The organism is Streptomyces sp. NPDC089424 (assembly GCF_044749345.1).
Lineage (GTDB): Bacteria > Actinomycetota > Actinomycetes > Streptomycetales > Streptomycetaceae > Streptomyces.
In genome coordinates, this window is sequence record NZ_JBIVHU010000005.1 from 434,249 (window position 1) to 490,653 (window position 56,405).

Sequence of the window (56,405 nt, forward strand, 5' to 3'; positions counted from 1 at the left end):
CCGAAACCCCCCGGCCGGACGACGCGGCAGCACCGGACGCGGACGCCGAACATGCACCAGAGGCAGACGGGCCGCAGGCCCAGGCTCCCGGCGAAGCGCAATCTGCCGAGCCCACGGAAGCGCCGGCCCCGGACGCGGATGAGTCGCAGGCCCAGGAGGCGGGTCACGGGCCGGTCGCCGAGGGCCGCTTTCGGTTCGGTCGTCGTCGCTCCCCCGCCGTCGTCGCCTCCGTCGCCGCCGCCGTTCTGCTGGCGGGGGGTGGCGGTGCCTACCTCGCGGCGTCGGCCGCCGGGGGCTCCGGTTCGGGCGCCCCGGCGCGGAGCGCGACGCCCCCGCCGCTGGCCCTGGACGGTTACTCGTCCGGCGGCGACAAGGGCATCGCCCCGGGCGAGCCCGTCCCCAACGGCGTCACCTACAGGGCGGACGGCGCCCTCCCGGAGGGTCCCGGCTCGGCGGCCGTGCACTGGCCGAGGGGCGAGGTCACCGAGGAGGACGTGGTGCGGCTCGCCGGCGCGCTCGGCCTCGACGGGAAGCCCGTCGCCGAAGGAGGGGCCTGGCGGATCGGCGGCGGCGACGGTCAGGGCCCGCGCCTCCAGGTGAACCGGGAGGCGCCCGGCACCTGGACGTTCCATCGCCACAGCCCCGGCACGGACAACTGCCGGAGCACCACGGTGTGCGCCAAGGCCCCCGCCACCGGCACCGACGTGCCGGTGGGCGAGGAGACGGCGAGGAAGGCGGCCGCGCCCGTCCTGAAGGCGGTCGGGCAGGACTCCGCCAAGGTCGACGCCGACCTGGTCCTCGGCGCCCGGCGCGTGGTGAACGCCGACCCGGTGGTCGGCGGGCTGCCGACGTACGGCTGGCCCACCGGCGTCACGGTCGGCGCCCAGGGCGAGGTGGTCGCCGCCAACGGCCAGTTGACCGCGCCGGACAAGGGGGACACGTACCCCGTGCTGAGCGCGGAGCGGACGCTGGAGCTGCTGAACGGGGCCCAGGACACCGCCCCGCGGGCCGGTATCGGCGGCTGCGCCGATCCCGTGCCGCTGGAGGGCGAGCAGCCGGCGGCGCCCTGCGAGGAGGCGCCGAGCAGCGCGCCGCGGGAGCCGATCGCCGTCGAGGACGCGGTGTTCGGGCTGGCCTCGCACTCGGTGGGCACCCGGCCCGCGCTGGTGCCGGCCTGGCTGTTCGAGGTGCGGGCGCCGGGGGCCCAGGACAGCCACACGGTGGCCTATCCGGCGATCGACCCGAAGTACCTGAGCCCGGCCCCGCCGGAGGGGCGGCCCAGCCCCGGGCCGTCCGAACCGGGCGACGGGACGGGCACCCGTGACGTCCGGGTGGAGGGCTACACCGCCGAGGGCCGCGAACTGACCGTGCGCTTCACGGGCGGGGTCTGCGCCGACTACACGGCGAAGGCCGTCGAGGCGCCCGGCCGGGTGACCGTGACGGTGACCGAGAAGCCGTGGAAGGACAAGGTCTGCATCCTGATCGCCAAGGTCCAGCACCGGACCGTGCAGTTGGCGGAGCCGCTCGGCGACCGGAAGGTCGTGGGCACGGACGGCAAGGCCGTGCCGCTGGAGAAGCCGGGGGCGCGGCTGCCCGGCTGACCTGGCACATGTGAAGGCGGCGGCCCCCTCGCGGGGGGCCGCCGCCTTCACATGTGGCCTCGGTGACGCGACCGCTCAGCTGAAGGAGTCGCCGCAGGCGCAGGAACCCGTCGCGTTCGGGTTGTCGATCGTGAAGCCCTGCTTCTCGATGGTGTCCACGAAGTCGATGGTGGCGCCGCCCAGGTAGGGAGCGCTCATCCGGTCGGTGACGACCTTGACCCCGCCGAAGTCCTTCTCCACGTCGCCGTCGAGCGAGCGCTCGTCGAAGAAGAGCTGGTAGCGCAGGCCGGAGCAGCCACCGGGCTGGACGGCGACGCGCAGGGCGAGGTCGTCACGGCCTTCCTGGTCGAGCAGCGCCTTCACCTTGGACGCGGCGGCGTCGGTCACGATGATGCCGTCGGTGACGGTGGTGGACTCGTCCGATACGGACATCTACATCTCTCCCGGGTTGTACGGAGACTGCTTGCCGACGGTTGCAACCGGCGGGGACGCGGATTCATTCCGGGCCGGGCCCGGGTCTTTCTCCTTGGCGCCCTCTTCATGCTCGCACATGCCCTCGCGGGCGCACAGCACTCGTGGACAGCGGGGCAACGCCATTCGACAGCGAGGTGTCAGGATTCACGTCACACCGACACTATGGCCATCGTCAAACTGACGTGAAGCGGTTATGATAGATAGCGTCATTCCGACGAAAAGTCGAGAAGATGTCCCGAATGTCCCGCCGGCCCGGCTTCCCCGGACCGGCGAGCCGCAGAACAGAAAGGGTGTGTGTCGTGACCACCGCCCAGACCCAGGAGCTCGACGTACAGCCGACGCCCCTCGCCCTGCTGCTGCTCGGCCGGGAGGCCGACCCGAGGAGCGAGCGCGGCGTCGAGTGTCCCGGTGACCTGCCGTCGCCGTCCGACCCGGACCTGGTGGAGCGCGCCCGCGCGGCCAAGGAGAAGCTCGGCGACAAGGTCTTCGTGCTCGGCCACCACTACCAGCGCGACGAGGTCATCCAGTTCGCGGACGTCACGGGCGACTCCTTCAAGCTGGCCAGGGACGCGGCGGCGCGCCCCGAGGCCGAGTACATCGTCTTCTGCGGCGTGCACTTCATGGCCGAGTCCGCGGACATCCTCACCGGCGACGACCAGAAGGTCGTGCTGCCTGACCTGGCCGCCGGCTGCTCGATGGCCGACATGGCGACGGCCGAGCAGGTCGCCGAGTGCTGGGACGTGCTGACCGAGGCCGGCATAGCCGAGCAGGTCGTGCCCGTCTCGTACATGAACTCGTCCGCCGACATCAAGGCGTTCACCGGCAAGCACGGCGGCACCATCTGCACCTCGTCCAACGCCGAGCGGGCGCTGGACTGGGCGTTCCAGCAGGGCGAGAAGGTGCTGTTCCTGCCCGACCAGCACCTCGGCCGGAACACCGCGGTACGGGACATGGGCATGTCCCTGGAGGACTGCGTCGTCTACAACCCGCACAAGCCGAACGGCGGGCTGACCGCCGACGAGCTGCGGGCCGCGAAGATGATCCTGTGGCGCGGCCACTGCTCGGTGCACGGCCGCTTCAGCCTCGACTCGGTCGACGACGTCCGCGCGCGCATCCCCGGTGTGAACGTGCTGGTCCACCCCGAGTGCAAGCACGAGGTGGTCTCCGCCGCCGACTACGTCGGCTCGACGGAGTACATCATCAAGACCCTGGAGGCCGCGCCGGCCGGCTCCAAGTGGGCCATCGGCACCGAGCTGAACCTGGTCCGCCGGCTGGCGAACCGTTTCGCGCCCGAGGGCAAGGAGATCGTCTTCCTCGACAAGACGGTCTGTTTCTGCTCGACCATGAACCGGATCGACCTCCCCCACCTGGTGTGGGCCCTGGAGTCGCTGGCCGAGGGCAACCTGGTCAACCGGATCGAGGTCGACAAGGAGACCGAGGCGTTCGCGAAGCTGGCGCTGGAGCGGATGCTGGCGCTGCCGTAGCCACCGGCACCGAAGCGACGTGAAGGGGGCCGCACCCGTGGGTGCGGCCCCCTTCGTCGTCCGGTCAGACCTGCGCCGGCTCCGGCTGGGGCTCCGCCGGGACCTGCGTCTTCGCCTGCCGCTTGGCGGCCCGCTTCTTCGCGCGGCGCTCCTTGCGCAGCTCCAGCATCGCGTACAGCGTCGGGACCAGCAGCAGGGTCAGCAGGGTGGAGCTGATCAGGCCGCCGATCACCACCACGGCCAGCGGCTGGGCTATGAAGCCGCCCTCGCCGGTGATCCCGAGCGCCATCGGGAGCAGGGCGAAGATGGTCGCCAGGGCGGTCATCAGGATCGGGCGCAGCCGGTGCCGGCCGCCCTCGACCACGGCCTCGACAACGCCGTAGCCCTGCTTGCGGTACTGGTTGATGAGGTCGATCAGCACGATGGCGTTGGTCACCACGATGCCGATCAGCATCAGCATGCCGATCATCGCGGGGACGCCCATCGGGGTGCCGGTCAGGATCAGCAGGCCGATCGCGCCCGTCGCGGCGAACGGGATGGAGACCAGCAGGATCAGCGGCTGGACCAGCGAGCGGAAGGTCGCGACCAGCAGCATGAAGACGATCGCGATGGCCGCCAGCATCGCCAGGCCCAGGTTGACGAAGGCCTCGTCCTGGTCCTCGGAGACGCCGCCGATCTGGGCGGTGGCGCCGTCCGGGAGGTCCAGGGCGTTGATCTTCGACTGGAGCTCGGTGCTGACCGCGCCCGTGTTGTCGCCGGTCGGCTTGGCGGTGATGGTCGCCGCGCGCTGACCGTCGATCCGGGTCATGGAGACCGGACCGTCCACCAGCTTCACGGTCGCGATCTCACCGAGCTTCACGGTGCCCAGCGGGAGCCTGCGCAGCTCGGCGATGGTGTCGGCCGGCTTCGCCGAGGTGATGACGATGTCCCGCTCGGTGTCGTCCAGCGTCGCCTTGCCCGCCGTGGTGCCGCGCACCGCCTGGGCGACGGCCGCGCCGAGCGTCTGGTCGTCGAAGCCGGCGGTGGCCGCCGCGTCCTTCGCGGTCACGGAGATGCGCGGGACGCTCTGCGCCAGGTCGCTGGTGACGTCGGTGACGTCGTCCAGGCCGGCCACCGTCTTGCGGACCTCCTCGGCGGCCTTGTTCAGCACGTCCGCGTCGGCCGCCTTCACGACGACGCTGAGGTCCTGGCTGCCGAAGCCGTCACCGGCCGCGATCGTGGTCGTGCCGAGCCCGTCGATCTTCTTCAGGCCGGCGTCGAGGCTGTCCTGGACGTCCTCGAAGGACGCCGAGTCCTCCAGCATCACCGAGTACGAGGCCTGGTTGGTGTCGGTGCCGCCGCCGAAGGCGGCCATGAAGCCGGAGGAGCCGACCGTCACCTGGTAGTCCTTGACGCCCTCGGTGTCGGCGAGCAGCTGCTCGACCTTCTTCGCCTCGGCGTCGGTCGCCGCCAGGCTGGTGCCGGGCTTCAGCTCCTGCTTGATGGTGAGGACGGCCTGCTCGCCCTGGTCGAAGAAGTTGGTCTTCAGCAGCGGCGCCATGCCGAAGGTGCCGAGCAGGACCACGACCGCGATGGCCACGCTGGTGAGCCGGCGCCGGGTGGCGAAGCGCAGGACGGGGACGTAGAAGCGCTGGAGCTTGCTGCGGGCCTCCTTCTCCTCCGCCAGGCGGCGCGCCTCGTCGGCGTCCTCGGGGGTGCCCTTGGGGGCCCGCAGGAACCAGAACGACAGGACCGGTACGACCGTCAGCGAGACCAGCAGCGACGCCAGCAGGGCGGCCGTGACGGTCAGCGAGAACGAGCCGAACAGCTCGCCCACCATGCCGCCGACCAGACCGATCGGCAGGAACACCGCGACGGTGGTGAGGGTGGAGGACGTCACCGCGCCCGCGACCTCGCGGACCGCGTTCAGGATCGCCGACTGGCGCTCCTCGCCGTAGCCGAGGTGGCGCTTGATGTTCTCCAGCACCACGATCGAGTCGTCGACGACCCGGCCGATGGCGATGGTCAGGGCGCCCAGCGTGAGCATGTTGAGGGACAGGTCCCGCGTCCACAGCACGATCAGGGCAAGCACGACGGAGAGCGGGATGCTCACCGCGGTGACCAGGGTGGAGCGGATCGAGGCCAGGAAGACCAGGATGACCAGGACCGCGAAGACCAGGCCGAGCGCGCCCTCCGTGGTCAGGCCCTCGATGGCCTTGGACACCGCCGGGCCCTGGTCGCTGACGACCGTGACGGTCGCGCCGGAGCCGAGGTCCGCGCGCATCTCGGGCAGCTTGTCCTCGACCGCCTTGGAGATGGCCACCGCGCTGCCGTCGTGGTCCATGGTGACGGCGACGGCCAGGCTGGGCTTGCCGTTGGTGCGCGTGAGGGAGTCGGCCTTGGCCTGCCGCTCGGTCACCTCGGCGACGTCACCGAGGCGTACGGGCTTCTTGACGCCCTCCCCGGTGAGCATCAGGTCCTCGATCTGCGCCAGCGAGGTGAAGGCGCCGCCGACCTGCACGGTGCGGTTGCTGCCGTCCTCGTCGAAGGAGCCGGCCGGGACGGTGGCGCCGCCCGCCTGGAGGGCCTGGGCGAGGCTCTGGACGGTGAGGCCGGCCCGGGCCAGGTCGCTGTCGTCGGGGGTGACGGAGACCTGGACGTCGCGCACGCCGTCGACCGTGACCTGGCCGACGCCGTCGATGTCCTCCAGGGACGGGACGACGGTCCGGTCCAGCCGGTCGGCGAGCGCCTGCTGGTCCTCGTCGGAGGTGACGGCGAGCACGACGGTCGGGATGTCGTCCGTCGATCCGGCGATGACCTGCGGGTCGACGTCGTCCGGGAGCTGCACGCGGGCCCGGTTGACGGCCTGCTGGACGTCGGCGACGAGCTGGTCGGTGTTGTTGCCGTAGTCGAAGGACGCCATGATCACGGCGTTGCCCTCGCTCGCCGTCGAGGTGACGCCGGTGATGCCGTCGACGGCTTCGAGGTTGTCCTCGATGGGCTCGACGACCTGCTTCTCGACCACGTCCGGGGACGCGCCCTGGTACGGGGCGAGGACCGACACCATGGGCAGTTCGATGGTGGGCAGCAGCTGCTGCTTGAGCTGCGGGATCGCGATCGCCCCGAAGGCGAGCGCGATGATCGACATCAGCCCTATCAGGGCCCGTTGCGCGAGGCTGAATCTCGACAGCCAGGACATGGGTCAGCGTCTCTCTTCTGTGGCCTGGGGCGGAAGCACCGGGCACACGTGAGCGCCCGTACCTACACCCTGAGCCATCGCCGGAGGGTGATCCGTCGGCCCTGGGTCCATTTCTCGGCCCGCGCCTACTCCCGCCGCAGTACGGCGATCCGGCGTCAGTCCACCCTCGGACGTACCAGCCCCGACTCGTACGCGATCACCACGAGCTGTGCCCGGTCGCGGGCGCCCAGCTTGGCCATGGCCCGGTTGACGTGCGTCTTCACCGTCAGCGGGCTCACCTCCAGACGCTCGGCGATCTCGTCGTTGGAGTGCCCGCCCGCGACCTGGACCAGCACCTCGCGCTCGCGCACGGTGAGCGCGTCGAGGCGCTCGGCGCGGGCCGGGTCGCGCTCGCCGTCGTGGCCGTCGCCGCCCTGGGCCAGGAAGCGGGCGATCAGGCCCTTGGTGGCGGCCGGGGAGAGCAGCGCGTCGCCGCCGGCCGCGACCCGGATGGCGGTGAGCAGCTCCTCCGGCTCGGAGCCCTTGCCGAGGAAGCCGGAGGCCCCGGCGCGCAGCGACTGCACCACGTAGTCGTCGACCTCGAAGGTGGTCAGGATGACGATCCGGACATGGGTGAGGTCGGGGTCGGAGCTGATCAGGCGGGTGGCGGCGAGACCGTCGGTGCCGGGCATCCGGATGTCCATGAGGACGACGTCGGCGCGCCGTTCCCTGGCCAGCTCCACCGCCTCCGCCCCGTCGGACGCCTCGCCGACCACCTCCATGTCGGGCTCGGAGTCGACGAGCACGCGGAAGGCGCTGCGCAGCAGGGCCTGGTCGTCGGCGAGCAGGACACGGATCGTCATGCGGGGTCCTTCGCTGAGGCGGCGCGGGTCTTGACCGGCAGGATGGCATGCACGCGGAAGCCGCCGCCGTAGCGGGGACCGGTGGTGAGGGTGCCGCGCAGGGCGGTGACGCGCTCACGCATGCCGAGCAGTCCGTGGCCGCCGCCGGAGACGGGGCCGTCGTCCTCGCCGGAGCCGTCGTCGAGGACGGTGATCTCGATGTTCTGGCCCACTCGCACGACGCTGACCTCGGCCCTGGCGGACGTTCCGGCGTGCTTCTGGACGTTGGTGAGGGCTTCCTGGACGACGCGGTAGGCGGCCAGGCCGACGGCGGCGGGGAGGTTGGTGCCGTGGTCGGCCCGGGCGACCTCGACGTGCAGTCCGGCGTTGCGGAAGGTGCCCACGAGTTCTTCGAGGCGGTCCAGGCCGGGTGCGGGTTCCGTCGGGGCCTCGGGGTCGTCGGACTGGCGCAGCAGGCCGACGGTGGCACGCAGTTCGTTGAGCGCGGAACGGCTGGCCTCGCGTACGTGCGCGAGGGCCTCCTTGGCCTGGTCGGGGCGCTTGTCCATGACGTGCGCGGCGACCCCGGCCTGCACGTTGACCAGGGCGATGTGGTGGGCGACCACGTCGTGCAGGTCGCGGGCGATGCGCAGCCGTTCCTCGGCGACCCGGCGGCGGGCCTCCTCCTCGCGGGTGCGTTCGGCCTTCTCGGCGCGCTCCCGGATGGCCTGCACGAAGTCCCGGCGGCTGCGGACCGCGTCGCCCCCGGCCGCGGCCATGCCCGTCCAGGCGAAGACGGCAAGGTTCTCCTGGGCGTACCAGGGCAGCGGGCCGGCGAGCATGGCGGCGCCGGTCAGCACGGTCATGGTGAGCAGCCCGACGCGCCAGGTGGTGGAGCGGTCGGTGGTGGCGGCGACGGTGTAGAGGGCGACCACGGCGGCCATGGCGACCGGGGCCCTCGGGTTGCCGGTGACGAACTCGACGACCGCGAAGGAGCCGGTGAGGGCGAGCACCCGCAGCGGGGCGCTGCGGCGGCGCACCAGGGCGCCCGCGGCGAACACCATGAGGACGAGGCTGAGGGGGTCCGGGGTGCGCAGCACCCAGTCGACGCCGTGCTTGTCGCGCGGGTCCACGAAGGAGCCCGCCACCATGCAGACCAGGACGCCGGCCGCGAGCGCCGCGTCCAGCGCCGTGGGGTGCGCCTTCAGACGGCGCCGGGCGCTTTCGAGGGTGCTCACGGCTGTCAACGGTACGGGTACCCCCCGGGGCTGGGAACGGGGGCCGACGGCGCTCGCGCCGTACGGCCCGGTCCGGTCCGTCAGCCTCCGGGGATCAGGCCGTCGTCGCTGAGCAGTTCGCGGACCTGCTCCAGGGTCGCGTCGGAGGAGGGGAGGATCAGCTCGGAGGGTTCCAGGGAGTCGTCCGGCAGGGGCTCGCCCAGTTCACGGACCTTGGTCAGGAGGGCCTGGAGGGTACGGCGGAAGCCGGGGCCGTCGCCGTTCTCCATCTCCGCCAGCAGTTCGTCGTCCAGCTTGTTCAGCTCGGTGAGGTGGCCGTCGGCCAGCCTCACCTGGCCCTCCCCCATGATCCGTACGATCATGTCGCCCTCCGGTGAGTGACTACTGCTTGTCGAAGCGCGGGGTGTCCTGCGGCTGCTGCTGCGACTGGGGCTGGTCCTTGCCGCCCTCGATGGCCTGCTGGCCGCTGGTGCCGCCGGCCAGCTCCGCCTTCATGCGCTGCAGCTCCAGCTCCACGTCCGTACCGCCGGAGAGGCGGTCCAGCTCGGCCTGGATGTCGTCCTTCGCCATGCCCGTGGGGTCGTCGAGAGCGCCGGAGGCGAGCAGTTCGTCGATCGCGCCGGCCCGCGCCTGGAGCTGGGCGGTCTTGTCCTCGGCGCGCTGGATGGCCAGGCCGACGTCGCCCATCTCCTCGGAGATGCCGGTGAAGGCCTCGCCGATGCGGGTCTGGGCCTGCGCGGCGGTGTACGTGGCCTTGATCGTCTCCTTCTTGGTGCGGAAGGCGTCGACCTTGGCCTGGAGGCGCTGGGCGGCCAGGGTGAGCTTCTCCTCCTCGCCCTGGAGCGTCGCGTGCTGCGTCTCGAGGTCCGTGACCTGCTGCTGGAGGGCTGCGCGGCGGGACAGGGCCTCACGGGCCAGGTCCTCACGGCCCAGCGCCAGCGCCTTGCGGCCCTGGTCCTCCAGCTTGGTGGACTGGGTCTGCAGCTGGTTCAGCTGGAGTTCCAGGCGCTTGCGGGAGGTGGCCACGTCCGCGACGCCGCGGCGGACCTTCTGGAGCAGCTCCAGCTGCTTCTGGTACGAGTAATCGAGGGTCTCGCGCGGGTCCTCGGCCCTGTCAAGGGCCTTGTTCGCCTTCGCGCGGAAGATCATCCCCATACGCTTCATGACACCGCTCATGGGCTTCGCGCGCCCCCTTCTGACGGACTCCGGCTCCAGCTCTGCGACAGAACCCACAGTACGGGCCCTGCATCCATTACCGCACTGTTCGGGGACGGATGCGCTCATCCCCAAGGACGACTGAGTGCGCTCCCGCTCCGGCGTAGGGAGTAGGTGGTCCCCGGGTATGCCCCGAGGGATCCGGGGGGATCCGAGAGCGTACGCATCGTCCCCTCTGTCCCCTTACAGACGACTGGTGTTGCGGGATCGTTCCCCGCGGGACTGGGGTCCATGCCCCTGGACCCCGTACCCTTGGGTTTTGTGTTCCGTAGCCGTGCCAAAGACGAGAAGGCCGCCGTCGCCGCCCAGGCCCAGGTGTCCGACTCCCAGCAGCCCCGTGACCCGCAGGCCCCGAAGGGTCGGCCGACGCCCAAGCGCAGTGCGGCCCAGTCCCAGCGCCGCAGCGTCGCCAATACGTCGATGACCCGCAAGGACGCCGCCAAGCGCCAGCGCGAGGAGCGCCGTGCCGCCATGGAGCGGCAGCGCCAGGCGCTCGCCGGGGGTGACGAGCGGTATCTGCCGGCCCGCGACAAGGGCCCGGTGCGCCGCTTCGCGCGCGACTTCGTCGACTCGCGGTTCAACATCGCGGAGTACTTCCTGCCGATGGCCGTGGTCATCCTGGTGCTGAGCATGGTGCGGGTGCCGTCGCTGCAGAGCATCGCGCTGCTGCTGTGGCTGGTCGTGATCGTGCTGATCGTGCTGGACTCGGTGCTCACCGGATACCGGCTGAAGAAGCGGCTGGCCGAGCGCTTCCCCGACGAGAACAGGCGCGGCGCGGTCGCCTACGCCCTGATGCGCTCCCTCCAGATGCGCCGACTCCGGCTGCCCAAGCCGCAGGTCAAGCGCGGAGAGCGGCCCTGAGCGCGACGTCCTTCCCCGAGGGTGCGGCAAAGGCCTGGCTGAGCAAGCTCGGCGGGCTGCGTGATGTCGTACGGCAGGAACTGGTGGCCCGGCAGCTCGACGAGCAGATAGCCGGGCGCTTCCCCGTCGGACAGCGCCTTCGGGTGCTCGACGTGGGGACGGGCCAGGGCACGCAGGCACTGCGGCTGGCCCGAGCCGGACACCAGGTGACCGGCATGGAGAAGGACACCACCATGCTCGCGGCGGCGCGCTCGGCGCTCGCCGCGGAGCCGGAGGGGATCCGCGAGCGGGTGCGGCTCGTCGAGGGGGACGGCCGGGACACGGGGGTTCATTTCCTGCCCGGCAGCTTCGATCTCGTGCTCTGTCATGGCGTGCTCATGTATGTCGACGACCCCGATCCGCTGGTGGCGGGGCTCGCGCGGATGCTGGCGCCGGGCGGGCTGCTGTCGCTGCTGGTGCGCAACGGCGACGCGCTCGCCCTGCGGCCGGGGCTCTCCGGCGACTGGGGCACGGCGCTCGCCGCCTTCGACACCACCGCGTACCGCAACCGGCTGGGGCTCGACGTCCGGGCCGACCGTCTGGACACGCTGACCGCCACGCTCGCCGGGATCGGGGCGCCGCTGCACGCCTGGTACGGCGTGCGCGTCTTCACCGACACCGCCGCCGACGGGGCGCAGCCGCCGGCCGACGTGGAGACCCTGCTGGCGGTGGAGGAACGCGCCGGCCGGACGGACCCGTACCGGGGGGTAGCGGCACTGCTGCATCTGTGCGGGGTACGCGGCTAGGGCCTGTCTGACAATTCGCGTCGTCGCACGGAGGGCGGCCGGACGGCGTCAGGTGCGTGCTCTCGGGGCGCCGGGCCCTGACCCGCGTACTGGACGTACTCGGGTCAGGGCCCGGTGCGGCGAGAGTGCGTGCATGGCGCCGTCCGGCAGACGGGAATTGTCAGACAGGCCCCAGGGCCTGTTGCCCGTTCGGGTGTATCGGGCGGGCCCTGGTGGGGGGCGGAACGCCAGACTCGGGGCATGGAAGCTCACCCCTACCGGGTCCCACGCCGTCGCGTGGGCGTCCTGTGCTGCCTCCTGCTCGTTCCCGGCTGCACGGTGGGCGGGACGGACGCGGGCAGGACCACCGCGCGCGCCGTGGCGCCGAGAGCGGCGAACGACCTCCAGACCGAATACCAGCAGGTGATCAAGGAAGCCCTGCCGTCGGTCGTGCAGATCCAGGGCCGCAGCGACCTGGGCTCCGGGGTGGTCTTCGACGACAAGGGCCACATCGTCACCAACGCGCACGTCGTCGGTGATCAGCGGACGTTCCGCGTGACGACGGCCAACAGCGAGGACCAGCTCACCGCGCGGCTCGTCTCCTCCTACCCCGAACAGGACCTGGCCGTGGTGAAGCTGGAAAAGCCTCCCCAGGGGCTGCGCCCGGCACGGTTCGCGGACTCGGCGAAGGTCGAGGTCGGGCAGATCGTGCTGGCCATGGGATCGCCGCTCGGACTGTCGTCGAGCGTCACCCAGGGGATCGTCTCCGCGACCGGACGGACCGTCACCGGGCCAGGCGAGGGCGGGGCCTCGGGCGCGACGATCGCCAACATGGTGCAGACCTCGGCGGCCATCAACCCCGGCAACAGCGGGGGCGCCCTGGTGAACCTCGACGGTCAGGTCATCGGCATCCCCTCGCTCGCCGCGACCGACCCGAGCCTCGGCGAGGGCGCGGCGCCCGGCATCGGGTTCGCGATCCCGGCGTCCACGGTCCGGTCGATCGCCGGTCAGATCGTGCGGGACGGGCGGGTCACGAACTCGGGGCGGGCGGCGCTCGGCATCACGGGCCGCACCGTCGTCGACGCCGACTACCGCTCGGACGGGGTGGCCGTCGTCGAGGTGCACCCGGGTGAGGCGGCGGCCGAGGCCGGTATCCGGGCCGGGGACGTCATCACCGGGTTGGGTGACACGGAGGTCACCAGCATCACCTCGCTCGCACAGGCGCTGGCGGCGCTGCGGCCGGGCGCGCGGACGACGGTGACGTTCACCCGCGACGGCCAGGAGCGGACCGTCGACGTGACGCTCGGCGAGCAGTGACGCGAGCAGTGACGGCGAGGAGAAGGGCGGCCGTGCGGCCGCCCCGTCCCGTCAGGCGTCTTCCGCGTGCAGGCTCATCGGCCCGTAGATCTCGGTGGTGTCCTCGAACAGCCGCACCTGGTCCGCGCCCCCGGCGACCAGCTCCTTCCACTGCTCGCCGAGCCAGGACTCGGCGTCGCCCTGCGTGGTGAACTCCTCGGGCTGCACCGCGGGCTGGACCTCCGTCCCGTCGGACTTCTCGAACCGCCACGTCCATGCCGCCATGTACGCCTCCCAGCTGTCGGCACCTGCAGGGCCGGGCCGGATCTCGCCCGGCACCGGCCCCGAGCCTATGCGCTCCGCCGGGTGAGCCGGCATCAGAGCGCGGGTGATCGGCCACATCGAGGGTGCGCGGCGGCCCGGCCACGCCGGTCGGGCCCTCCCGGGCGCGCATGACGGACGGCGACCGGCGAAAATCGGATCGTGGAACTGACTCTGCTCGGCACCGGCGCCCCCGCGGGACTCCCCCGCCCCGACTGTCCCTGTGCGGCGTGCGCGACCGCGCTCGGTGCCGACGCGCGGGCGGCGACGTCCGTGCTGGTGGACGGGGCGCTGCTGCTCGACCTGACGCCCGGCGCGGCGTTCGCGGCGGCGCGGGCGGGACGGTCGCTGGCGGGGGTGCGGCAGGTGCTGCTGTCGCACCCGCACAACGGGCCGCCGGTGGAGGTGCCGGCCGGGCTCCCGCAGCCGGGACGGGTGCCGGACGGGCGGGAGTTGGCGTTGCTGACGGGGCATCGGGTGCGGGCGCTGGCGATGGACTCGCCCGGGACGGGGTACGCCGTGACCGGGCCGGACGGCAAGCGGCTGCTGTATCTGCCGCCGGGGTGCGCGCCCGCCGGGCTGGAGGAGGGGACGCAGACGGCGGAGCCGTACGACATGGTGCTCCTGGACGTCGTGGGGCGGCCGGACGCGCTGGCGCGGCTGCGGGCGGTGGGTGCGGTCGGGCCCACGACGGACGTCGTCGCCGTGCACCTGGACCACGACGTGCCGCCCGGGCCCGAGTTGCGGCGCCGGCTCGCCGCGGCGGGGGCGCGGGCCGTACCAGACGGGGCGACCCTCGCGGTCGGGGCGTACGAGAACGTGCCGGACGTGCCGCGCCGGACGCTGGTGCTGGGCGGGGCGCGGTCGGGCAAGTCGGTGGAGGCGGAGCGGCGGCTGGAGGCGTTCCCCGACGTGCTGTACGTGGCGACGGGCGGGACGCGGAACGGCGACGGCGAGTGGGCGGAGCGGGTCGCCGCGCACCGGGAGCGGCGGCCGGGTTCGTGGCGGACGGTGGAGACCTGCGACCTGGTGCCGCTGCTCACGCAGGAGGGGCCGCCGCTGCTGGTCGACTGCCTGTCGCTGTGGCTGACGGACGCGATGGACGCCGTGGGCGCGTGGGACGACGCGGAGTGGGCGGACGGCGGGGAGAAGGCGCTGCGGGAGCGGGTGCACGCGCTGACGGACGCGGTGCGGAGCACCCGCCGGGTGGTGGTCGCGGTGTCGAACGAGGTGGGCTCGGGCATCGTCCCGGCCACCGCGTCCGGGCGGCGCTACCGGGACGAACTCGGCCGCCTGAACGCGGCGTTCGCGGCCGAGTGCGAGCAGGTGCTGCTGGTGGTGGCGGGGCAGGCCGTGGTGCTGCGGGGGTGACGCGACGGCCTGGGCGAGCCGTTCCGGGCGCGCCCTAGGGCCCGTCGGAGGACGGGTTCGGGGGCTGCGGGTTCTTGCGGGCGATCACCCGGTAGGCGTTGGAGCAGCCGGAGCGGCGGGCCAGCGGCACCAGGGCGTGGTCGAGGGCCCTCGCCGTCAGGCGCACCGGCGCGGTGGCCGCCGTCAGGGCCGTGCGCACGGCCTGCTGGAGGACCGTGGGCGGGGTGGCCCGCCAGGGGGCGTCGGGGGACGGCAGGGCCTGGGACAGCGCCCGGGCCGCCGCCGTGGCGAGGTCGGCGGGGACATGGGGCGCCACCGCGTCCGTGGCGAGGATCGTGCAGTTGCCGTCCTCCAGCGCCTTGTGCACGTTGGCCGGCGGGAGCAGGTGCAGCTGGTGCGGCTGCGCGTGGGCGGGCCACCACTTGCCGAGGAGCGCGGCGTAGACGCTGAGCGGGTCGGCCAGTTCGAGGACGAGGTGGCCGCCGGGGCGCAGGGCCGCGATCGCCGCCTTGAGTTCCTCACGGGGCGAGGGCGCCCGCTCCAGCTGGTGGAAGACGCTCACCACGTCGTAGCGGGAGCGCAGCCGGCCCAGCAGGCCGGGGGTGGTGAGGTGGCCGACGTAGGCCTCCTCCACGCGCTCCGTGGCGCGGGCGCGCAGCACCCGGGGGGTCGGATCCGTGCCGTCGAAGGCCGTGTACGGCAGCAGCTCCTGCGCGGCGGCGGGGAAGTCGCCCTCGCCCGTGCCGACGTCCAGCCAGCTCTCCGGCTCCGTGAGGTGCAGCATCGCCCGGACCCGCGCGCGGTGGCGGCGGCGGGCCGGCGGGCTCTCGTACCCGTCCCGGTCCCGGTGGTAGAACGCCATGCCCTCGGGGGTGAGGCCCGGGTTCTGGAAGACGTGCGCGCAGTCCTCGCACTCCTCGACGGTGAACGTGCCCGGCTTGCCCTGGACGACGTCGGGGGCCGTGAGGCGGACGCGCAGGCGCTGCCCGCCGCACCAGGGGCAGCTCTCGCGGCGGGGCGCGTGGAAGCGCTCGGTGCCCTGGGCGAGTTCGGCGAGGTATTTGGCACGGCGCAGGTCGATGGCCGGCGGGGCGGCGGGGGCGGACGACGACATGGGCGACTCCCGGGGCGCGACGGACAGGGCGGGGAGGGACGTACGACAATCCGCTGCAAAGCGGAACGTATGGGATCCCGATCTTGGGTGCAACGACGTGGTGGGTTCGTGGTCGCCATGTGGCGCCGTCCTGTTCGACCGGGGCCGGTACTGTTCGGCGAATGAGCTCGCTGAATCTCGACGACTTCACCGATCTGATCGAGCGCCCCGACGGCGGGGTGCGCCGCGACGCGGAGGCGCGCAGGGAGCGTCAGATCGTGCCGCCCGGTTCCCTGGGACGCCTCGACGACCTGGGTGAATGGCTGGCGGCGGCGCAGGGTGCCGTACCGGTACGGCCGGTCGAACGGCCGCGGGTCGTGCTGTTCGCCGGTGACCACGGTGTCGCGGAGCTGGGGGTGTCGGCGCGGCCCGCGGGCAGCGCGGTGGAACTGGTGCGCGACGTACTGGAGGGCGGCCGTCCGGTGTCGGTGCTCGCCCGGCGGCTCGACGTGCCGGTGCGGGTCGTGGACATGGCGCTCGACTGCGATCCGCGGGCCCTGCCGGAGGACGTCGTCAGGCACCGGGTGCGGCGCGGCAGCGGGCGGATCGACATCGAGGACGCGCTGACGGCGCAGGAGGCCGAGGCGGCGTTCCGGGCCGGGGTCGCGGTGGCCGACGAGGAGGCCGACTCCGGTACGGATCTGGTGGTGCTCGGCGATGTGAGCGTGGGCGGCACCACGGTGGCCGCGGTACTGGTCGCCGCGCTGTGCGGGACCGACGCGTCCGTCGTGACGGGGCGGGGCGGGGTCGCGATCGACGACCTGGTGTGGATGCGCAAGTGCGCGGCGATCCGGGACGCGCTGCGGCGGGCGCGGCCGGTGCTCGGGGACCAGTTGATGTTGCTGGCGGCGGTCGGCGGGGCCGATGTCGCCGCGATGACCGGGTTCCTGCTCCAGTGCGCCGTGCGCAAGGTGCCGGTGATCCTGGACGGCGTGGTGGCCGCCGCGTGCGCGCTGGTGGCCCAGCGGGTCGCGTTCCGGGCGCCGGACTGGTGGCTGGCCGGGCACGACAGCGGTGAGCCGGGGCAGGCCAAGGCGCTGGACCGGATGGCGCTGGAGCCGCTGCTGAACCATGGGGTCTCGGTCGGGGAGGGCGCCGGGGGCCTGCTGGCGCTGCCGCTGGTCCAGGCCGCGGCCGCGCTCGCGGCGGAACTGCCCGAACACCCCGAGGAGAAGCGACCCACCGAGGAGCCGGAGGCGGTGTAGAACACGCTGCGGCAACTCCCGAGGCGCCCGGCGGGCGCCTCCCTCCCGGCGGCCGCCTCCCGAGGTGGCCGCCGGGGCGGCTTCCGTGGTGGCTGGCAGGGCGACACCCGCGGCGCCTGGCGGGCGGCCCCGTTGTGCCCAGCGGGACTACTCCCGTGGCGTCCGCGGCCCCGTTGTGTCCAGCGGGACTAATCCCGTGCCATCCGGCAGGGCGACTCACGAGGCGCCCGGCGGGCGCCTCCCGAGGTGGCCGCAGGGGCGGCTTCCGTGGTGTCCGGCGGGACTACTCCCGCGGCGCCCGCAGGGCGGCTCCCGAGGTGTCCGGCGGAGCGATGCGGCGCCTGGCAGGCGGCTTCCGAGGTGTCCGGCGGGGCAACCCCCGAGGCGGCCGACGACCGGCTCCCGTTGCGCCCGGCGGGACCACTCCCGCAGCGCCCGGCGGGGCGACTCACGAGGTGTCCGGCGGAGCGATGCGGCGCCTGGCAGGCGGCTCCCGAGGTGTCCGGCGGGGCAACCCCGAGGCGTCCGGCGGGCGGCTCCCGTTGTGCCCGGCGGGACCAATCCCGCAGCGTCCGGCGGGACTGATCCCGTGCCATCCGGCAGGGCGACTCACGAGGCGTCCGGCGGGGCGACTCACGAGGCGCCTGGCGGGCGGCTCACGGGGTGCCCGGCGGGCGACTCCCTGATGGCCGGCGGGGCGACATCCGAGGTACCCGGTGGGTCAGTGGGTTTCCAGGGCGCGGGTTCGCTCCGGGTCCGGGGTGCCGCCGAGCCAGTCCTGGAACCTGCGGGTGGGGCCCAGCCAGCGGCGGTCGTGGTGGTAGGCGCGCAGGCATGACCTGGCCCGGGCGCGAGGGCGCCGGCGGTAGAGGCGTTTGGCCCAGGGCGACCCCGGGCGGGCCAGCCGGATCGCCCCGAACAGGGCGACGAACGGGATGATCACGCCGAGGATCGCCACCCGGGCCTTGCCCTTGGCGAGGGCCACCAGCGCGAACAGGAAGTTCCCGGTCACCGTGGAGATGACCGACCCCCGGTCCTGGAGCTCGTCCTGGTCGAGGTCGTTGACGCCGAACGGGGCGAATCCGGCCACCCACAGGCCGACCAGGGCGGCGGTGAGCACGACCGCCTCGACGCTCTGGCGGCCCTCCTCGGTCCAGTAGACGTCCGCCAGATGCAGGATCAGGGCGAACTCGTCCAGCACCAGGCCCGCGCCGATCCCGAAGACCACCGCGGAGACGTACGACCCGAAGCCGTACCGGCCGCCCGCCACCGCGCCGAAGCCGCCGACGAGGGTCAGGACGACGCCGGGCACCACGTGGTGCACATGCACGCCGCCCGCGCTGACGTTGCGGAACGGGCCCCGGCCCGCCCGGATCATGCGGGTGATGAGCCGGGTGATCAGGAAGGTCAGCACGAAGGCGGCGAGGGCGAGCAGCAGAGGGAGCTTGCCGGGCTCGACGATGTTGCGTTCCAGCCAGTTCCCCATACGCCCAAGTTTGCCCAGGAACGCGGTCAGGTGCTCTGCGAGCGGTCGCGTAACCTGCCCGGATGCCCCTGCTCCCGCCCCCGCACGGCCTGCGATTCGCCTTCGGCACCCTCACCGTCCTGCCGGTGCGCGTGACGCGCTGGGACCGGGAGGCCGCGCGCGGCGGCATGCTCTGCGCGCCGCTCGCCGGGCTCGTCGTCGGCCTCTGCGCGGCCGGAGCCGGACTGCTGGCGCTGGTCCTCGGCGCGGGTCCGCTGCTCGCCGCCGTCGCGAGTGCCGCCGTCCCCGCCGTGCTCACCCGGGGCCTGCATCTGGACGGACTGGCCGACACGGCGGACGGGCTGGGCAGCGGCAAGCCCGCCGAGGACGCGCTGCGCATCATGAAGCAGTCGGACATCGGCCCGTTCGGCGTGCTCACCCTGGTCTTCGTGCTGCTGGCCCAGGTGGCGGCTCTGGCGCAGCTCTACGACGCCTCCTGGGGCCAAGGCGCGCTCGCCGCCGTCGTCGCCGCGACCGCTGCCCGGCTGGCGCTGACGCTCGCCGCCCGCGCCGGGATACCGCCCGCCCGGCCGGAAGGGCTGGGCGCGGCCGTCGCCGGGGTCGTCCCGGTGCGCGGCGCGGTGGGCGTCGCCCTCGCGGTGACCGTGGCGGCGGCCGCGGGCGGGGCGCTCCTCGGGGCGTACGGCATGCTGCGCGCCGCCCTCGCGGTGGCCGTCTGCGCCGTCGTGGCCGAGGCGCTGCTGCGGCACTGCGTGCGCCGGTTCGGCGGCGTCACCGGCGATGTGTTCGGGGCCCTCGCCGAGACGGCGGCGACGACGGCGCTGCTGGTGCTCGTCCTGGGGTGAGCCCCCTCGGCGGATCCCTCAGCAGGTGCGGCGCCAGGCCCCCAGTTCGTACTTCTTCAGCAGCGAGCTCAGCCCCAGACGGCGGGACTCCGCGCAGAAGCGGTCGGTGGGGAGTTCGTACTCGGCGTGGAAGACCGCCTTGCCCGCCTTCACGAAGGGGGTGAGGGCCTCGCACTCGCCGTACTGGGCGCACTGTTCGTTGACCGCGAAGTCGAAGTCGCCGACCAGTTCGGGGATCTGGTCGAGGTCGTTCTTCAGGCCGACGGCCATGCCGCGCTCATGGGCCAGGCCGGCGATAAGCCGGTTGTAGCGGAGCTGGTCGGCGGCCGTGAGGGGGAAGCCGGTGACGTTCTTGTAGCCGTCCATGTTGTCCGGCTCGACGGCGTCGAAGCCCTTGTCGCGGCACATGTCGACGCGGGCGGCCATCAACGGCTCCAGGACGTCGGTGCGGCGGATGTCGAGCCAGCGTTCGCCCTCCCAGCCGTTGCCCTTGCCGAGGACGGACCGGGGGAACTCGCCGGCGTCCGGCCGCCAGTCCTCCCAGGCGCCGGTGGAGAGGTAGCAGATGACCTTGCGGCCCTCGTCGTGCAGCGCGGCGACCTTGGCCTCGGAGTTGTCGAAGCCGTCGATGTCGTAGACGGGGGCGTCGACGGAGGTGTCGAGGCGGCCGCGCAGCTGCCACTGCCAGTCGGTGCCGGGCCGCGGCTGCCATATGTCCTCCGGCGGCCGGGGGGCGGAGGTGCAGCCCGCGAGCAGCAACAGCAGGGCGACGAGGAGGATCGGGCGTCTCACCGGGCGGGCTCCAGGGTGTGCGGCGGGGTACCCCAGGGATGATCTCCCATGCGGCGGGGCGGGCGGCCGGGTGCTCATCGATGGGCGGTGGCCCTTCCCAGCAGGACGCAGACCAGGGCCGCCTGGGCCGCGGCGGCGCACCCGTACACCGCCACCGCGGTCAGGTGCGGGGCACCGGTGCGGGTGGCGAGGAGCAGTGTCTGCGCGAGCGCGGCCGCGGCGCAGATCAGCGCGGCGCCGAGGACCGCGCCGAACGACTGGAGCAGCAGGCCCGTCCACAGCACCACCCCGAGCAGCAGCAGCGCGGCCGACGCGGCGCCGCCGGGGAACGGGCTGTGCGGCCACAGCGCCGTGGTGGCCGGCACGAGGGCGAGCAGGACGGCGAGGTAGCAGGCGAGGCACCGGACGACGGTGCGGGCGGTGGCCCGCCGGAAGGCGCGGGGCGTGCCGGTGGAGCGCAGTCCGGCCAGGCTGCCGCTGCGGAAGCGGTGCAGCAGCCATTCGGCGGGACCCATGCTGAGCGTGAGCGCCACGGCGGCCGGCGCCGCCGACGCGCTGGGTGCCAGCCCGGCGAGGACGTCGCCAAGGGCGGCGTGGAGCACCAGGACGCCGCCGGCCGCGCCGAAGAGGGCGTACGGCAGGGACGCCGAGAGGCGGGGCCCGCTCGTGCGGCGGGGCGCCGGGCCCCGCGCCCCGAAGGGCAGCAGTGCCGTGAGCCCCGCGATCCGGCTGCCCTCGTCCGGTGCGCGCACGGCGGGCGCCACTTCCCGGCAGGCGACGGCCGTGACCGCCGCCAGGGGGACGAGCAGCAGGGCGAGGCGGATCGCCTCGGGCACGTCCGTGAACAGGCTGACGAGCGCGCCCGCCGCCATCGGCAGCAGCGCGGCCAGCAGGGCCCGTTCACGGCCGAGGACCAGCAGGGCGGTGGACGCGCCCAGGTAGCAGGACTGGCCCGCGGCGAAGGCCACGGCGGACGGGCCGGCGCCGCCCGCGGCGGCGAGGGCGGCGAGGGCGCCGAGCACGGCGCCGAGCGGGCCGCCCACGAGGAGACAGCGGCGGGCCGCGGTGCGGTCGCCGAGGCCCAGCCAGGAGTACGCGCGGTGGGCGAGCCCCTGGTTCCATGCCCAGCCGGTCAGGGCACCGACGAGCAGCGGGACCGTGCCGGACGGGAGGCCGAGCCCGTCGCGCGGGCCCGCGAGGAACGGGGCGCCCAGGACGAAGGCGAGGCCGGGGAGGGCGAAGACCACGCCGCGCAGCAGGCAGCCGAGGAGACCGGCCTGCCAGGGGTCGTGGGCCGGGCCGTCGGGTTCGGGATGGCGGCGCTCGACGCGTGCGTAGAGCGCCTCCGCCAGGGCGAAGGAGTTCTTGACGCCGTACCGCTCCCGTATCTGGGGGTCGGTCAGTCCGTCGGACTCCAGCAGCGCGGCTATCTCGTCGGGATGGACGGCGCCGGCCACGAAGTCGTCGAGGCGCGCGGCGAGTTCGTCGACGGGGTCCCGTTCCGCCCAGCCGGGGACGGCCCGCTGACGCGGGATCACGGACACGTTCTCGGCGTGGGCCCCGGGGGGCGTCCGGAGGTCTCCGCTCATCGGCCGGTCCCTCCCGCGGGCTCCGGGCGGGGGGACCCCGAGGTCGCGGCGGCCGTGTACCAGGGGTCGTGCAGTTCCGCGGTCCAGTCGGCCACCGTCTCCACCGTCGGCTCGTAGACCGTGGCCCGCCCGGCGAGTTCCTGGTAGATCGTGCCGAAGTTCTCCACGCAGCGGCGGAGCGTGAACCGCTCGATGACCCGCCCGCGCGCCGACTCGGCCAGTTTGAGGCGCCGTTCGTCGTCCCGCAGCAGCGTCAGCGCCGCCGCGGCCATCTTCTCCGGCTCACGTGGCGGCACGACGAGTCCGGTGTCGCCGACCGCCTCGCGCACTCCCCCGACGTCGGTCGAGACCGTGGTACGCCCGCAGGACATGGCCTCGATGATCGAGAACGGGAAGCCCTCGGAGATGGACGAGAGCATCACGACGTGCCCGGCGGCGTAGGCGCGCCAGACCTCGCTGATGCGGCCCTCGAAGGTGAGGCCGTCGGTGACGCCCAGTTCGGCGGCCAGCTTCTCCAGGCGGGTGCGGTAGGCCTCGCCGCCGGGCGGGACGGGGCCGAAGAGACGCAGCCGGGTCTCGGGGAGTTCGGCGCGCACCATGGCGTAGGCGCGCAGCAGGGTCTCCAGGTCCTTGATCGGGTCGACGCGGCCGCACCAGGTGAGGGTCGGGACGTCGGGTTCCGGTCCGGCGTGCGGGAAGGCGGCCGGGTCGACGCCGTTGTAGACGGTGCGGATCCGGTCGGCGTCGGCACCGCCGCGCTCCTCCCAGCGGCGGTTGTACTGGTTGCACGGGGTGATCAGGTCGGCCGTGCGGTAGCCGTGCGAGTTGAGGGCGCGGTAGAAGGCGAGCATGAACGCCTTCACCGGCCAGCGCTGGGCGTCACGGCGGTGTCCGAGGTAGCGCTCGCGCAGGTAGATGCCGTGCTCGGTGAGCAGGAACGGCACTCCGTCCAAGGCGTGCGCGGCGAGGGCGGGCAGCGTGGCGAGACCGCTGCTCACCGCGTGGGCGACGCTGTCCTGCCCGATCCGCACCCCGAGCGGACGCAGCGCGTGCTCCAGCAGGTCGGTCGCGGTCAGGGCGTCGTGGACGGTCGGCCGGGCCGCCGCCGTCGCCAGGTGCGGCATCGTCCAGATCCACATCAGCGACCGCAGCGCGGACTCGGTGCGCAGGGCCGCCGACAGCCGTCCGTCGCGGGCCACGCGGGCCAGTTCGTCGAGCGCCTCGCCGAAGTCGCAGGACGACTCCGGGTCGAGGAAGGACAGCAGGAAGCGCTCGTAGGAGTCGAGAAGCCGGCGGCGCGCACGGCCGGACGGTGCCCGCCCGCGGCCCGGGCGCGGGCCCCAGGTCGGAACGGTGGTGTGGCGGTAGACGTTGGGCGGCAGTTCCCAGGTCACGGGTTCGCGGCCGCTGCCGGTGAGCGAGACGATGTGGAAGTCGACCTCCGGCATGCCTCTGACGAGCTGGTCGCACCAGGTGCTGACCCCGCCGTGGACATGCGGATAGGTGCCTTCGGTGAGCATGGTGACGTGACGGCCGGTGCGCATCGCTGCGCCGCTCCCCCCTGTGTGCGGATTCTGTGCGGGGACCGCGGCCCGGACCCCGACCGCGGGTCTCGTCGTGGCCGGGCGCGCAGTCCCCGCGCCCCTTGGGGCGTCGCCCTACTGCAGCTTCAGGGTGAGCGCCGACTGCAGCAGGCCGGGGGCCGCCCAGGCCGAGGTCCGGCCGGCGTAGGGGGTGCCGAAGGCGCTGGTGCCCAGGAGGAGTTGCTGCCGGGTGCCCTGCGGGGCGGTCACCGGGATCTCCACGCCGTTCGGCGCGCTGACGGTGACGGTGTTGCCGATCCGGTACGCCGTGACGCGGTTGTCCGCGACGGCCTGCTGCCACTCGGCGCGGCGCTGGAGCTCGGTCCCGACGGCCTTCTGGCTGAGGTTCTCCACCGGGGTGTTGTCGGCGAACAGCGCCCGGTACTCGCCGAGCACCCCGTCCAGCACCGGGTACAGCAGCCGTTCCTCGGCGAGGTTGGACTGGTGCACGTAGTGCGGGCGCGGGTCGTTGTTCAGGGCGTGCCCGAGGGCGATCCGGGTCTCCTGCGGGACGATGTACGACGCGTAGCCCGTCGCCGGGTCCAGCGGGTCGTCCAGGCAGGTGGACGTCGGGTTGTTCTCGCAGATGCCGCTGCCGCCGTCGGCCTTGGAGGTGTAGATGAAGTTGTACTCGTCGGCCATCTCCGCGGCCGTCCCGACGTTGTAGTACACGTTCATCGGGTGCCGGGGCACGGTCAGCGCGCCGCCCACCGCCCGCTGCTCGGGCTCGCGGGAGTTGTCGGAGGCGACCCACTGGACGCCGCTGTCGGCGAGGGCACGGGCGAGGTGGGGGTTGTCCTCGGGCTGCTGCGGCAGCGTCCTGAGGCCCGAGTGCTCGCCGGTGACGAGTTCGGCGCGGTCGACGGGCAGGCCGTTGCGCACCCCCCAGTTGTGGTTGTCGCGGATCTGCGCGGTGATCTCGGAGCGGCTCATCCACCGCGTCGTGCCGTCGGCGTTCTTCGCGCAGGTCCACGGCACGGTGGTGGTGTCCTGGATGCAGCCCAGGTAGGGATGTGTGTAGGTGTGGTTGATCCAGCGGTACTGGTTGCGGTCGGCGATCAGCCGGGCGGCGAGCGGGTCGGTGCCGCCGTTCTCCGCCTTCCACTCCTCGCCGGAGCCGGCGTTGTAGACCATGTCGAGCGTGAAGCCGCGCTCGCGCTGCCACTGCGCGGCGTACTGCGCGTCGGCGGCGGTCATCCGGATCGGCTGGGTGCCCTCACCGGTGCCGTCCGCGCAGTCGAGGTCGCCGGGCGTGCAGTCCCGCTCGGTGTCCCAGCGGGCGTCGGGGGCGAAGACGTCGTCGACGTGCACGGCGAAGTAGTTGCGGTCGCGGCCGAGGTGCACGCCCTGGGTCAGCCACTCGACGATGCCGCGGGCCAGCGCCCGGAACTGCCGCTGGTGCTGGTTGTAGGCGAACGTGACGACGAGTTCGCGGCGGCCGTCGTGGGCGTACTCCCCGACCAGGCTGCCGCGGCCGGTCCCGGCCGGCACCGGGACGTCCACATAGCTGGTGTAGCCGCTGCGCGGGCGGGCCACGAAGCCGTAACTCTCCTGCACGGTGGGCGAGTTGTCCTCGAAGGCGAGGGCGCCCTCCAGATAGCCGAACGGCCCTGCCCGGCCCGCGTCGGTGACGGCGGCCTGCCGGCCGTCGAGGGTGCCGGCGTAGCCGCCCTCGCTGGTGTAGTCGAGACCGACCCCCGGATGTGCCCAGGTGTAGGCGTCCACCTGCGGGATGCCGTAGGTCCGCTCGTAGGTCTCCAGCGCGGTCTGCTCGGCGGAATCCGTCCCGAACGGGGCCTCGTTGGGCAGGACGACCCCCTGGAACCTGGCCCGGGGCGTGCCGTTCACGGTGTCGCTCAGGAACGCCGCGGTGATCGTCGGGCGGTTCGGGTCGGTGAGCCTCACCGTGGTGTACGGGACGCCCGTGCTCCTCAGTTGCGCGGTGATGGCCTGGACGGGGCTCTCCCCGTTGTCCACGACCAGCACCCGCAGGTCGATCCGCGGCGTGGGTGCCGCGGCGGCGCCGGGTGCGCCGATCCCCAGTGTCAGCAGTCCCGCGGCCGCCAGGACGGCTGCCGTGGATCTCCGTATGCGCGCGCGTCGCGCCATGGTGGTCCTCCCCCCAGAGGATCCCCGCGCGCCTCGGAAGGCCGGTGTGCACATGTGGCGGGCGCACGGCGGATCGGTGGAAATCATGCAAAACGGTGAGCGTCCGGCTCACCTGAACCCGACGAGTGTGACTCAGGTCATGGAGTGCGAGGATCGGTAAATGGCGACGACGCCACTGACAGGTGAACGCCCGTAGGAATGCTCGAACAGACACCGGGCGTAGGCTCGTGCCCGGTCGTTACCGGACCAGATACAGAGTCCACTGCACGAGCGATCCAGGGTCGGCTGTCGGGCCCGGTCGGCCCACCCCTCGGCCACAGGAACTTCACATCGGAAGCGAGATTTCACCACCGTGACTGCTCTCACTCTCAGCACCGCCGCGGCGCCCGGCCTGCGGGCCGACGCGATCGTGATCGGTGTCGCCAAGGGCGACAAGGGCCCCGTCGTCGCACCGGGCGCCGAGGCCGTTGACAAGGCGTACGACGGCACTCTCGCCGGCGTCCTGGAGACCCTCGGTGCCTCCGGCGCCGAGGGCGAGGTGACGAAGCTGCCCGCCCCGGCCGGATTCAAGACGCCGCTCGTGGTGGCGGTGGGCCTCGGCGCCCTGCCGGAGAAGGACGCGGAGTACGGCGCGGAGACGCTGCGCCGGGCCGCCGGTGCCGCCGCCCGCGCGCTGGCCGGCGCCAAGAAGGCCGCCTTCGTCCTGCCCGTCGAGGACTCCGCCGCGGTCGGCGCGGTCGGCGAGGGCGCGCTGCTCGGCGCCTACTCCTTCGACGCCTACAAGGACAACGGCCAGGCGTCCGCCGCCAAGGACAAGAAGAACGGCAAGGCCCCGCTCGCCGAGGTGATCGTGCTCGGCGCCAAGCCGCGCGACAAGGCGCACAAGGCGGCGGTGGAGCGCGCCACGGCCGTGGCCGAGGAGCTCAACCGCGCCCGCGACCTCGTCAACACCCCGCCCAACGACCTCAACCCCGAGGCGTTCGCCGCGGTCGCGCAGGCCGCGGCCAAGGAGCACGGCATCAAGGTGCAGGTGCTCGACGAGAAGGCCCTGACCAAGGGCGGCTACGGCGGCATCCTCGGCGTCGGGGCCGGCTCGGCCTCCGCGCCGCGGCTGGTCAAGCTGTCGTACACGTCCTCGAAGGCGAAGAAGCACCTCGCGTTCGTGGGCAAGGGCATCACCTACGACTCGGGCGGCATCTCGCTGAAGCCGGCCGGGCACAACGAGACGATGAAGTGCGACATGAGCGGGGCGGCGGCGGTCTTCGCGGCCGTCGTCACGGCCGCGCGCCTGGGTCTGGACGTCAACGTCACCGGCTGGCTGGCGCTGGCCGAGAACATGCCGTCCGGCTCCGCCACCCGCCCGGGCGACGTGCTGCGGATGTACAGCGGCAAGACCGTCGAGGTCCTGAACACCGACGCCGAGGGCCGGCTGGTGCTGGCGGACGCCCTGTGGGCGGCGTCGCAGGAGAAGCCGGACGCGCTCGTGGACGTGGCGACGCTGACCGGGGCGATGGTGCTGGCGCTGGGCAACCGGACGTTCGGCGTGATGGCCAACGACGACGCCTTCCGCTCCGCGGTGCACGAGGCCGCCGAGGAGGTCGGCGAGGCCGCGTGGCCGATGCCGCTGCCCGAGCACCTGCGCAAGGGGATGGACTCGCCCACCGCCGACATCGCCAACATGGGCGAGCGGATGGGCGGCGGGCTGGTCGCCGGTCTCTTCCTGCGGGAGTTCGTCGGCGAGGGGATCACCTGGGCGCACCTCGACATCGCCGGGCCCGCCTTCAACGAGCAGGGGCCCTTCGGGTACACGCCGAAGGGTGGCACCGGGTCGGGCGTGCGCACGCTGGTGCGGCTGGCCGAGCTGACGGCCTCCGGCGACCTGGGGTGACGTCCGCCCCCTGAGTCGTGACCGACTCTCGCGTCGTGGGCGCGGGTGGGCTGTGTGCTGGTCGCGCAGTTCCCCGCGCCCCTTCGGGCAAGGCCCCTCGCGGCCGACGACCGAGGACGCCTCGCGTGTGTGACAGCCGAGCGTGCGACGTATCACACCCCGGCCCCGCGTCTCGTCCGGTGCCGACAAGTGCGAAGATGGGGCTCGGCAGGACAGGGCCCCACCGAAGGGCCGAAGTACAGCGGCCGGACACCAGCCGCCGGCCGGTCATCGTCGACCGGCGTACGGCGCACATGCATGGAGGACGTGACGTGGCGAACGACGCCAGCACCGTTTTCGACCTAGTGATCCTCGGCGGTGGCAGCGGTGGTTACGCCGCGGCCCTGCGCGGGGCTCAGCTGGGCCTGGACGTCGCCCTGATCGAGAAGGACAAGGTCGGCGGCACCTGCCTGCACCGGGGTTGCATCCCCACCAAGGCCCTGCTGCACGCGGGCGAGATCGCCGATCAGGCCCGCGAGAGCGAGCAGTTCGGCGTCAAGGCCACGTTCGAGGGCATCGACGTCGCCGGGGTCCACAAGTACAAGGACGAGGTGATCTCGGGCCTGTACAAGGGCCTGCAGGGCCTCGTCGCGTCCCGGAAGGTGACCTACATCGAGGGTGCGGGGCGGCTGTCCTCCCCGACCTCGGTGGACGTGAACGGTCAGCGCATCCAGGGCCGCCACGTCCTGCTGGCGACCGGCTCCGTGCCGAAGTCGCTGCCGGGCCTGGAGATCGACGGCAACCGGATCATCTCCTCGGACCACGCCCTCGTCCTGGACCGCGTCCCGAAGTCGGCGATCGTGCTCGGCGGCGGTGTCATCGGCGTCGAGTTCGCCTCCGCCTGGAAGTCCTTCGGCACCGACGTCACCGTCATCGAGGGCCTCAAGCACCTCGTCCCGGTCGAGGACGAGAACAGCTCCAAGCTTCTTGAGCGCGCCTTCCGCAAGCGCGGCATCAAGTTCAACCTGGGCACCTTCTTCCAGAAGGCCGAGTACACGGCCGACGGTGTCAAGGTCACCCTCGCCGACGGCAAGGAGTTCGAGGCCGAGCTCCTGCTGGTCGCCGTCGGCCGCGGCCCGGTCTCGCAGGGCCTGGGCTACGAGGAGGCCGGGGTCGCCATGGACCGCGGTTACGTCCTCGTCGACGAGTACATGCGGACCAACGTCCCGACGATCTCCGCGGTCGGCGACCTGGTCCCGACGCTCCAGCTCGCGCACGTCGGCTTCGCCGAGGGCATCCTGGTGGCGGAGCGACTGGCCGGTCTGAAGGTCGTCCCGATCGACTACGACGGGGTGCCCCGGGTGACGTACTGCCACCCCGAGGTCGCCTCCGTGGGCATCACCGAGGCCAAGGCCAAGGAGATCTACGGCGCGGACAAGGTCGTCGCCCTGAAGTACAACCTGGCGGGCAACGGCAAGAGCAAGATCCTCAAGACCGCGGGCGAGATCAAGCTCGTCCAGGTCAAGGACGGTGCGGTGGTCGGCGTGCACATGGTCGGCGACCGCATGGGCGAGCAGGTCGGCGAGGCCCAGCTGGTCTACAACTGGGAGGCGCTGCCGGCCGAGGTCGCCCAGCTCATCCACGCCCACCCGACGCAGAACGAGGCGCTCGGCGAGGCGCACCTGGCGCTGGCCGGCAAGCCCCTGCACTCCCACGACTGACCCCCTCGGTCACCTGGGCGCGACGACACAGACTTCCGCAATTCGTAAGGAGCAACCGAAACCATGGCGGTTTCCGTAACCCTTCCGGCGCTCGGCGAGAGCGTCACCGAGGGCACCGTCACCCGCTGGCTGAAGGCCGAGGGTGAGCGCGTAGAGGCCGACGAGCCCTTGCTCGAGGTCTCCACCGACAAGGTCGACACCGAGATCCCGGCGCCGGCCGCCGGTGTCCTCGCCTCCATCAAGGTCGCCGAGGACGAGACCGTCGAGGTCGGCGCCGAGCTGGCCGTCATCGACGACGGCACCGGCGCGCCGGCCGCCGCTCCGGCCCCGGCCGCCGAGGAGGCCCCCGCTCCGGCTCCGGAGCCCGAGCCGCAGGCCCAGCCGTCCGCCGAGCAGGCGGCCCCCGCCCCGGCGCCCACCGCCGAGGCGACCACCGGTGGCGGCACCGCCGAGGGCACGGACGTGGTCCTGCCCGCGCTCGGCGAGTCGGTCACCGAGGGCACCGTCACCCGCTGGCTGAAGTCGGTCGGCGACAGCGTCGAGGCCGACGAGCCGCTGCTCGAGGTCTCCACCGACAAGGTCGACACCGAGATCCCGGCGCCCACCTCGGGCGTGCTGCTGGAGATCACCGTCGGCGAGGACGAGACGGCCGAGGTCGGCGCCAAGCTGGCCGTCATCGGCGCCCCGGGTGCGGCTCCGGCCGCTGCCCCCGCTCCGGCCGCTCCGGCTCCGGCGCCCGCCGCCGAGGCCCCGGCCGCCCCTGCCGCCGCTCCGGCTCCGGCCGCCCCTGCCCCCGCCGCCCAGGCTCCGGCCCCCGCGGCTCCCGCCGCCCCGGCCCAGCCGGCGGCTCCCGCCCAGCCCGCGGCTCCGGCCCGGCCCGCAGCCCCGGCTCCCGCGCCGGCCGCCCAGGCTCCGGCTCCCGCCGCGGCGCAGGCGACCGACGAGGGCGCCTATGTGACCCCGCTGGTGCGCAAGCTCGCCGCCGAGAACGGCGTCGACCTGGCCACCGTCAAGGGCACCGGCGTCGGCGGCCGCATCCGCAAGCAGGACGTCCTGGCCGCCGCCAAGGCCGCCGCGGCCGCCCCGGCTCCGGCCGCCGCGACCGCCGCCCCCGCGAAGAAGGCCCCCGTCCTGGAGGCCTCCCCGCTGCGTGGCCAGACCGTGAAGATGCCCCGCATCCGCAAGGTCATCGGCGACAACATGGTCAAGGCGCTGCACGAGCAGGCCCAGCTGTCGTCGGTCGTCGAGGTCGACGTCACCCGCCTGATGAAGCTGCGCGCCCGCGCCAAGGACGCGTTCGCGGCACGCGAGGGCGTCAAGCTCTCCCCGATGCCGTTCTTCGTCAAGGCGGCGGCCCAGGCGCTCAAGGCCCACGCGCCGGTCAACGCCAGGATCAACGAGGCCGAGGGGACCATCACCTACTTCGACACCGAGAACATCGGTATCGCGGTGGACTCCGAGAAGGGCCTGATGACCCCGGTCATCAAGAACGCCGGTGACCTCAACATCGCCGGCATCGCCAAGGCCACGGCGGACCTGGCGGGCAAGGTCCGCGGGAACAAGATCACGCCGGACGAGCTCGCGGGCGCGACCTTCACCATCTCCAACACCGGTTCGCGTGGCGCGCTGTTCGACACGATCATCGTGCCGCCGGGTCAGGTCGCGATCCTCGGCATCGGCGCCACGGTCAAGCGCCCGGCCGTCATCGAGACGGAGGAGGGCACGGTCATCGGCGTCCGCGACATGACGTACCTGACCCTCTCCTACGACCACCGCTTGGTCGACGGCGCCGACGCGGCCCGTTACCTGACGGCGGTCAAGGCCATCCTGGAGGCGGGCGAGTTCGAGGTCGAGCTCGGCCTGTAGAACCCCTCGTCAACACGGTGATGCCCTCGCCCGGAACCCTCCGGACGAGGGCATCGCCGTTTCCCGGGCGGACGGAAGAACAGGCGTGTGCGCCTCGTCTCACCTGCACCAAAGCGCCCCCGTGCGCCCCTCCTCCACGCGTGGACGGCCTTATTGTCTAAACGTCAAACGCGCCTTAAGGAGCTCCCATGACCGCGCCCGTCGTCCACTCGCTGCGCGAACAGATCCGCGAGCACATCCTGGAGGGGATCATCAGCGGGCGCTGGCAGCCGGGCGAGCGGATCGTGGAGCGCCGTATCGCCACCGAGCTGGAGGTCAGTCAGACACCGGTCCGTGAGGCGCTGCGCGAGCTGGAGTCGCTGCGCCTGATCGAGTCCGCGCCCAACAAGGGCGTGCGGGTGCGGAACCTGACCGCGGCCGACCTGGAGGAGAGCTACCCGGTCCGGGCCGGTCTGGAGGCCATCGCCGCGGAGCTCGCGGCGGAGCTGCTCGCGCAGGACACCTCCGCGCTGGACCCGCACGTCACCGCCCTGTACGAGGCCGACCGCAACGCGGACGGGACCGCCCAGGTGCGCCACACGGTCGGCTTCCACCGCGAGCTGGTGCGCGCCGCGGGCAACTCGGTGCTGCTGCACACCTGGGAGGGCCTCGGCATCGAGGTGTTCACGGCGCTGTCGATCCGCTGGCTGGGGACGGTTCAGCAGTCGTACGCCGAGGAGCACGAGGAACTGGTCGCCGCCTTCCGACGCCGGGATCCGCGGATCGCGGAGATCGTGAAGTCCCATGTCCTGGGGTGCGCGCCGCGGGCGTGACGCCTTCACTACGCACCGTAATGTTGTCGTATGTCCGATGCGGCGCACGGTGTTCACGGCAAACCGCCTACGCGCGAGGAGCGGTGGGACCGCTTCCGCCGCTCGCCCTTCCTGCCCGCGACGGTCCTGGTGCTGATCATCTCCGCGGCGGCCTGCCTCTTCGCCGGCTCGTACACGTACTCCATGGCGAACCCGACGCCGCACTCCATCCCGGCGGCGGTGGTCGGGCAGTACCAGGTGGAGCGGGGGCGGGCGTTCATCGAGGGCATGGAACGGGCGCTGGACGCGTCCATGAAGCTGCGCGTCTACGGCACCGTGGCCGAGGCCCGCACGGCGGTGGAGGAGCAGGAGGTCTTCGCGATCCTCGACGTGCGCGAGGACGGACGGGCCGTCAGGTTCGACGTCTCCGGGGCGTCCGGGGCGTCGGTGGCCGAGGTGCTGTCGCAGGCGGCGGTGGCCGTGGGACGGCAGACCGGGGTCGCGGTCACACTGCGGGACGTCAACCCCCTGCAGAAGGGCGATCCGCGCGGGCTGGCGATCTTCTACATCTCGCTGGCGGCCGTGATCATCGGGTTCGTCGGGTCCATCCAGCTGAGCGTGCACGCGCGGGAGCTGAATCCGCTGGAGCGGATCGCCTTCACCGCGACCTACGCGCTGATCGGTGGGTTCGGGATCGCGGCCGTGGTGGACTGGGGGCTGGGAACGCTGGACCTGCCCTTCGTGGAGTCCTGGATGATCCTGGCGCTGACCATGCTCACCAGCGGGATGGTCTTCACCATGTTCAACACGATCATGGGGCGCTGGGCCATGCTGCCGACCTGGGGCCTGATGGTGCTGCTGGGCAATCCGTCCTCGGGCGGGGCGGTGTCCTGGGCGCTGCTGCCGTCCCCGCTCGGCCAGATCGGCCGCTGGCTGCCGCCGGGCGGGTCGGTCAACGCCCAGCACACGGCGGTGTACTTCCCCGGCCACCAGCACGCCTTTCCCTTCCTGGTGCTGGCCGGGTGGCTGCTGGTCTCGCTCGCGGTGTTCCTGAACTGGTCGCACCGGCACCCCGGCGGGCGGGTGAGGAACCCGGCGCACGCCGGGCCTTGAAGGGACGCGACAACCGAGCGCGATGCCACTCAGACGCGCTCCCACCTGCAGAAACCAGGGGAAATCCCGGCACCGCGTGCCCACCTCGGAGGCACCGCGTGCCGACTTTCTTGTGATCAAGAGGTTTTGCGGGTCAACCCTTTGATCGATCATCGATCAGGGAGTTACAGTTCCGGACGGGCTTCCACCGAAGCCTCACGCCCTGTCCTGCCAAAGACCAAGGGCACCCCCGAACCCTTACCGATGAGGGAACCCCCTTCGACTGAGGAAGGCGGCGACATGACCGACCCCCACGCCACCCAGCCGAGCGAGCTCGACCAGCTCCCGGACCGCGACCCGGAGGAGACCGCCGAATGGCGGGCCTCCCTGGACGCCGTCGCCACGGCGGCCGGGCCGCACCGTGCCGCGTACCTGATGCGCCGCACGCTGGAACGCGCCGAGGGCAACGGCATCGCGCTGCCCAAGCTCCTCGAGACGGACTACGTCAACACCATCCCCACCGCCGCCGAGCCGTCCGTGCCCGGTGACGAGGAGATGGAGCGGAAGATCACCGCCTGGAACCGCTGGAACGCGGCCGCCATGGTGACCCGCGGCTCCAAGTACGGCGTCGGCGGCCACATCGCCACCTTCGCCTCCGCGGCCTGGCTCTACGAGACGGGCTTCAACCACTTCTTCAAGGGCAAGGAGGCCGACGGGTCGGGCGACCAGCTCTACATCCAGGGCCACGCCTCCCCCGGCATCTACGCCCGCGCCTTCCTCGACGGCCGGCTGAGCGAGCACCACCTCGACAACTTCCGCCGCGAGGCCGGCGGCAACGGCCTGCCGTCCTACCCGCACCCCCGCCGCCTGCCCTGGCTGTGGGAGTTCCCGACGGTGTCGATGGGCCTCGGCCCGCTCTCCGCGATCTATCAGGCGCGGTTCAACCGCTACCTGACCAACCGCGGCATCAAGGACGTCTCCGCCTCCCACGTCTGGGCCTTCCTCGGCGACGGCGAGATGGACGAGCCGGAGTCGACGGCGGCGCTCGCGCTGGCCGCGCGTGAGGAGCTGGACAACCTCACCTTCGTCATCAACTGCAACCTGCAGCGCCTCGACGGCCCGGTCCGCGCCAACTTCAAGATCGTGCAGGAGCTGGAGGCCCAGTTCCGCGGCGCCGGCTGGAACGTCGTGAAGTCGCTGTGGGGCTCGGCCTGGGACGAGCTGTTCCAGCTCGACACCACGGGCGCGCTCGTACGCCGCCTGCGCCAGGTACCCGACGCGCAGGTCCAGACGTACCAGACCCGCGACGCCGCCTACATCCGCCAGGACTTCTTCGGCGCCGACCCGGCGCTCGCCGAGATGGCGAAGCTGCTCAGCGACGACAAGATCCTGGACTGCTTCCACTTCTCGCGCGGTGGCCACGAGCCGCGCAAGGTCTACGCCGCGTACAAGGCCGCCGTCGAGCACAAGGGCGCGCCGACCGTGATCCTGGCCCAGACGGTCAAGGGCCACACCCTCGGCACCGGCTTCGCGTCGAAGAACGCCAACCACCAGATGAAGAAGCTCTCGGTGGACGAGTTCAAGACGATGCGCGACCTGCTCGGCCTGCCGATCGCGGACAGCGCGTTCGTCGACGGCCAGGTGCCCTACGCCCACCCGGGCGCCGACTCCCCCGAGGTCCGCTACCTCCAGGAGCGCCGCGCCGCCCTCGGCGGTCTCGCCCCGGCCCGCCGGGTGCACCCGGTCGCCCCGCTGCCCGCGCCCGCCGAGAAGGCCTTCGCCTCCTTCGACAAGGGCTCCGGCTCGCAGAACGTGGCGACGACCATGGCGTTCGTCCGCCTCGTCAAGGACCTGGTCCGCGACAAGGAGACCGGCAGGCGCTGGGTGCCGATCGTCCCGGACGAGGCGCGCACCTTCGGCATGGAGTCGCTGTTCCCCTCGCTCGGCATCTACTCGCCCAAGGGCCAGACGTACGAGCCGGTCGACCGCGACCAGCTGATGTACTACAAGGAAGCCAAGAACGGCCAGATCCTCAACGAGGGGATCACCGAGGCCGGTTCGATGGCCGACTTCATCGCCGCCTCGACGTCGTACGCGACGCACGGCGAGACGATGATCCCGTTCTACATCTTCTACTCGATGTTCGGCTGGCAGCGCACGGCCGACCAGATGTGGCAGCTCGGCGACCAGCTCGGCCGCGGCTTCCTCGTCGGCGCGACGGCCGGCCGTACGACGCTGACGGGCGAGGGCCTCCAGCACGCCGACGGCCACTCCCCGGTGATCGCGGCCACCAACCCGGCCGCCCTCTCCTACGACCCGGCGTTCGCCTACGAGATCGCCGTCATCGTCCGTGAGGGTCTGCGCCGGATGTACGGCGAGGCCAAGCCGGGCGAGGACCAGGACGTCTTCTACTACCTGACGGTCTACAACGAGCCGCTGCCGCAGCCCGCGAAGCCGCAGGGTCTCGGCATCGACGAGGGCATCGTCAAGGGCCTGTACCGCTTCAACACGGCGGAGTCGGCGGGCGTGACCGTGCCGGCGAACGCCCCGCGCATCCAGCTGCTCGGCTCCGGTACGGCGATCCACTGGGCGCTGAAGGCGCAGACGCTGCTCGCCGAGGAGTGGGGCGTGGCCGCCGACGTGTGGTCCGCGACCTCCTGGAGCGAGCTGCGCCGGGACGCGCTGGACGCCGACGCGGCGCTGCTGCGCGGCGAGGAGCGGGTGCCGTACGTACGGCAGGCGCTCCAGGGCGCCGAGGGCCCGGTCCTCGCGGTCTCCGACTACATGCGCCAGCTGCCCGACCAGATCGCGCAGTGGGTCGAGCAGGACTGGTCCTCGCTGGGCGCCGACGGCTTCGGCCTGTCGGACACCCGCGAGGCCGCCCGCCGCCACTTCGGCGTCGACGCGGAGTCCATCGTGGTCGCGGCCCTCGCCCAGCTCGCCCGCCGCGGCGAGGTCAAGGCGACGGCCGTGAAGGAGGCCCGCGAGAAGTACGGCCTGTAGACGCCGGCCGGTATTGGGGAGGCCCCCGCCGCGGCGGGGGCCTCTTGCATGATGGGGCCATGCGCGCTGCCCGCCTGATCAAGATGGTGCTCCTGCTCCAGTCCCGCCCCTCCATGACCGCGGCCGAGCTCGCCCGCGAGCTGGAGGTCTCCGAGCGGACCGTCACCCGCAACGCGCAGGCGCTGTCCGAGGCGGGGGTCCCGGTCTACGCCGACCGGGGACGGGCCGGCGGGTACCGGCTGATCGGCGGCTACCGCACCCGGCTGACGGGCCTGCACCGCGGCGAGGCCGAGGCCCTGTTCCTGTCCGGGGTGCCGGGGGCGCTGCGGGAGATGGGGCTGGAGGACGCCGCCTCGGCGGCGCGGCTGAAGGTCTCCGCCGCCCTGCTGCCGTCGCTGCGCGACGCGTCCCGTACGGCCGCGCAGCGCTTCCATCTGGACGCGCCGAACTGGTTCAAGGAGCCCCGCACACCCGAGCTGCTGCCCGTCGTCGCGGACGCGGTCTGGGACGACCGGCCGGTCACCGCGCGCTACCGCCGGGGCGACGGCGAGGTCGAGCGGGAGCTGGAACCGTACGGGCTCGTGCTCAAGGCGGGCGTCTGGTACCTGTGCGCGCGGGCGGTCCCGGAAGGAAAGTGGCGGGTCTACCGCATCGACCGGTTCACGGCCGTCGGCACCGGCGAGGAGCGGTTCGCGCGGGACGAGGGGTTCGATCTGCCCGCCTTCTGGGAGGAGCGGGCCGAGCAGTTCGCGCGGTCCCTCCTGCGCGCCGAGGTCCAGGTGCGGCTCTCCCCCGCCGGGACGCGTGCCCTGCCGCACGCCGTCGACCCGCTCTCCGCCCGCGAGGCGCTGGAGGACGCCGGCGCGCCGGACGCCGCCGGATGGGTGACGCTGACGCTCCCGGTGGAGTCCGAGGAGGTCGCCCACACCCAGCTCACGGCGCTCGGGGCGGAGGTCGAGGTGCTGGCGCCGAGGAGCCTGCGGGCCCGTTTCACCGCCGACGCGTCCCGACTGGCCCGGCTCTACGGCACCTGACGCGGCCTTACCGCCGATAACAATCCACCGCACTCCGCGTGCGCCCCACCCGGGAAGGCACGATGCTTGACGCGTGATGGACGAGACGGAGTTCTGGGAGCTGGTCGACGCCACCCGCGAGGCCGCCGAGGGCGACCCGGAGGAACAGGCGGACCTCCTGGTGGAGCGGCTCCTCCAGCTGGACCCCGAGGAGGTCCTCGACTTCGCCCGTCACTTCGAGGCCCGCTACAACCGCGCGTACACCTGGGAGCTGTGGGGCGCCGCCTGGGTGCTGCTGGACGGGGCCAGCGACGACGCCTTCGACTTCTTCCGCTGCTGGCTGATCGGCCAGGGCCGCGAGGTCTACGAGGGCGCCGTGCACGTCCCCGACGCGCTCGCCGAGCTGCTGGACGAGTTCGACGAGGAGATCGACGGCGACGGCGAGGAGCTGGGCTACGCGGCCGACGAGGCCTACGAGCAGCTCACCGGGACCGTCGCCCCCGACCTCGGCATCGCGCCCGCCCCGGCGGAGCCGGAGGGCACGCCGGTGGACTTCGAGAACGAGCGGGCGCTCGCGGAGCGGTATCCGCGGCTGTGGGACCGCTTCAAGGAGTGAGGCCGCGGGCCCCCGGGGCCGGCGGGGGCTACGCGTGCGGCTGGTCCGCGGTGTGGCGCAGGGGTGCCGCGTTGGCCTGGTCGAGGGCGGACACGATGGCCGCGCGCGGGCCGAGGACGACGGTCGCGACCGCGCAGAGCACGCTCCAGGGCCCGCGCAGGGCCTCGCCCCAGGTGCCGGTGTCGTCGTTCATGAGGCCCGTCGCCGGCCGTCGCGGCGGGCTCCCCGGCGACCTCACGAGCGCCCCTGCAACCGGGCCGCCAGGGCCCTGATCTCGGGCAGCCGCGCGGTCAGCGCGGCGCCGGGGCAGCGGGTCATGTAGCCGTCGCCGTGACCGGCCAGGGTCGGCAGCGTGGCGGAGGTGCCGGCGGCGAAGCGGCTGAGGCTGTTGCTGGAGACGAGGCGCACCTTCGCGCGCGGGTCGGTGTCCGACGTGCCCAGCTTCCACGCGGAGAGCGCGGCGATCGCGTCGGTCATCACGCGGGGCACCTCGGCGCCCGCGGTGAAGGTGCCGATGGCGGCGACGCCGGTGCTGCGGTGGTTGAAGCCGACGGTGTGGGCGCCGGTGACCGGGCGGTCGACGCCGCCCGCGCGGCCCTCGTAGATGGTTCCGCAGCGGTCGACGAGGAAGTTGTAGCCGATGTCGTCGAAGTCGCGGGCGCCGGTCTGGCCGGCGTAGAGATCGCGGATGATCCGCGGGACGTCCTCGCAGCGGTACGCGTTGGGGGTGTCCGTGTGGTGCACGAACACGGCGACGACGCTGTCGTCGTAGCGCGGCGGCGGCTGCTTGCCGGCAGCGGCGTCCGGGCCGGCCCAGACCGTCCGGGGGACGACGGCGGGCTTGGGGGCGGTGTGCGGGGCGGCCACGCGGGCGGCGAGCGCGTGGGTGTTCCGGGCGGCCGTCACCGACCGGTCCACGCCGTGGGCGCACAGCGCCAGGGCGGTCACCGCGGCGAATCCGGGCAGACAGCCCACGAGCGCCACGGCGTTGCCGGGTATGTGCACGGCGCGCGGCCATGCTCCCCGTCTTCTTCTCATGCCACGTTTCAGGACACGCATGGACCCACTGTCGGGCCGGTCCGGTCCGTCCGCGATGTGTGCTGTGCCACCTGGTGGAACCATCGTCCGGGTCGGTGACGTTTTCCGGGTACACACCCGTGGCGGGTTCGCGGCCGGCACCACGGTCGTGGTTGATCGCCGGACCCGTACGGCGCGTACTAGGAGGTGCCGGGGCGCGTACCCGCGCGCACCCGACGGGGACTGGAGAGAGGCTGCCGCGTGGACCTGCTCGACATCGTGCTGGCACTGGTGGTCCTGGCCTACGCCGGCTCCGGCTACCGGCGCGGGCTGGTGGCCGGCTGTGTCTCGCTCGCCGGGTTCGTGGGCGGTGCGGTGATCGGCGTGTGGATCCTGCCGTGGGTGATGGATCTGGTCTCGCCGGGGACGACGGGGGCGACGGTGGCCGCCGTGCTCACGGTGCTGGTGCCCGCGGTGGTGGGGCACGAGCTGGCGGGCCGGCCGGCGCTGCGGCTGCGCCGCGAACTGGCGCGCGGGCCGCTGCGGGTGGCGGACGGGGTCGGCGGGGCGGCGGCGAACTCGGTCGCCGTGCTGATCGTGGCGTGGGTGGCGGCGAGCGTGCTGGCCGCGTCCTCGTCGCCGCTGCTGACGGGTGCGATCCGGGACTCCCGGCTGCTCGGCGCGGTGCAGGGCGCGATGCCGGACGCCACGCCTGCCTGGTTCTCGCGGGCCACGTCCGCGCTCACCGAGGCGGGCTTCCCGCAGGTGTTCAACCCGTTCGAGAGCGAGTCGACGGCCGAGGTGGCAAGGCCCTCCGGGGACAACGTCACGCAGAGCGCCGCCGACGCCGCGCGGCGCAGCACGGTCAAGGTGGAGGGCGTGGCGGACGGCCAGGGGCGTGAGGGCAGCGGGTTCGTGTACGCGGCCGAGCACGTGATGACCAACGCGCACGTGGTCGCGGGCATCGACACGCCGACCGTCCGGATCGGCGGGGTCGGGCCGTCGTACGAGGCGCGGGTGGTGCTGTTCGACCCGGACAAGGACGTGGCGGTGCTCCATGTCCCCGGACTGCCCGCCCCCGCCCTGGAGTTCGACGACGACGCCGACCGCGGGGACGCGGCGGTGGTGGCCGGCTATCCGCAGGACGGCGGGCTGGACCTGCAGGCCGCGACGGTCGCGAACCGGGTGCGGGCGACCGGGCAGAACATCTACAACGACGAGAACGTCACCCGCGAGATCTACTCGATCCGCTCCACCGTCCGTCCGGGCAACTCCGGCGGCCCGCTGCTGACCACGGACGGCAAGGTGTTCGGGGTGGTCTTCGCCCGCTCCACGTCCGACGCGGAGACGGGGTACGTCCTGACGGCCGCGGAGGTCGCCGGTGACGCGGCGCGCGCGGCGACCGCGACGGCCCCGGTGGACACGGGCGAGTTGGTGACGTCGTGACGTGCGCGTCCGGCGGGGCGCCTCAGAGCGCGCGGCCCATCAGCACGTCGTCGACGTACGTCCCGTCGAGCAGGAACTCCTGCGGCAGCACGCCCTCCACCGCGAAGCCCTCCGCCTCGTAGAGCCGCCGGGCGGGGGCGTTGTGCCCGAGGACCCGCAGGGTGATCCGGCGGGCACCCTGCCGCCGCGCCTCGTCCTGCACGGCCCGCAGCAGCGCCCGGCCGACACCGCCGCCCCGCGCCGCGTCGGCGACGACCAGCCCCTGTATCTGGCGGACGTGGGCGTTGCACTCCAGCGGGGTCGGCATGCCGAGCCGGATGTAGCCGACGACCGCTCCGGCGCGTTCGGCGACGAGGTGGTCGCGCGGCCCGAACCGGTCCCCGAAGAAGGGCTCGTACGGCGGCCGGGGGCGCGGCTGGACGGAGTGCAGCACGGACCAGCAGCGGCGGTCCAGCCACCCGAGCGTCTCCTCGTCCGCGTGTCGGGCGTGGCGTATGTACGGAACCGGCATGACGTCACTGTAAGGCCGCCGTACGAGCGCCAGTCCCGCCGTCGGGCCCGGCCGGCGGGCAGGATGGGCGCATGGAGCGAATCGCGGTGGCCGGCGCGTCCGGCCTCATCGGCAGCGCCCTGGTGCGGTCCCTGACCGCCGAGGGACACGAAGTGGTGCGTCTGGTGCGCCGGGAGCCCCGGGCGGCGGACGAGATCCGCTGGGACCCGGCGGCCGAGCGGGTCGACGCGGAGGGGCTCGCGGGGTGCGGCGCCGTGGTGAACCTGGCGGGCGCCGGGGTGGGCGACCGCCGCTGGAGCGACGCGTACAAGGCGCAGATCCGCGACAGCCGGGTGCTCGGTACGGCGACGCTGGCCAGGGCGGTGGCCGGGCTGCCGGTGGAGCGGCGGCCGCGGGTCCTGGTCAGCGGCAGCGCGGTCGGTTACTACGGGGAGACCGGGGAGCGGGCCGTCGACGAGGAGGCGCCCCCGGGGAGCGGTTTCCTGCCGGAGCTGTGTGTGGAGTGGGAGGCGGCCGCGGCGCCCGCGCGCGACGCGGGGGTGCGGACGGTGTTCACCCGGACCGGTCTGGTGGTGTCCCGCGACGGGGGCGCCTGGGGGCGGCTGTTCCCGCTGTTCCTCGCGGGGCTCGGCGGGCGGCTCGGGGACGGGCGGCAGTACTGGTCGTTCATCTCGCTGCACGACGAGGTCGCCGCGATCCGGCATCTGCTGGACCGGGAGGACCTGTCCGGGCCGTTCAACCTGACGGCTCCCGAACCGCTGACGAACCGTGAGATCACCGCGGCGATGGGGCGGGTGCTGCGCCGGCCCACGCTGTTCGCGGTGCCGGCGCCGGTGCTGCGGGCCGCGCTAGGCGAGATGGCGGGGGACGTGCTGGGCAGTCAGCGGGTGGTGCCGAAGCGACTGCTGGAGTCGGGGTTCCGCTTCGCGTTCCCGGGGATCGAGGGGGCGATCCGGGCGGCCGGGTGAGGTGTGCCGACGGGACTGACCGTATGCGACCGCTGTGCGACCGTGCCCTGTTCATGCGCGACTGCCCTTGACCGGAGGCGGGCCTAACCTCGACCCGAACTCGGGTATCTCCGGAGCCGGTTGAGGGCATGACCTCTCCACCGGCCGCGCAACGTCGAGGAGGGGCACGTGCTTGAGCCCGCGTATCAGGCGGACGTCGTCGTCGTGGGAGCCGGGGTCGCCGGTCTCGCCGCGGCGCATCGGCTGACCGGTGCAGGAATCGCGACCACGGTGCTGGAGGCCGCCCCTTGTGTGGGCGGACGGATGGCGACGGAGAAGGTGGACGGCTTCCGGCTCGACCGCATCGGGCAACTCCTGTTCACGTCGTATCCCGAACTGCGCCTGACGCCGGGGCTCGACACCCTCGCGCTGCGCGCGTTCGCCCCCGGTGTCCTGCTGCACAGCGACGGGCGCCGGCAGCGGGCGGGCGCCCCGGCGGGCGGCGGGAGCGCAAGGGGCGCACTCCATGCGGTGCGCGCCCTTGCGAGCGCCCCCAGGGTGGCGCCACGGCCGGCGGCCGGGCCACGGGGGCTTGCCGGTGCTCCCCGGGCGGGTGCGCCGCTGGGCGGTGCGGTGGACCAGGCGCGGCTCGGGGCCGCGCTCGCCCGGATCGGCGCGATGCCGGTCGAACGGCTGCTGGCCCGTCCGGAACTGCCCGCCGCGCAGGCCCTCGCGACGCGTGGGCTGCCCACCCGGACCATCGACGGCTTCGTGCGCCCGCTCCTCGCCGCGCTGCTGTGCGACCCGGAGCTGAGCACCTCCAGCCGGTGCGCCGACCTCGCGCTGCGGGCGTTCGCGGCGGGGCGGATGTGCCTGCCGGAAGGGGGCGCGGAGGTGCTGCCCGAGCTGCTCGCTGGCGGGCTGCCCCCGGGGTCGGTGCGCACCGGGGTCCGGGTCACCGATGTCTCCACGACATCGGTGAGCACCGCCGAGCACGGGGAGTTCCGGTGCCGGGCGGTGCTGGTGGCCACCGACGCGCGGACGGCGGCCGAGTTGCTGCCGGGGCTGCGGGTGCCGGACTTCCGTCCGGTGACGGTGGTGCACCACACGACCGACGAGCCGCCCGAGACCGGCGCGTCGCTGCTGCTGGACGCCGACCGGGGCGGCCCGGTGGCGCACACGGCGGTGGTCAGCGCGGTCGACCCGGCGCGCGCCCCGGCCGGGCGGGCGCTGGTGTCGTCGACGGTCCTCGGGACCCCCCCGGACGACGTCGACACGGCGGTGCGGATGCATCTGGCACGGCTGTACGGCACGTCGACGGCCCGCTGGGAGACGCTGGCCGTGCAGCACACCGCCGAGGCCGTCCCGGCGATGCGCCCGCCGCACGACCTGCGACGGCCGGTGCGGCTGCTGGCGGGCCTGTACGTGTGCGGCGACCACCGGGACACCAGCACGGTCCAGGGCGCCCTGCACTCCGGCCGCCGCGCGTCCACGGCGATCCTGGCGGACCTGGGCGCGTCCGGCTCCCTCCACACCGCCGACCCCCACCCCACGGCCCGCGCGGCCTGACCGACCCGCCGGTCGGCCCTCAGTTCAGTGCCGCCACCTTGTCCCGGTAACTGCGCGCCGGTGCCGCGTCCTTGTACGGCTCCAGACGGCGTTCGAAGTCCCTGACGTACTCCACCGCCCGCACGGAGCGCATCTCCGCCGCCTGACCGGCCGCCTCGGCGGCCAGTTGGCAGGCCTGGTCGAGTTCGCCGAGGCCGAGGCGGGCGGTGGCGAGGACGACGCGGCAGAACAGCCGGCTGCGGGCGAGCCCGGCGGGCCGCAGTTGCAGCGACCGCTCGGCGTGCTGCGCGGCGGCGCGGAACTGCTGGAGGTCCCGGTGGCAGTGCCCGAACTCGTCGGCGAGCTGCCCCTCGTCGAACGAGCGTGCCCAGTTGGGCAGTTCGTCCCCGGGCCGGGCCGTCTCCAGCGCGCGCTCGGCGCGCACGAGGGACGCGGTGCACGCCCGCACCTCCCCCAGCACCCCGTGCCCCCGCGCCTCGGCTGCGTGCAGCAGCGCCTGGACGACGGGCGGCGCGGAGCCGCCCACCCCCTGCTGGGCCACCCGCGCGAGCTGCACGGCCTCCCGCCCGTGGCTGAGGTAGACGGCCTGCCGGCTCATGGTGACCAGCACGTACGCCCCGTACGTCCGGTCCCCGGCCGCCTGCGCGAGCCGCAGCGCCTGCACGAAGTACCGCTGCGCGAGCCCGTGCGCGGCGATGTCGTACGACGTCCAGCCGGCGAGCCGGGTCAGGTCGGCCGCGGCGGCGAAGAGCCGGCGTCCGCTCTGCTCGCCGTAGCTGCCCCGCAGCATCGGTTCGAGTTCGTGCTCCAGGTAGCGCACCAGGGCCTGCCGGGCGTGGCCGCCGCCGTAGGCGTTGTCGAGTGTGCGGAAGAGTTCGGCGACCGAGCGGAGCGCGGCGATGTCGCCGCCGGTGACCCGGTGACCGGGCCCGCGCTCGGCCCGGCCGCGCTGCTGGGGCACCCCGGGGCGGCCCTGGAGGGGCACCCGGGCCGGTGCCTCGCCCCGGGCCACCCGCTCGTCGGCGCGGCCGATGAGCCAGTCCCGGCTGGGGACCACCAGCCCGGCCGGTGTGAAGGCGATCTTGCGCAGTTCGGCATGGCTGCCGGAGTCCTTGCGCCACAGACCGCTGACGATGTCGACGGCCTCCTCGGGGCCGGCCGCGAACTCCAGGCCCGCGTACACCGGTGCGCAGGCGTCCAGGCCCAGGTCCTGGGCGGTGAGCCGGCGGCCGAGCCGGCGGGTGAACACCTCGGCGATGAGCGCCGGGGTCGTTCCTCGGGGCTGCTGCCCTCGCAGCCAGCGGGTGACGGACGTCTTGTCGTATCTGAGGTCGAGTCCGTGTTCGAGGCCGAGCTGGTCCACGCGACGGGCGAGACCTGCGTTGGAGAACCCCGCTTCTGCGATGAGCGCGGCGAGCTGGCGGTTGGGAGTGCGCTGCGCGGGTCGTTCCGTCATCTGCGGTGCGGTCTCCTGCCTTCGGGCTTTCGGCGGCCTTCGCCACCGCGCTGCCCGGATTGCCTGTGAGCAGCCCTTATGGCCTCGTGAACGGCGCGAATGTAGCGGAGAGTGAGCAGCTGATCGCACACTTCGACGTTCATTCATCCGATCGTGTGAGGATTGCCACCAGCGCTGACGCACCCCCGGCAGTCGTACAGTGGCGTAGGCGCTTTTCGTGCCTTACGACCTTCTAGGGAGGCGCTTGCCGTGAGTGAGTTGCGGTTCGTCCGTATGGGATTCGGTGCGGACGCCGTCGAGTACCAGGAGGCGTGGGACGAGCAGCGCCGGGTGCACGCGGCCCGGTTCGCCGACGAGATCGCCGACACCGTGCTGCTGCTGGAGCACCCGCCCGTGTACACCGCGGGCCGGCGCACCGCCGACAACGAGCGCCCCCTCGACGGCACCCCCGTCATCGACGTGGACCGCGGCGGCAAGATCACCTGGCACGGCCCGGGCCAGCTGGTCGGCTACCCGATCCAGAAGCTCCCGCGCCCCGTGGACGTCGTCGCGCACGTACGGCGTCTGGAGGAGGCGCTGATCCGCACCTGCGCGGAGTTCGGCCTGGAGACCACCCGGGTCGCGGGCCGCAGCGGCGTGTGGGTGCTGGGCGACCCGGTCGAACAGCGCCCGTCCCTCGGCGGACTCTCCCTCGACTTCGACCCCCGCCTCCAGGACGACGAGTTCGACCCGCGCCTGAACGGCCCGGAGTACGCGCCCTCCAACGCGGGCCAGCGCCGCGAGGACCGCAAGATCGCCGCGATCGGCATCCGCGTCGCCAAGGGCGTCACCATGCACGGCTTCGCGCTCAACGTGAACCCGGACAACGCCTGGTTCGACCGCATCATCCCGTGCGGCATCCGGGACGCCGGCGTGACCTCGCTGGCGGCCGAACTCGGCCGTGACCTCACGATCGAGGACGTGGCCCCGGTCGCCGAACGCCATCTGAGGGACGTACTGGAGAACGCGGACCTGAGGCCGCGCGAGATCGAGAGGACGCCGGCGTAACACGGCGGCCTCCCGTCGGGTCGGCACCCCCGCCGGCCACCAAATCAACGGGCGTACCCTGGGGAACGCCGAAGAATCAATCGCTAGGGAGCCGGTCGTGTCCGCAGTCGCACCCGACGGACGCAAGATGCTGCGCCTGGAGGTCCGCAACAGCCAGACCCCCATCGAGCGCAAGCCCGAGTGGATCAAGACCCGGGCGAAAATGGGCCCCGAGTACACGAAGATGCAGAACCTCGTGAAGAGCGAGGGCCTGCACACGGTCTGCCAGGAAGCGGGCTGTCCCAACATCTACGAGTGCTGGGAGGACCGCGAGGCGACCTTCCTCATCGGCGGCGACCAGTGCACCCGGCGCTGCGACTTCTGCCAGATCGACACCGGCAAGCCCGAGGCGCTCGACCGCGACGAACCGCGCCGCGTCGGCGAGTCCGTGGTCACCATGGACCTGAACTACGCCACCATCACCGGCGTCGCCCGCGACGACCTGGAGGACGGCGGCGCCTGGCTGTACGCCGAGACGGTGCGCCAGATCCACCAGCAGACCGCGGAGCGGCCCGAGGGCCGCACCAAGGTCGAGCTGCTGGCCCCCGACTTCAACGCGGTCCCCGAGCAGCTGGCCGAGGTCTTCTCCGCCCGCCCCGAGGTCTTCGCGCACAACGTCGAGACGGTCCCCCGGATCTTCAAGCGGATCCGCCCCGGCTTCCGCTACGACCGCTCCCTGAAGGTCATCACCGCGGCCCGCGACCACGGCCTGGTCACCAAGTCCAACCTCATCCTCGGCATGGGCGAGACCCGCGAGGAGGTCGGCGACGCGCTGCGGCAGCTGCACGACGCCGGGTGCGAGCTGGTCACCATCACGCAGTACCTGCGCCCGTCGGTGCGCCACCACCCGGTGGAGCGCTGGGTCAAGCCCCAGGAGTTCGTGGAGCTCAAGGAGGAGGCCGAGCAGATCGGCTTCTCCGGCGTGATGTCCGGCCCGCTGGTGCGTTCCTCGTACCGCGCCGGGCGGCTCTACCAGATGGCCGTCGAGAAGCGGGGCGCCTACATCGCGGCCCAGGCCGTCTGACACGGCGTCACCCGCCCGCCCCGTACGGCGCATCGCAGGCGCGTGGCAAGCGTGTGAATTCCCGCACAAGCGCCTACCCGGCGGTAGTGACCGATACGACGCGGTCCTGACCGTCCTCGCAGATGGGGACGTACGTCAGGGCCGCGTCCGCGTTCGCGGGCCGCGCCTCAAGGCTTCATCGGTGTTTGACCGGTCGGTCACGCCCTGGTAACACCAAACAGTGACGCTGGACTCACACCACGTACACCCGCATCCGCAGCCTTCCCGAGGGGGGACCTCCACCATGCAGGCCGCGCCCGTTCGCGCCACCGCCATTCCGTCCTTCTCCACCGCCCTGCGCGCGGTGGAGTCGCTGCTGATGAGCAGCGGTCAGCGCACCGCGCGCCGCAACGCGTGGACCTCCGTGCTGGAGGACCGCCGCCGGGCCAAGGACCGCATCGAGGCGCAGCAGATCGTGGAGCGCGCCCTCGCCCGTCGCCCCTGAGTCGCGCACTGCCGTCGAAGGCGCCGCGCGGGCCACGTAGACTTCGTGGCATGGCGAGGAAGGAAACCGCAGCGGACGCTGCGAACCCCGGGCGACTGAAGCAGATCGCTCTGACCTACAAGATGACCCGCAAGGCCGACAAGAAGATCGGTCTTGTACTCGCGGCAGTCGGAATTGTCACCCTCGGTGTCTTCCTCGCGATCGGTTTCTTGATCGGTCACCCCATCTATCTCGGCATCCTGGGCCTGCTGCTCGCCTTCCTCGCGACGGCGATCGTCTTCGGGCGCCGGGCCGAGCGGGCCGCCTTCGGGCAGATGGAGGGACAGCCGGGCGCCGCCGCGGCGGTGCTCGACAACATCGGCCGGGGCTGGTCCACGACCCCCGCGGTGGCGATGAACCGCAGCCAGGACGTGGTGCACCGGGCCGTCGGCAAGGCGGGCATCGTGCTGGTCGCGGAGGGCAACCCCAACCGGGTGAAGTCCCTGCTGGCCGCCGAGAAGAGGAAGATGAACCGGGTGGTCGCGGACGTGCCGGTGCACGACCTGATCGTCGGCACCGGCGAGGGCACGGTCGAGCTGAAGAAGCTGCGCACGACCATGCTGAAGCTGCCGCGCGTGCTGACCGGGCCGCAGGTGACCGCCACCACGGACCGACTGCGTGCGATGGGCGACCTGATGAGCAACATGCCGCTGCCGAAGGGCCCGATGCCCAAGGGCATGCGGATGCCGAAGGGCGGGCCGAGGGCCCGCTGAGGCGCGGCGCGCGACCCGACGGATCACCGAGCCGGCGGCACCTGGGGTGCCGCCGGCTCAGCCATGTCCTGCGCCGGATGACACGCCACCGAACGGAGCATCGGGCCGGTAATGGGGTGATGCGCTCTTAGCCTTCCGGATGTGACAAAACGCCATATCACGTATCTCGCATGCGCGACCACCCTCTTCGGCGCGCTCATCGGTACCGCCCCGGCCTCCGCCACCCACCGCATCCATGTGGTGACGCCGGGCGAGTCGATCCAGAAGACGGTCGACGCCGCACAGGCCGGCGACACGGTGCTCGTGCTCCCCGGCACCTACCACGAGAGCATCACGGTGCGCACGCCGGGACTGACCCTGCGCGGCATGGGCCAGCGCACGGTGATCAAGCCGGCCCCCAAGGCGCCGGGCACCAAGACGCCGCCCATCGGCTGCAAGGCGGCGGGCAACGGCATCTGCGTGATCGGGGCGAAGCACAAGGCCCTCAAGGACGTCACGATCGCCGATCTGAAGGTGACCGAGTTCGCCAAGGTGGGCCTGTACGCCCTCGGCACCGACCACCTGACCGTGCAGCGGGTGACCGCCGACAGCAACGGCCAGTGGGGCATCTCCCAGGAGCACTCCACGCGCGGTGTGTTCCGCCAGAACACCGCCCGGGGCAACGGTGACGCCGGTCTCTTCCTGGCCAACAACGTCAAGGCCGAGGTCGGGGCCATGGACAGCCAGGGCACGGTGATCGAGCGCAACCACCTGGAGGACAACCGCATCGGCCTCACCGTCCGCCGGATGCGCAACCTCGCGGTCACCCACAACTACGTCACCGGCAACTGCGCCGGCATGTTCCTCGTCGGCGACGAGAACAAGCCGAAGGCGGGCGCCCTGACCGTCAGCGACAACCGTGTCGAGCGGAACAACAAGTACTGCGCGAAGACCGCCCGGCTGCCCTTCCTCCAGGGCTCCGGCATCGTCCTGACCGGCGCCGAGAACAGCCTGGTCACGCGGAACACGGTCATCGGCCACGCGGGCAAGTCGCCGCTGTCGGGCGGCATCGTCCTGTTCAAGAGCATGGTGGGCGTCACCAGCGAGCGGAACCGGATCACCGGCAACCGCCTGGAGAGCAACTCGCCGGCCGACCTCGTCAACCAGGAGGCCAAGGCGAGCGCCAACGCCTTCGAGGCCAACACCTGCGGGGCCTCCAAGCCCTCGGGGCTGTGCTGACCGGACCGACCCGCCCCACCCACGCAAGGAAGGAAGGCGGCACATGACCGCTCCATCCCCCGAGCTCTCGGCTCCTCCGCCACCACCGCCGTCCATGCGGCTGAGAGAGCTCGTGTTCGGGGCGGCGTGTGCCGCCGCCGTCCGCGCGGCCGCCCGGCTGGGCGTCGCCGACGCGCTCACGGACGCCCCCATGGCCGTGGAGGACCTCGCGGCCGCGGTGAAGACCGACCCGAAGCCGCTGCGCCGGCTGCTGCGCGCGCTGTCCTGCTACGGCGTCTTCGCCGAGCGGCCGGACGGCACGTTCTGCCACACCGACATGTCCCGGCTGCTGCGCGAGGACGACCCGAACAGCCTGCGGGACATCTCCCTGTGGTGCACCGAGCCGTGGACCTGGGACGCCTGGCCGCGGCTCGACGAGGCCGTGCGCACCGGGCGCAACGTCGTCGAGGACCTCTACGGCAAGGAGTTCTTCGTCTATCTGAACGAGGACGCCCCCGAGTCGGCCGACGTCTTCAACCGCGCGATGACCACCTCCAGCGAGCAGTCGGCGCGCGACGTCGCCGCGCTGCTGGACCTCTCGGGCGCCTCGTCCGTCGCGGACCTCGGCGGCGGCCAGGGGCACGTGGTGGCGAGCCTGCTGGACAAGTACCCGGCGATGCGGGGCTATCTGCTCGATCTGCCGCGTGTGGTGGAGAACGCCGTACCGCGGCTGCGCCAGGGCGGCGACCTCGCCGACCGGACGCGCATCGTGCCCGGCGACATCCGTGAGTCCGTCCCGGTCCAGGCCGACGTCTACGTCATCAAGAACATCCTGGAGTGGGACGACGAGTCCACGGCCAGGCTGCTGCGCAACGTCGTCGAGGCCGGCGGCCCCGGCACCCGGGTCGTGGTCATCGAGAACCTCGTCGACGACACCCCGTCGATGCGCTTCAGCACCGCGATGGACCTGCTGCTGCTCCTGAACGTCGGCGGCGCCAAGCACACCACCGCCGGCATGACCGCGCGGCTGACCGAGGCGGGTCTGACCGTCGGCGGCGTCCGGCCGGTCAACCCCCATCTGCACGCCTTCGACTGCACGGTCGCCGGGTAGCGGAGCGCCGCCGGGGAACGCCGGTGCCGGGCCCGCGTGGTACGCGGGCCCGGCACCGGTGGCCTGACGGGGGTGGGGTCAGGCGCGGGCGTCGCGCTCCCAGAGGTAGAAGCGCTGTGCCATCGCGTCCTTCGGGGACCGCCAGGTCTCCGGGTCGTACGCGCTGACGTACGCGGAGAGCCGCTCGCTGATCCCCACGAACTCGGGGTGCGAGGTGACCTTGGCGATGGCCGGTCCCGGCTCGCGCTCGGACTCGACGAGGTGCATGTACACGTCGCCGAACTGGAAGAGGCTGCGCCGGACGACGCCGATGAGGTGCGGCAGCTCTCCGCGGTCGGACTCCGCGAACACCTTGGCGATGTCGGGCGCGGAACCAGGAGCCATCTTGGCCACGATCAGGGCCTGGTGCACGGTCTTTCTCCTGTCGTCCGGCTCAGTCGGCCAGGGCCGCGGCGGACCGCTGCCCGGCGGCCGCCTGCTGGATCTTGTCGCGGATGAGAGCCATCTGGACCTTGGAGTTCTTGTTGATGTTGTCGGTCATCCACTCGTCGTCGACGGGCGCGTCCGGCTTCATCGAGAAGTCCTGCGTCCAGACCATCCGGGTGCCTTCCGGGACCTCCTCGTACTCCCACCGGATGTTCATGTAGGCGAACGGTCCGGTCTCGACGCGACGGGCCTCGACGCTGAGGTGCTCGCGGTCGGCGTCCCGCTCGGAGACCCAGCTCCACACCTTGCCGTTCTCGTCCGGGTGCATGGTGAGCCGGAAGGTGGTGGTGTTCCCCTCCTGGGAGAGGATCTCGGCGCTGGCGTACTCGCTGAAGAGCTGCGGCCAGTTCGCGACGTCGTTGGTCATGTCCCAGACCAGGTCGACGGGCGCGGCGATGGTGATCTCGTTCTGGGTGTGTCCAACCATGTCAGGCTCCCGCGGGCAGTGCGCTGTTGACGAGGTCGAGGAACTGGCGGGGCGTCTTGGAACGCTCCGCGTCGTTGGGCATCGGGGCGCCGTGCCGGTTCTCCAGCTCGCCGACGATGCCGAGCAGGCCGAGCGAGTCGATGCCGAGGGCGTCGAAGCCGGCGTCGTACCGCTGCTGGAGCTCCTCGGGGGAGACGGTGACTCCGGCGGCCTTCTTCATGAGCTCGGACAGCTCTTCCAGTGTGATGCGGTGACTCATAGCGATTCCTCCTCCTTTGCTGCTGGGCTACTGGTGTGTTCGGCTCACCCGGCGTCGCCGCGCCGCAGCACGAGCGCCGAGTTCGACCCCATGAGGCCCCTGCTGAGGACCAGCGCCGTACGCAGCTCGGCGGCGCGGGCGCGGCCGGTCACGAGGTCGAGGTCGTGGCAGACCTCGAAGACGCCGGGGGTCGGCGGGATCACGCCGTGCTCCAGGGCCAGCACCGCCGCAGCGGTGTCCAGCACCGGTGCCGCGCAGTAGCCGCGGCCGATCCCGGTCTTGGGCGCCGTGACGGGCACGCGCCGCCCGTGCGCACCGAGGGCGTCCGCGATGGCCAGTGCCTCCGCACGGTCGGCCTCCGGCACCCCGAGGGCGTCGGCGAAGACCACGTCGACCTCCTCCGGGGCACAGCCGGCCTCGTCCAGGGCACCCCGGATCGCCTGGGCGAGCCCGTCCCTCGACTCGGCCCAGCGGGAGGCACCGGTGAAGGTCGCCGAGTGCCCGGCGACGTACGCCCGGACGGGGGCACCGCGCTCGCGGGCCGACCGCTCCGCCTCCACCACGAGCATCGCGCCGCCCTCGGCCGGCACGAACCCGCAGGCGGCCTCCGTGAACGGGCGGTACGCGCGGCTCGGGTCGGTGACGGTGCTCAGCTCCTGGTAGCCGACCTGGCAGACCACCGAGTACGGCGCCAGCGGCGCCTCGGTGGAACCGGCCACGATCACGTCGGTGCCGCGTCGCACCGCACGCGCCGCGTGCGCGAGGGCGTCCAGACCGCCGGCCTCGTCGGAGGCGACGACCGAGCAGGGGCCCTTGAACTTGCGGCGGATGGAGATCTGGCCGGTGCTCGCGGCGTAGAACCAGGCGATGGACTGGTAGGGGCCGACGAAACGGCTGCCCTTGCCCCACAGCTGCTGGAGCTCGCGCTGGCCGAACTCACCGCCGCCGGAACCGGCGGCCGTGACCACCCCGATGGAGTACGGCTCCTCGGAGGTGTCCGCCTGCCCGAGCCGTGCGTCCTCCAGCGCGAAGTCCGCCGCGGCCATGGCGAAGTGGGTGAACCGGTCGGTCTGGACGAGGAACCGCTCCTCGATCGTCGCCGCCGGGTCGAAGCCGCGGACCTCGCCGGCCACCTTCAGCGGAAGGTGCTCACAGCCCTCGCGGGTGACCCGGTCGAGGACGCTGAGGCCTTCCTTGGTGGCCTTCCAGAAGGTGTCAAGGGTGGTGCCGTTGGGCGCGACCACCCCGATACCGGTGACGGCCGCGCGCCGATCGTGCGGTTCGCTCATCGTGTCCTCACTCCCTCGTCCGGGTCAGGACCACCGCCGACTGGAAGCCCCCGAACCCGCTGCCCACGGACAGGACGCTGTTCAGCTTCCGTTCGCGGGCGACACGCGGGACGTAGTCCAGGTCGCATTCGGGGTCGGGGGTCTCGTAGTTGGCGGTCGGCGGTACGACCTGCTTGGCGAGGGCCAGTACGCAGGCGACCACCTCGATCGCCCCGATCGCCCCGAGTGAGTGCCCCACCATCGACTTGATGGAGCTCATGGGGGTGTCGTAGGCGTGCTGGCCGAGCGCCCGCTTCACGGCCGCCGTCTCGTGGCGGTCGTTCTGCCGGGTGCCGGATCCGTGGGCGTTGACGTAGTCGATCGCCGTCGGGTCCAGCCGGGCGTGGTCCAGAGCCAGGTCTATCGCCCGGGCCATCTCCAGACCCTCGCTGGTCAGGCCGGTCATGTGGTAGGCGTTGCCGAAGGTGGCGTAGCCGCCCAGTTCGCAGTACACGTGGGCCCCGCGGGCCCGGGCGTGTTCCAGCTCCTCCAGGACGAGCACGGCGCCGCCCTCGCCCATGACGAACCCGTCACGGTTGTTGTCGAAGGGCCGGGAGGCGTGGGCCGGGTCGTCGTTGTTGGGTGACGTGGCCTTGATCGCGTCGAAGCAGGCCATGGTGATCGGGGAGATCGGGGAGTCCGAGGCACCCGCTATGCAGATGTCGGCCCGGCCCTCCTCGACCGTGTGGAAGGCGTACCCGACGGCGTCCAGGCCCGAGGTGCAGCCGGTGGAGACGGTCTGTACCGGCCCTTGGGCGCCGAAACGTTCCGCCACCGCGGAGGCGACCGTACTGGGCGAGAACGCCCGGTGCAGGTGCGCCTCCGCCTCCCGGTGGTCGACGTCCCAGCGCTCGCCGTGGTTGCTCACCAGGACGTAGTCGTGCTCCAGCCGGGTGGTGCCGCCGACCGCGGTGCCCACGGACACCCCGACCCGCCAGGGGTTCTCGCGGCTCAGGTCGAGACCGGAGTCCCGGACCGCCTCCGCACCGGCGACCAGGGCGAACTGTATGTACCGGTCCGCGCGCGCGACCTCGTCCTCGTCCAGGCCGTGCGCGGCCGGGTCGAAGTCGCACTCCGCGGCTATCTGCGACCGCAGCCCCGAGGGATCGAAGAAGGTGATACCCCGGGTCGCCGTCCGGCCGTTGGCCAGCAGATCCCAGAAAGCCGGTACACCGATGCCACCCGGGGCGACGATGCCTATGCCGGTCACCGCCACACGCCGGCTCATGACCGGACCTCACCTCGGTCGTGGGCGGCACCCGCGGAGGCGGTCTCCGTGACCACCGCGGCGGCGCCGATGACGTCCGTCTCCTCCGTGTCGACGTGCCCGAGGCTCGGGCGCGGGGCCAGCGGGCCCAGGTGGAAGACGATGCGCGCCTCCACGTTGCCCACGTTCCGGAAGCGGTGCCGCATGTGGGCGGGGATCATCAGGCCCTGCTCCGGCCGGAGGGGGTGCGGTTCGCCGTCCAGGTCCACTTCCAGCTGACCGCAGACGACGTACACGAACTCCTCGGAGTACGGGTGGTAGTGCTCACCGATGCGGTCGCCGGGGTGCACGATGGCCACGCCCATGAAACCGCTGGTGGAGCCGACCGTGGTGGGGGTGAGCATGGCGCGCAGATCGCCGCCGCGCCGGGTGTTGGGCTCGACCTCGCTGAGGTCCACGATCTTCGGAAGGGGTTTGATCACGACGTTCCTCCGTGGGTGTGCTGTGCCTGACGGGGTCAGGCGTCCGGCGAGCGGCGGTCGGTGATGAGCTCCATGCGGGCGGCGTCGCCGTCCAGCAGGGACTTCAGCGGGGCCATGACCCCGGGCTCGGGCAGGGCCGCTCCGACGCCGGCGCCGGGTCGGACGTCGACCAGACGGACGACGACGTCGTCGCGCTGGAAGACCGTGCTGCGCAGGACCGGGGTGCCCGGGTCCTCGGCCGCGTCCTCGTCCGCCCGGGCCAGTGCCTCGGCCAGCCGCATCCCGCAGCCCGGCCGGGCGGGGATGTACATGGCGTGCCGCTCGCCCTCGTGCAGTTCGTCGACGCTGACGTGGTGCACGGCGGGCAGGGCCGCCCGGGTGAAGAAGACGCGCGCGGACTCGTCGCAGCTGAGGTCCCGCTCCTGCTCCAGGTAGGGGTTGATGGCCTCCTCCACCGCCCTGACCTCGGGCTGCCGGGCGACGTGGCGCAGCGCCTGGAGCAGCTCGCCGCGGACCTCGATGGCCCGTACGACCCGGTTGCCGATCATGAACAGGGAGGTGCGGACCAGACGGGTGGTCTCGTCCACATGGGTCTCGGGGGAGTCGTAGTTCGCGAGGATCTTCGCGACCTCCGGCTCGCTGCCCGGCTTGACCGTGAAGGTCAGGGCGTGGCGGATCACGCCGTCGCCGATCCGGGGGTTCTCCTGCAGGTGGCGCTCCGCCCGGTCGGCCTTCGCCAGTCCGCGGCCCATCTCGCGCACCACGTGGAAGCGCAGCGAGCGGGTGTCACGGATGCAGCTGTGCATCGGCTGCACCATCTGCACGTGCTCCTCGCTGTTCACCCAGGCGAGGAACGGAGGGGCGCTCTCCCACTCACTGGTGATGAGCCATTGGGAGGGATTCTCGATGGACTGGCACAGCTGGTCGCTGATGTGGCCGGGCACCTTGGCCACCTGGTTGCACAGTTGCTCGTATGCCTCCAGGAACTGCTGCTGCGCCCCGTCGTATACGTCGACCAGCAGGACGACCCTGAGGGTGGAGCCGTCGAACACGGACTGGGAGACCCGTTTCGACACCTGTCGCGTCAGCTGCTGCGAAACCTTTTCCGACGTAGTGGTCATGCTGCGGAATCTCCTTCTCTGGAGGCAGAGGCGAACGCCGCCGCCGATGACGCGACGTCAGCGCCTCTTGATCCTCTGCCGGTCCCCCCCGGTGCGCGACTCGCGTGAACCACGCGGGTGATAGATCACGCGGAGCCCCTTCCAGAGGGCATGAAAACTCCAAGAACTTCCCCACCCCCCACCACTGCCTCAGGAGTCCTTGATGCAGCAGAAAGCCGATCACCAGGTTCCCGTCCTCGTCGTGGGCGGCTCTCTGGTGGGCCTGTCCCTCTCCCTGTTCCTGGGCCGTCTGGGCGTGCGTCACATGCTCGTCGAGCGGCACGCCGGGACCTCGATTCACCCCCGCGGCCGCGGCAACAACGTGCGGACGATGGAGCTTTACCGCGTCGCCGGCGTCGAGCCGGACATCAGGACGGCGGCCTCCCTCCTCGCGGAGAACCACGGCATCATGCAGACGCCGACGCTCGTCGGCGACGCCGGCGAATGGCTGTTCAAGGAGATCGACCCGGGCGGCGGCCTCGCGAAGTTCAGCCCTTCGGGGTGGTGCCTGTGCAGCCAGAACGACCTGGAGCCGGTGCTCAGGAAGAACGCCGACGCGCTCGGCGGCGACCTCAGGTACTTCCACGAGCTGGAGTCCTTCGAGCAGGATGCGCACGGGGTGACGGCGTACGTCCGTGACCGCGACAGCGACGAGCTCTACACCGTCCGCGCGGACTACCTGGTCGCGGCCGACGGCCCGCGCAGCCCCGTCAGGAACCGGCTCGGCATCGGGCAGAGCGGCCCCGGCGACCTGTTCGCCAACGTGAGCATCACCTTCCGCTCCAAGCTGCTCGCCGGCATCGTCGGCGACCGGCGCTTCATCTGCTGCTACCTCACCAACCCCGAAGCGGACGGCGCGCTGCTGCCCATCGACAACAAGGAGAACTGGGTCTTCCACGCCCCCTGGCACCCGGAACACGGGGAGACGCTGGAGGAGTTCACCGAGGAGCGGCTCCAGCGGCACATCCGGCAGGCGGTCGGCGCCCCCGACCTCGACGTGGAGATCACCGGTAGGGCGTCCTGGCGTGCGGCCGAACGGGTCGCCGACCGGTACGCCCACGACCGGGTCTTCCTCGCCGGCGACTCCGCCCACGAGATGTC

General features: G+C 72.6%; 50 protein-coding genes (1 of these 50 cut by a window edge). 26 read left to right on the top strand and 24 right to left on the bottom strand.

The annotated features are described in order from the left end of the window. Window positions 1-1,601, top strand: a 1,601-nt coding sequence (locus tag ACIP2X_RS24550) for a hypothetical protein (protein WP_401676493.1), incomplete at its 5' end; no start/stop codon positions are given. A gap of 75 nt (window positions 1,602-1,676) precedes the next feature. Here the strand turns inward: ACIP2X_RS24550 and ACIP2X_RS24555 are convergent. Further along, window positions 1,677-2,033, bottom strand: coding sequence for a HesB/IscA family protein (locus ACIP2X_RS24555; RefSeq protein WP_399887460.1), 357 nt, complete (start codon window positions 2,031-2,033; stop codon window positions 1,677-1,679). Window positions 2,034-2,374: 341 nt separating this feature from the next. Between ACIP2X_RS24555 and nadA the strand changes: the two genes are divergently transcribed. Next, window positions 2,375-3,559 carry a quinolinate synthase NadA gene (gene nadA, locus ACIP2X_RS24560; RefSeq protein ID WP_401676494.1) on the top strand — a complete coding sequence of 395 codons (1,185 nt, stop codon included), beginning with the start codon at window positions 2,375-2,377 and terminating at the stop codon, window positions 3,557-3,559. 64 nt (window positions 3,560-3,623) lie between these two features. Here the strand turns inward: nadA and ACIP2X_RS24565 are convergent, their stop codons facing one another. The 5 genes from ACIP2X_RS24565 to ACIP2X_RS24585 form a co-directional block, all read right to left on the bottom strand. Beyond that, entirely contained in the window at window positions 3,624-6,737 is a 3,114-nt protein-coding gene (locus ACIP2X_RS24565) for an efflux RND transporter permease subunit (RefSeq protein WP_401676495.1), read from the bottom strand. A gap of 155 nt (window positions 6,738-6,892) precedes the next feature. After that, window positions 6,893-7,579 (bottom strand): response regulator, encoded by a 687-nt coding sequence (locus ACIP2X_RS24570; RefSeq protein ID WP_401676496.1) that lies wholly within the window; start codon window positions 7,577-7,579, stop codon window positions 6,893-6,895. Further along, on the bottom strand, window positions 7,576-8,796 hold the full coding sequence (locus tag ACIP2X_RS24575) for a sensor histidine kinase (protein WP_401676497.1): 1,221 nt from the start codon (window positions 8,794-8,796) through the stop codon (window positions 7,576-7,578). The genes ACIP2X_RS24570 and ACIP2X_RS24575 overlap by 4 nt, the downstream gene beginning before the upstream one ends. A gap of 80 nt (window positions 8,797-8,876) precedes the next feature. Further along, window positions 8,877-9,158, bottom strand: a complete 282-nt coding sequence (locus tag ACIP2X_RS24580; RefSeq protein WP_401676498.1) for a hypothetical protein — start codon at window positions 9,156-9,158, stop codon at window positions 8,877-8,879. A gap of 19 nt (window positions 9,159-9,177) precedes the next feature. Continuing rightward, window positions 9,178-9,951, bottom strand: coding sequence for a PspA/IM30 family protein (locus tag ACIP2X_RS24585; protein WP_401676572.1), 774 nt, complete (start codon window positions 9,949-9,951; stop codon window positions 9,178-9,180). 291 nt (window positions 9,952-10,242) lie between these two features. On the opposite strand from ACIP2X_RS24585, the gene ACIP2X_RS24590 reads away from it, so the two are divergent. The 3 genes from ACIP2X_RS24590 to ACIP2X_RS24600 all read left to right on the top strand — a co-directional run bounded on the left by ACIP2X_RS24590 (window position 10,243) and on the right by ACIP2X_RS24600 (window position 12,953). Next, window positions 10,243-10,872, top strand: coding sequence for a DUF3043 domain-containing protein (locus ACIP2X_RS24590; RefSeq protein WP_401676499.1), 630 nt, complete (start codon window positions 10,243-10,245; stop codon window positions 10,870-10,872). Between the two features lie 83 nt (window positions 10,873-10,955). Further along, entirely contained in the window at window positions 10,956-11,657 is a 702-nt protein-coding gene (locus tag ACIP2X_RS24595) for a class I SAM-dependent methyltransferase (protein WP_401676500.1), read from the top strand. Window positions 11,658-11,897: 240 nt separating this feature from the next. After that, window positions 11,898-12,953 carry a S1C family serine protease gene (locus ACIP2X_RS24600; RefSeq protein ID WP_401676501.1) on the top strand — a complete coding sequence of 352 codons (1,056 nt, stop codon included), beginning with the start codon at window positions 11,898-11,900 and terminating at the stop codon, window positions 12,951-12,953. Between the two features lie 51 nt (window positions 12,954-13,004). Here the strand turns inward: ACIP2X_RS24600 and ACIP2X_RS24605 are convergent, their stop codons facing one another. Further along, window positions 13,005-13,217, bottom strand: a complete 213-nt coding sequence (locus tag ACIP2X_RS24605; RefSeq protein WP_401676502.1) for a hypothetical protein — start codon at window positions 13,215-13,217, stop codon at window positions 13,005-13,007. A 198-nt stretch (window positions 13,218-13,415) separates the two neighbouring features. Between ACIP2X_RS24605 and ACIP2X_RS24610 the strand changes: the two genes are divergently transcribed. Further along, on the top strand, window positions 13,416-14,624 hold the full coding sequence (locus ACIP2X_RS24610) for a bifunctional adenosylcobinamide kinase/adenosylcobinamide-phosphate guanylyltransferase (RefSeq protein WP_401676503.1): 1,209 nt from the start codon (window positions 13,416-13,418) through the stop codon (window positions 14,622-14,624). A 34-nt stretch (window positions 14,625-14,658) separates the two neighbouring features. Here the strand turns inward: ACIP2X_RS24610 and ACIP2X_RS24615 are convergent, their stop codons facing one another. Then, window positions 14,659-15,738 carry a class I SAM-dependent methyltransferase gene (locus ACIP2X_RS24615; RefSeq protein ID WP_401676504.1) on the bottom strand — a complete coding sequence of 360 codons (1,080 nt, stop codon included), beginning with the start codon at window positions 15,736-15,738 and terminating at the stop codon, window positions 14,659-14,661. A gap of 161 nt (window positions 15,739-15,899) precedes the next feature. On the opposite strand from ACIP2X_RS24615, the gene cobT reads away from it, so the two are divergent. Beyond that, window positions 15,900-16,982: a nicotinate-nucleotide--dimethylbenzimidazole phosphoribosyltransferase gene (gene cobT / locus ACIP2X_RS24620; RefSeq protein WP_401676505.1), complete on the top strand. Its 1,083-nt coding sequence runs from the start codon at window positions 15,900-15,902 to the stop codon at window positions 16,980-16,982. Between the two features lie 721 nt (window positions 16,983-17,703). Here the strand turns inward: cobT and ACIP2X_RS24625 are convergent. Beyond that, window positions 17,704-18,468: a hypothetical protein gene (locus tag ACIP2X_RS24625; RefSeq protein WP_401676506.1), complete on the bottom strand. Its 765-nt coding sequence runs from the start codon at window positions 18,466-18,468 to the stop codon at window positions 17,704-17,706. A 62-nt stretch (window positions 18,469-18,530) separates the two neighbouring features. Between ACIP2X_RS24625 and ACIP2X_RS24630 the strand changes: the two genes are divergently transcribed. Then, window positions 18,531-19,313 carry an adenosylcobinamide-GDP ribazoletransferase gene (locus ACIP2X_RS24630; RefSeq protein WP_401676507.1) on the top strand — a complete coding sequence of 261 codons (783 nt, stop codon included), beginning with the start codon at window positions 18,531-18,533 and terminating at the stop codon, window positions 19,311-19,313. Window positions 19,314-19,331: 18 nt separating this feature from the next. Here the strand turns inward: ACIP2X_RS24630 and ACIP2X_RS24635 are convergent, their stop codons facing one another. The 4 genes from ACIP2X_RS24635 to ACIP2X_RS24650 form a co-directional block, all read right to left on the bottom strand. Beyond that, complete coding sequence (locus tag ACIP2X_RS24635) at window positions 19,332-20,105, bottom strand: endo alpha-1,4 polygalactosaminidase (protein WP_401676508.1); 774 nt, start codon at window positions 20,103-20,105, stop codon at window positions 19,332-19,334. 74 nt (window positions 20,106-20,179) lie between these two features. Continuing rightward, window positions 20,180-21,694, bottom strand: a complete 1,515-nt coding sequence (locus tag ACIP2X_RS24640) for a hypothetical protein (RefSeq protein ID WP_401676509.1) — start codon at window positions 21,692-21,694, stop codon at window positions 20,180-20,182. Further along, window positions 21,691-23,238: a GT4 family glycosyltransferase PelF gene (gene pelF, locus ACIP2X_RS24645; RefSeq protein WP_401676510.1), complete on the bottom strand. Its 1,548-nt coding sequence runs from the start codon at window positions 23,236-23,238 to the stop codon at window positions 21,691-21,693. The genes ACIP2X_RS24640 and pelF overlap by 4 nt, the downstream gene beginning before the upstream one ends. A gap of 114 nt (window positions 23,239-23,352) precedes the next feature. Continuing rightward, on the bottom strand, window positions 23,353-25,386 hold the full coding sequence (locus ACIP2X_RS24650) for a hypothetical protein (RefSeq protein ID WP_401676511.1): 2,034 nt from the start codon (window positions 25,384-25,386) through the stop codon (window positions 23,353-23,355). Between the two features lie 352 nt (window positions 25,387-25,738). On the opposite strand from ACIP2X_RS24650, the gene ACIP2X_RS24655 reads away from it, so the two are divergent. The 8 genes from ACIP2X_RS24655 to ACIP2X_RS24690 all read left to right on the top strand — a co-directional run bounded on the left by ACIP2X_RS24655 (window position 25,739) and on the right by ACIP2X_RS24690 (window position 37,355). After that, window positions 25,739-27,274, top strand: coding sequence for a leucyl aminopeptidase (locus ACIP2X_RS24655; protein WP_401676512.1), 1,536 nt, complete (start codon window positions 25,739-25,741; stop codon window positions 27,272-27,274). A gap of 311 nt (window positions 27,275-27,585) precedes the next feature. Beyond that, entirely contained in the window at window positions 27,586-28,974 is a 1,389-nt protein-coding gene (lpdA, locus tag ACIP2X_RS24660) for a dihydrolipoyl dehydrogenase (RefSeq protein WP_399887504.1), read from the top strand. Between the two features lie 63 nt (window positions 28,975-29,037). Beyond that, window positions 29,038-30,840, top strand: coding sequence for a 2-oxoglutarate dehydrogenase, E2 component, dihydrolipoamide succinyltransferase (gene sucB, locus ACIP2X_RS24665; protein WP_401676513.1), 1,803 nt, complete (start codon window positions 29,038-29,040; stop codon window positions 30,838-30,840). Window positions 30,841-31,028: 188 nt separating this feature from the next. Continuing rightward, window positions 31,029-31,652, top strand: a complete 624-nt coding sequence (locus ACIP2X_RS24670; protein ID WP_401676514.1) for a GntR family transcriptional regulator — start codon at window positions 31,029-31,031, stop codon at window positions 31,650-31,652. A gap of 30 nt (window positions 31,653-31,682) precedes the next feature. Beyond that, window positions 31,683-32,744 (top strand): ABC transporter permease, encoded by a 1,062-nt coding sequence (locus ACIP2X_RS24675; RefSeq protein ID WP_401676515.1) that lies wholly within the window; start codon window positions 31,683-31,685, stop codon window positions 32,742-32,744. A gap of 279 nt (window positions 32,745-33,023) precedes the next feature. Then, window positions 33,024-35,726 (top strand): pyruvate dehydrogenase (acetyl-transferring), homodimeric type, encoded by a 2,703-nt coding sequence (aceE, locus tag ACIP2X_RS24680; RefSeq protein ID WP_401676516.1) that lies wholly within the window; start codon window positions 33,024-33,026, stop codon window positions 35,724-35,726. Between the two features lie 59 nt (window positions 35,727-35,785). After that, window positions 35,786-36,760: a helix-turn-helix transcriptional regulator gene (locus tag ACIP2X_RS24685; RefSeq protein ID WP_401676517.1), complete on the top strand. Its 975-nt coding sequence runs from the start codon at window positions 35,786-35,788 to the stop codon at window positions 36,758-36,760. A gap of 76 nt (window positions 36,761-36,836) precedes the next feature. Then, on the top strand, window positions 36,837-37,355 hold the full coding sequence (locus ACIP2X_RS24690; protein WP_401676573.1) for a DUF4240 domain-containing protein: 519 nt from the start codon (window positions 36,837-36,839) through the stop codon (window positions 37,353-37,355). Between the two features lie 28 nt (window positions 37,356-37,383). On the opposite strand, the gene ACIP2X_RS24695 is transcribed toward ACIP2X_RS24690, so the two are convergent. Beyond that, the gene (locus ACIP2X_RS24695; protein WP_401676518.1) at window positions 37,384-37,548 is read right to left on the bottom strand and encodes a hypothetical protein; all 165 of its coding nucleotides are present in this window, start codon (window positions 37,546-37,548) and stop codon (window positions 37,384-37,386) included. A 41-nt stretch (window positions 37,549-37,589) separates the two neighbouring features. After that, window positions 37,590-38,393 carry a peptidoglycan recognition protein gene (locus ACIP2X_RS24700; protein ID WP_401676519.1) on the bottom strand — a complete coding sequence of 268 codons (804 nt, stop codon included), beginning with the start codon at window positions 38,391-38,393 and terminating at the stop codon, window positions 37,590-37,592. Between the two features lie 240 nt (window positions 38,394-38,633). Between ACIP2X_RS24700 and ACIP2X_RS24705 the strand changes: the two genes are divergently transcribed. Continuing rightward, entirely contained in the window at window positions 38,634-39,818 is a 1,185-nt protein-coding gene (locus tag ACIP2X_RS24705; RefSeq protein ID WP_401676520.1) for a MarP family serine protease, read from the top strand. Window positions 39,819-39,840: 22 nt separating this feature from the next. Here the strand turns inward: ACIP2X_RS24705 and ACIP2X_RS24710 are convergent, their stop codons facing one another. Continuing rightward, window positions 39,841-40,329, bottom strand: a complete 489-nt coding sequence (locus ACIP2X_RS24710; RefSeq protein ID WP_401676521.1) for a GNAT family N-acetyltransferase — start codon at window positions 40,327-40,329, stop codon at window positions 39,841-39,843. A 71-nt stretch (window positions 40,330-40,400) separates the two neighbouring features. On the opposite strand from ACIP2X_RS24710, the gene ACIP2X_RS24715 reads away from it, so the two are divergent. Together ACIP2X_RS24715 and ACIP2X_RS24720 are read left to right on the top strand one after the other, a co-directional pair. Beyond that, complete coding sequence (locus ACIP2X_RS24715; protein ID WP_401676522.1) at window positions 40,401-41,297, top strand: TIGR01777 family oxidoreductase; 897 nt, start codon at window positions 40,401-40,403, stop codon at window positions 41,295-41,297. A gap of 168 nt (window positions 41,298-41,465) precedes the next feature. Further along, window positions 41,466-42,845: an NAD(P)/FAD-dependent oxidoreductase gene (locus ACIP2X_RS24720; RefSeq protein ID WP_401676523.1), complete on the top strand. Its 1,380-nt coding sequence runs from the start codon at window positions 41,466-41,468 to the stop codon at window positions 42,843-42,845. A gap of 19 nt (window positions 42,846-42,864) precedes the next feature. Here ACIP2X_RS24720 and ACIP2X_RS24725 read toward each other — a convergent pair whose 3' ends face one another. Continuing rightward, window positions 42,865-44,301, bottom strand: coding sequence for a regulator (locus ACIP2X_RS24725; protein WP_401676524.1), 1,437 nt, complete (start codon window positions 44,299-44,301; stop codon window positions 42,865-42,867). Between the two features lie 249 nt (window positions 44,302-44,550). Between ACIP2X_RS24725 and lipB the strand changes: the two genes are divergently transcribed. From lipB to ACIP2X_RS24755, 6 genes are all read left to right on the top strand, one after another. Then, on the top strand, window positions 44,551-45,348 hold the full coding sequence (lipB, locus tag ACIP2X_RS24730; protein ID WP_401676525.1) for a lipoyl(octanoyl) transferase LipB: 798 nt from the start codon (window positions 44,551-44,553) through the stop codon (window positions 45,346-45,348). A gap of 97 nt (window positions 45,349-45,445) precedes the next feature. Then, a complete protein-coding gene (gene lipA, locus ACIP2X_RS24735; protein ID WP_401676526.1) occupies window positions 45,446-46,411 on the top strand; it encodes a lipoyl synthase in 966 nt (321 codons plus the stop codon). A gap of 283 nt (window positions 46,412-46,694) precedes the next feature. Then, window positions 46,695-46,895 (top strand): hypothetical protein, encoded by a 201-nt coding sequence (locus ACIP2X_RS24740; protein ID WP_401676527.1) that lies wholly within the window; start codon window positions 46,695-46,697, stop codon window positions 46,893-46,895. A gap of 50 nt (window positions 46,896-46,945) precedes the next feature. Beyond that, window positions 46,946-47,647: a DUF4191 domain-containing protein gene (locus ACIP2X_RS24745; protein ID WP_385382244.1), complete on the top strand. Its 702-nt coding sequence runs from the start codon at window positions 46,946-46,948 to the stop codon at window positions 47,645-47,647. 141 nt (window positions 47,648-47,788) lie between these two features. Continuing rightward, window positions 47,789-48,865: a nitrous oxide reductase family maturation protein NosD gene (locus ACIP2X_RS24750; protein ID WP_401676528.1), complete on the top strand. Its 1,077-nt coding sequence runs from the start codon at window positions 47,789-47,791 to the stop codon at window positions 48,863-48,865. A 43-nt stretch (window positions 48,866-48,908) separates the two neighbouring features. Next, on the top strand, window positions 48,909-49,955 hold the full coding sequence (locus tag ACIP2X_RS24755) for a methyltransferase (protein ID WP_401676529.1): 1,047 nt from the start codon (window positions 48,909-48,911) through the stop codon (window positions 49,953-49,955). 78 nt (window positions 49,956-50,033) lie between these two features. On the opposite strand, the gene ACIP2X_RS24760 is transcribed toward ACIP2X_RS24755, so the two are convergent. Genes ACIP2X_RS24760 through ACIP2X_RS24790 form a run of 7 tightly spaced genes read right to left on the bottom strand, consistent with a single transcriptional unit; the run spans window position 50,034 to window position 55,265 of the window. Further along, window positions 50,034-50,366, bottom strand: coding sequence for a TcmI family type II polyketide cyclase (locus ACIP2X_RS24760; RefSeq protein ID WP_365453604.1), 333 nt, complete (start codon window positions 50,364-50,366; stop codon window positions 50,034-50,036). A 22-nt stretch (window positions 50,367-50,388) separates the two neighbouring features. Then, window positions 50,389-50,868 (bottom strand): SRPBCC family protein, encoded by a 480-nt coding sequence (locus tag ACIP2X_RS24765; protein ID WP_401676530.1) that lies wholly within the window; start codon window positions 50,866-50,868, stop codon window positions 50,389-50,391. A 1-nt stretch (window position 50,869) separates the two neighbouring features. Next, entirely contained in the window at window positions 50,870-51,127 is a 258-nt protein-coding gene (locus ACIP2X_RS24770) for an acyl carrier protein (protein WP_401676531.1), read from the bottom strand. 44 nt (window positions 51,128-51,171) lie between these two features. Then, on the bottom strand, window positions 51,172-52,416 hold the full coding sequence (locus ACIP2X_RS24775; RefSeq protein WP_401676532.1) for a ketosynthase chain-length factor: 1,245 nt from the start codon (window positions 52,414-52,416) through the stop codon (window positions 51,172-51,174). A gap of 7 nt (window positions 52,417-52,423) precedes the next feature. Further along, window positions 52,424-53,683 (bottom strand): beta-ketoacyl-[acyl-carrier-protein] synthase family protein, encoded by a 1,260-nt coding sequence (locus ACIP2X_RS24780; protein ID WP_401676533.1) that lies wholly within the window; start codon window positions 53,681-53,683, stop codon window positions 52,424-52,426. Then, window positions 53,680-54,144 carry a cupin domain-containing protein gene (locus tag ACIP2X_RS24785; protein ID WP_401676534.1) on the bottom strand — a complete coding sequence of 155 codons (465 nt, stop codon included), beginning with the start codon at window positions 54,142-54,144 and terminating at the stop codon, window positions 53,680-53,682. The genes ACIP2X_RS24780 and ACIP2X_RS24785 overlap by 4 nt, the downstream gene beginning before the upstream one ends. A 35-nt stretch (window positions 54,145-54,179) precedes the next feature. Next, complete coding sequence (locus ACIP2X_RS24790; RefSeq protein ID WP_401676535.1) at window positions 54,180-55,265, bottom strand: TcmI family type II polyketide cyclase; 1,086 nt, start codon at window positions 55,263-55,265, stop codon at window positions 54,180-54,182. A 202-nt stretch (window positions 55,266-55,467) separates the two neighbouring features. Between ACIP2X_RS24790 and ACIP2X_RS24795 the strand changes: the two genes are divergently transcribed. Next, on the top strand, window positions 55,468-56,405 hold the 5' portion of the coding sequence (locus tag ACIP2X_RS24795) for an FAD-dependent oxidoreductase (protein ID WP_401676536.1). The gene runs 706 nt beyond the window's last position; only the first 938 of its 1,644 coding nucleotides appear in the window; it begins with the start codon at window positions 55,468-55,470; the stop codon falls past the right edge of the window.

Bases quoted from the DNA above. Each gene is read 5' to 3' on its own strand.
- ACIP2X_RS24555 (WP_399887460.1), bottom strand. From the start codon at position 2,033: ATGTCCGTATCGGACGAGTCCACCACCGTCACCGACGGCATCATCGTG.
- ACIP2X_RS24565 (WP_401676495.1), bottom strand. From the start codon at position 6,737: ATGTCCTGGCTGTCGAGATTCAGCCTCGCGCAACGGGCCCTGATAGGG.
- ACIP2X_RS24570 (WP_401676496.1), bottom strand. From the start codon at position 7,579: ATGACGATCCGTGTCCTGCTCGCCGACGACCAGGCCCTGCTGCGCAGC.
- ACIP2X_RS24580 (WP_401676498.1), bottom strand. From the start codon at position 9,158: ATGATCGTACGGATCATGGGGGAGGGCCAGGTGAGGCTGGCCGACGGC.
- ACIP2X_RS24585 (WP_401676572.1), bottom strand. From the start codon at position 9,951: ATGGGGATGATCTTCCGCGCGAAGGCGAACAAGGCCCTTGACAGGGCC.
- ACIP2X_RS24590 (WP_401676499.1), top strand. From the start codon at position 10,243: ATGCCCCTGGACCCCGTACCCTTGGGTTTTGTGTTCCGTAGCCGTGCC.
- ACIP2X_RS24600 (WP_401676501.1), top strand. From the start codon at position 11,898: ATGGAAGCTCACCCCTACCGGGTCCCACGCCGTCGCGTGGGCGTCCTG.
- ACIP2X_RS24605 (WP_401676502.1), bottom strand. From the start codon at position 13,217: ATGGCGGCATGGACGTGGCGGTTCGAGAAGTCCGACGGGACGGAGGTC.
- ACIP2X_RS24615 (WP_401676504.1), bottom strand. From the start codon at position 15,738: ATGTCGTCGTCCGCCCCCGCCGCCCCGCCGGCCATCGACCTGCGCCGT.
- cobT (WP_401676505.1), top strand. From the start codon at position 15,900: ATGAGCTCGCTGAATCTCGACGACTTCACCGATCTGATCGAGCGCCCC.
- ACIP2X_RS24625 (WP_401676506.1), bottom strand. From the start codon at position 18,468: ATGGGGAACTGGCTGGAACGCAACATCGTCGAGCCCGGCAAGCTCCCT.
- ACIP2X_RS24630 (WP_401676507.1), top strand. From the start codon at position 18,531: ATGCCCCTGCTCCCGCCCCCGCACGGCCTGCGATTCGCCTTCGGCACC.
- ACIP2X_RS24640 (WP_401676509.1), bottom strand. From the start codon at position 21,694: ATGAGCGGAGACCTCCGGACGCCCCCCGGGGCCCACGCCGAGAACGTG.
- pelF (WP_401676510.1), bottom strand. From the start codon at position 23,238: ATGCGCACCGGCCGTCACGTCACCATGCTCACCGAAGGCACCTATCCG.
- ACIP2X_RS24650 (WP_401676511.1), bottom strand. From the start codon at position 25,386: ATGGCGCGACGCGCGCGCATACGGAGATCCACGGCAGCCGTCCTGGCG.
- sucB (WP_401676513.1), top strand. From the start codon at position 29,038: ATGGCGGTTTCCGTAACCCTTCCGGCGCTCGGCGAGAGCGTCACCGAG.
- ACIP2X_RS24670 (WP_401676514.1), top strand. From the start codon at position 31,029: ATGACCGCGCCCGTCGTCCACTCGCTGCGCGAACAGATCCGCGAGCAC.
- ACIP2X_RS24675 (WP_401676515.1), top strand. From the start codon at position 31,683: ATGTCCGATGCGGCGCACGGTGTTCACGGCAAACCGCCTACGCGCGAG.
- aceE (WP_401676516.1), top strand. From the start codon at position 33,024: ATGACCGACCCCCACGCCACCCAGCCGAGCGAGCTCGACCAGCTCCCG.
- ACIP2X_RS24685 (WP_401676517.1), top strand. From the start codon at position 35,786: ATGCGCGCTGCCCGCCTGATCAAGATGGTGCTCCTGCTCCAGTCCCGC.
- ACIP2X_RS24690 (WP_401676573.1), top strand. From the start codon at position 36,837: ATGGACGAGACGGAGTTCTGGGAGCTGGTCGACGCCACCCGCGAGGCC.
- ACIP2X_RS24695 (WP_401676518.1), bottom strand. From the start codon at position 37,548: ATGAACGACGACACCGGCACCTGGGGCGAGGCCCTGCGCGGGCCCTGG.
- ACIP2X_RS24700 (WP_401676519.1), bottom strand. From the start codon at position 38,393: ATGAGAAGAAGACGGGGAGCATGGCCGCGCGCCGTGCACATACCCGGC.
- ACIP2X_RS24710 (WP_401676521.1), bottom strand. From the start codon at position 40,329: ATGCCGGTTCCGTACATACGCCACGCCCGACACGCGGACGAGGAGACG.
- ACIP2X_RS24715 (WP_401676522.1), top strand. From the start codon at position 40,401: ATGGAGCGAATCGCGGTGGCCGGCGCGTCCGGCCTCATCGGCAGCGCC.
- ACIP2X_RS24725 (WP_401676524.1), bottom strand. From the start codon at position 44,301: ATGACGGAACGACCCGCGCAGCGCACTCCCAACCGCCAGCTCGCCGCG.
- ACIP2X_RS24740 (WP_401676527.1), top strand. From the start codon at position 46,695: ATGCAGGCCGCGCCCGTTCGCGCCACCGCCATTCCGTCCTTCTCCACC.
- ACIP2X_RS24745 (WP_385382244.1), top strand. From the start codon at position 46,946: ATGGCGAGGAAGGAAACCGCAGCGGACGCTGCGAACCCCGGGCGACTG.
- ACIP2X_RS24755 (WP_401676529.1), top strand. From the start codon at position 48,909: ATGACCGCTCCATCCCCCGAGCTCTCGGCTCCTCCGCCACCACCGCCG.
- ACIP2X_RS24765 (WP_401676530.1), bottom strand. From the start codon at position 50,868: ATGGTTGGACACACCCAGAACGAGATCACCATCGCCGCGCCCGTCGAC.
- ACIP2X_RS24770 (WP_401676531.1), bottom strand. From the start codon at position 51,127: ATGAGTCACCGCATCACACTGGAAGAGCTGTCCGAGCTCATGAAGAAG.
- ACIP2X_RS24775 (WP_401676532.1), bottom strand. From the start codon at position 52,416: ATGAGCGAACCGCACGATCGGCGCGCGGCCGTCACCGGTATCGGGGTG.
- ACIP2X_RS24780 (WP_401676533.1), bottom strand. From the start codon at position 53,683: ATGAGCCGGCGTGTGGCGGTGACCGGCATAGGCATCGTCGCCCCGGGT.
- ACIP2X_RS24790 (WP_401676535.1), bottom strand. From the start codon at position 55,265: ATGACCACTACGTCGGAAAAGGTTTCGCAGCAGCTGACGCGACAGGTG.